This is a genomic window from Corynebacterium sp. H113 (assembly GCF_037572315.1).
Lineage (GTDB): Bacteria > Actinomycetota > Actinomycetes > Mycobacteriales > Mycobacteriaceae > Corynebacterium.
The window spans coordinates 230,686-288,356 of record NZ_JBBHKZ010000004.1 but is presented as its reverse complement, the minus strand read 5'-3'; the positions used below and the strand labels follow the sequence as shown (position 1 = coordinate 288,356).

Genomic DNA, 57,671 nt, shown 5'->3' with positions numbered 1-57,671 from the left:
AATCACAGCAATCAGAGAACTTTCACTCACCACCAGGAGTCGTACACCATGGCCGATAAGTACCAAGAACTCGTAACCGGCGGTCCCCTCACTGGCTTTGCCAAGGCTGCGGGATTGCCACAGCCACCGCTTCTTCGCCGTCACAAGGTTGGCGATCCCCTCCTCCGCAACGACATCGTGTTGGTCACGGGCGAGGGTGCGGATGCAGACGCCGTCGCAAAGCAACTTACCGATTGGGGTTTGCACGTTCGTCGTGGCTCCGCCGCCGATGACAAGATCGGCGCAGTTGTACTAGTGCTGACCGAGGCGCAGCGCCCCACCGATTTGCAAGAACCAGTGCTCGCTGCGGCAGGTCACCTACGCAAGCTGGATAAAGGTGGCAGGTTTATCACCTTGTCCCGAGCAAAGGGCTCCACTGATGACGTAGCTGTCGAGGCAGCGCGTGGTGGTGTCGAGGGGCTTGTCCGTTCGATGGGCCACGAAGTTCGGGGTGGCTCGACTGCGAACGGCATTCTGCTGGATGGCGATGTCAACGTGCTGGCACCATCTGTCATCGCGTCGCTGCGGTTCTTCCTGTCGGGCCGTTCAGCGTTCGTGGATGGCCAGTTCCTCCGCGTCTCTTCCGAGAATGGCACGCTGCCAGCCGATTGGGATCAGCCACTCGCAGGCAAGGTCGCCGCTGTGACCGGCGCTGCACGTGGCATTGGTGCGGCTATTGCGAAGCAACTTCACGACGACGGCGCGACCGTCATCGTCATCGATGTTCCTCAGGCCGGTGAAGCATTGTCGAAGGTTGCCAACGAGTTGGGTGGCCTCGCATTGCAGCTGGACATCACCTCCACTGATGCGGGAAATCAGATCGCCGATGCGGCGATGAAGCGCTATGGCGCGCTGGACATTGTGATTCACAATGCAGGTATTACCCGCGACAAGATGCTTGCAAATATGGATGAAGCAAAGTGGGCTTCGGTCATTGCTGTGAACATCGAGGCACAGCTGACCATGAACGAGCAGCTGCTGGCTCATGAGGCATTTCAGAAGTCGCCACGTATCGCGTCGATGGCGTCCACGTCCGGTATTGCGGGCAACCGTGGCCAAACGAACTATGCGGCGTCCAAGGCCGGAGTCATCGCGATGGTTGAGGCATCAGCTGCCGAGTTCGAGCGCCGTGGTGGAAACATCAACGCAGTCGCGCCGGGCTTCATCGAGACGGATATGACCGCTGCGATTCCATTCGTGAATCGTCAGGTCGCGCGTCGCGTGAATTCGTTGCAGCAGGGCGGGCAGCCTGGCGATGTTGCCCAGGCTATTTCCTTCCTCGTCTCCGATCAGGCTCTCGGTGTCAATGGCCATGTGCTTCGTGTGTGCGGCCAGAACATCGTGGGCGCTTAGCCGATGCTCTGTCGCGTATTGAACTTCCGAAAGGAGTTTCTCCATGGTTAAAACCTTGAAGGCCATTCCGTCGCTGGGCCCTCTCTATGCGAAGGCTGCTGCGGGCTCCGCAAAGAAGCGCCCTACGTCCACCGACGTAAAGGTGCCAATGCTCGCGGTGCATAACGTGGCAGTGTCGCGTTCTCGCGACGATAAGTTCCGCGATCTCGTCGGAGCTAGGACTGCAAGCGGTCTCGGCGTCGATGAGGCATTTTTCGGCCATGTCCATGCCCTGCTCATGCCAGTGCAAATGGAACTCATGGCTGCCGATGACTTCCCACTGCCCATGATGGGACTCATTCACACGTCGAACACCTACCGCCGTCTCGGTGCCGTAGAACTCGGCTCGACTGTCGACATCGAGGTCTCCATTCGGGAATTCCGCGCCCACCGCGCAGGAACCGAGGTAGTACTGGTTTCCACCGTCCGAGCTTCGCGTGACGACGACACCCACGAAGCAGCCACTCCAGAAAACACAGTGCTGCCGGAGATTCTCGTGGAAGAGGAATCCGTCTACCTGGCGAAGGGCGTGCGCTTGAAGGATGCCGCCGGGTTTGACGACGTCGAGAAGCAGCGCGCAGCTAGAGGGAACACTTGGCGTGAGTTGTTCGCTCCCCCGCTGCCAACTGCGCAATGGAAGCTAGCGAAGGATGTGGGGCGTCGCTGGGCTGCCGTATCCGGAGACTGGAACCCGATTCACATCAATGGTGTGGCAGCGCGGGCATTGGGTATGCCAGGAGTGATTGCGCATGGCATGTTTACGGCATCGAAGGCACTGGCTTCCTCTGATGTTCCTGCTGGTGAGCCATATGAGTTCGCCATTGACTTCGCGACCCCGGTCGTACTGCCAGCGTCAGTAATGCTGTCGATTACTCGTGCTGGTGAAGTTGCTGAGGGCACGGGAGCCGCAGGTGCTGGCGCTGCTGGTGCTGGCGTTGCTGATGCAGCGGATGCCCGCGGTGGCATGGACATTGTGGCATGGAATCGCAAGAAGAAGCGACCACACTTCACAGCGACCGTACGGGACATTTAGCGCACCTAATGCGTTGCGTGAACTTCGCGCAACGCCGGGATAGGGCCCACGCCAAAACGATCCACAACCATCCACAACCAGCCACCCGGCCAACCGACCCCCTGCCACCCCAGCTACGCCAGTCACCCCAGTCACATCGCCGCGACAACCAAAGCCGGCCGAAGCTGGGCCGAACGCTCCCAACTAGTCCAGCATCTCCATGACAAGATCGCGCACTTCCGGCACTTCGGTCACTCCATGCCCAAACAGGAAGTGCTTCGCGCCGGGCACCTCGACTGTTCGCACCGTCGTGTCCGTTCCCTCAACCGCCGCTTCCCAGCGCTTCGCCATCTCTTGGGAATTATGGATAGGCACCACGGGATCCTCGTCGGAGTGCACGATTGCAACATGACGAGTCCGACGCGCCACGCCGTCACTGTCAGCACCTTCACCGACGAAGCCATCGACCTCGGGAATTGCCTCAACCTTCTTGTCGAATGCCGTCACAAAAACAAGACCACGTGGCTTGTCTTCAGGGTGGTGCTCGATGTGGGAGATCGTCGCAACGCAACCAAGAGAATGCGCCACCACGATCGCATCATCCACAGAACCGACCTGTTCTTCGAGCGCCCGCTCCCACTCCGCGCGATCCGGATTCTTCGGCGACGGCAACGCAACCCGAGTCACCGGCAGACCAGCAGCGACCAGTTCATTTGCTAGCCACGGGTACCAGTGTTTCTCGGGATAACCACCGAAACCGTGCACGATTACGACACGACGCAAGCCAGCCAAGTCACGGCCATTCGGCGCGCGACCACCTAGTGTTTCTTCCAGTTCAGGGTGCGCTGCGAGGTATCCCTCTGGGACATCAGTGATTTCCGGATTCGTCATAGTGCAAACATATGTCGCAGATCACAGTTCCGTGGTGAAAACAAACGGATTTGAGTTGAATCAGGCGGATCCTCACCACGTCGCGGTGTCAGGATTGACACCATGCGCCCGCGCATCCGCCTCGATAGCTGCGACCAGCCACTCGACTGCACCTGGCACGCCTCCCTTGTCTTCGGATTCATATGCCTCGCGGAACCGCGAATCCGCGAGATACATCCTGGCCAAGCACATTTGCCGAGCATGTCCACACTCATAGTGTTTTTCAATCCCCGCTCGGTGCTTCGCCGAAATCTCACGCCCCTGCTCCGAGTCCGGGTTCGTGCCCGCGCGGACGGCTTCCGCAAGTGCTGCGACCAGCGCGTCCTGGTCTGCGTACATCTGCGCCCATTCGTCTTTCGTACGGTTCGCGTTGCGACGAGCGGACTCCGCGAATTCATCCGAGTCACCCCAGCGCTGCTCCGCTTCGTCAGCCCAGTCTTGTCGCCAGCCTCCGCCAAACTTTTCGGCTGCATCGCGGGCAGTCATCTTCTTATCCATGTCAATTGCCTCCAGAAGATTGTCGACTACGTCGATCATTCGGTGCAGATGCGAGGCACGTTCTTTCAGCAGGTGTCGCTGCCGAATGAGATGGTCTCGAGGATTAGTGGCACCGTCGACAAGTGTTTTGACTTCGTCGAGCGGAACACCGATTTCCCGATACACCAAGATCTGTTGGGCACGCTCGATATCAGCATCGAGGTAGAGACGATGGCCTGCTGCCGTGCGCCAGCTGGGCACGAGCAGTCCGATGGAATCCCAATGACGCAATGTTCGTGCTGTCACGCCAAGAACATCTGCGGCTTCACCTACCGTGAGCTCAGAGCCATCTGTGTAATCAATCTCTGTGTCTCGCATGAGACCAGTTCACTCCTTGACGCAGCGTTAAGTGCAAGTGGTTGACGGCCACAGCGCAGGCAAAGTAAACAAAGGGGCAGCCAGCAACAGCTGACTGCCCCTTTCGCTCTACCCCAGGCTTTCTACACCGCCAGGTATCGCAACTACAGAATCTCGCCTGGCTTGTATGCCGCAGCCTCTGGGTGCTTCTCAACCAGGGCGTTGACGCGTGCGCATACACGGTCAACCTGGGACTCTGCTGCACCGATGAATGCGTGACGGTCAGCCAATGCCTCAGTCAGGCCTGCTTCGTCCAAAGGAATGCGGGAATCTGCAGCCAGACGCTGCACCAAGTTCTGCTCCGCGCCCTTCTCACGCATATCCAATGCGGTTGCTACGGCGTGCTCCTTGATGACCTCGTGAGCCTCCTCACGGCCAACACCAGCACGCACACATGCCATCAGAACCTTGGTCGACGCCAGGAATGGCAGGTAGCGCTCCAGCTCACGGTCAATCATTGCTGGGAATGCACCGAACTCGTCCAACACAGTCAAGAATGTTTCGAACATGCCGTCCATAGCGAAGAACGCATCTGGCAGCGCCACACGACGAACAACAGAGCACGATACGTCGCCTTCGTTCCACTGGTTACCTGCGAGCTCCGACAGCATCATCATGTAACCGCGCAAAATGACCTGGAAACCAGTCACACGCTCACAGGAACGAGCGTTCATCTTGTGAGGCATTGCGGACGAACCGACCTGGCCTTCCTTGAAACCCTCGGTCACAATTTCGTTGCCTGCCATCAGGCGGATTGTGGTGGCCAGCGAGGATGGGCCAGCGCCCAGCTCGACCAGCGCAGACAGCGCATCGAAGTCCAGGGTGCGTGGGTAGACCTGACCGACCGAATCAAAGACACGGGTAAAGCCAAGACCTTCAGCGATTTCAGCTTCAAGTGACGCCAGTGCGGCTTCATCGCCATCAAGGAGATCCAGCATGTCCTGAGCGGTACCCATTGGGCCCTTGATGCCACGGAGCGGGTAGCGGTCGATCAATTCATTGACGCGCTCGATGCCCAGCAGCATCTCGTCTGCAGCAGATGCGAAACGCTTACCCAAAGTGGTTGCCTGAGCTGCCACGTTGTGGGAACGACCAGCCATGACCAACGACTGGTACATAGCGGCCTTTTCCGCGGTGCGCGCAACTACAGCCACTGCCTTGTCGCGAACAGCCTGCAAAGACTGCAGCATCTGCAGCTGCTCAACGTTCTCGGTCAAGTCACGCGAGGTCATGCCTTTGTGGATGTGCTCCGTACCCGCAAGGTCACAGAACTCCTCGATGCGGGCCTTGACATCGTGGCGCGTGATGCGCTCACGATTCGCAATCGACTCCAAATCAACCTGGTCCACCACGGCCTCGTACGCCTCGATGGTGCCCCCCGGAACCTCGATGCCACGAGCCTGCTGAGCCTTCAGCACGGCGATCCAGAGCTGACGCTCCAGAACGATCTTGTGCTCTGGGCTCCACAGCTGCGCCAGCGAAGCGGAAGCGTATCGGTTTGCGAGGACGTTTGCGATCTTCTTTTTCTCAGCCACGCTTCTAGTATTCCATGACAGCTGGATTACCTGGTCGACGGATTGGTGGAACACTGGAAACCATGAGTGAACGCGACGAACAGACAGCTCCCACCCCACCCACAACGCAGACCCCAGCCACGGCAGCCAACCTGCTCGTCGTGTCTGATTTTGACGGCACTCTCGCTGGTTACTCGACCCAGATTTATGACGTTCCTGTCCATCCGGACGCAATCAGCGCTCTGAACCGCCTCGCCACCATGCCACACACCAACGTAGCGGTGTTGTCTGGACGCGAGCTCGCGACTCTATCGACGCTTTGCCCCACTAGCGAAAAGGTCATGCTCGTCGGCTCTCACGGCGCTGAATCATCCACGCAGGCGGTGTCTCTCACGCCCGAGCAGCAGCAAATCTATGCGGAATTGCGAGACGATTTGGAGACGGTCGTCGCAAAGCATGAGGGTGCTTTTGTGGAGAAGAAGCCGGTGAATTTGGTGACACATGTGCTTGGCACACAGCAGCGTGATCCTGCAGAAGCTGAGGACATCATGGAGCGATCGCGTGCGCTGTGGGCGAGGAAGTACGCGGACCGTGAAGTGACGATGACAAATGGCAAGGGCATCGTCGAGTTCTCGATCCTGGACATCACAAAGGGAACGTGGATTGAGCGGGCAAAGGCCGACTTCGGGGCTTCCTGCGTCGTATTTCTTGGCGACGACGTCACCGATGAAAACGGATTCCGAGTGCTGGGCGACGGCGACTTCGGCATCAAGGTCGGAGACGGCGAAACCCTCGCACGCCACCGCGTTGCGGATATCGACGCTGTCGCCGACTATCTCACCGCGCTGGCTAATGCGAGGGCTACGTTCTTGTCTGAATGACGTCGTGTCTGCTTGATGTCACATCTGACCGACGCTCGCGACTACTTGAACACGTCCAGCTTGCCGAACTTCTCAGCCAGCAAGTAGTAGACAGCCAAGCGCCCGTTGACGGTACCGTCCTTCATCTTTTCGCCAACTTCAGCGATCGCGGCATCTAGCGTTGCGTCATCGTCGGTAAGGCCGAGCTTCTTCTTCAAGAAATTCTCACGCACAGTTGCCAGCTCAGCTGGATCGCTGAATGATACAAGCGATGAGTCACGCTTGCTCAGCACCAAACGGTACGTGGTGAGCATCTTCTCCAGCACCGCGTCATCTGCGTCGGGTGCGTACTTCTTGACATCGGCAATCCAGTCGGCCATTGTGTCCTCCTAGGTAGTGCTGGGCAACGCCAACCGACAACCAAACACAACTCTGTCGCTGCGACACCCATGTGGTTTTGAAAGCTATCGAAAAGCTTCATCTACCAGCATAGGTGCATTTGCTTTACGACGCTCCTGGCCCCGTCAACCACGCAAGAATTCCGCCATTGAGATTGTGCAGCCGGATTCCCCGTGGCGTTGTTGGATCCATCATGAAAATGTCAATGGCGTGTTGGGACCGCTGACCGGATCGGCAATTGACGATGACATCGGTGGCAGTAGCTACCGAATCGTCAAGCACAGACCGTGCGACCGCTGCCCATCCCTGCTGGCGAATTCGCCCCAGAGGAATATGAATGGTGCCATCAATTGCAGCTTGAGTCAGTTCTGGCGCTTCGCGTACATCGACAAGAATCGCTTGCACGTCGCTGCTCGACAACATGTCGGCTGCTTCATACGCCGAGATTCCATCCCTGATAGGCGCATCGGCAGTTTGCTGCTGCTCCTTCCGCTCCTGCTCAGATTCCTCTGCCCAGTACGCGGAGTCACCACATACGTCCTCGATATCCGACAAATCTGTGACCGGTTCCCTATCGGGATCGGCCGTGAATTGTAGAGTGCGAACTTCTGGCACGAGGACGTCGATAAGCAAAAGGCGCCCGATCGCTGGCTCGCCAACACCCGTCAATACTTTGATGGCTTCGATTGCCAACATGGAGCCGATTTGGCCAACCATCGCACCAAGCACCCCACCGGCTGCGCACGAAGGGACGGAGTCGGGGTCGGGAATGTCCGGGTACAAATCGCGGAGCATTGGCCCACGCCCGGGCCAGAACACCGACACTTGCCCTTGGAATTGCGAGATCGTTCCCCATACCAGGGGTGTCTTGGTGATTTCGGCGGCGTCGTTGGATAGGTACCGCGTCGCAAAGTTGTCGGCTCCATCGAGCACAATGTCGTGGTTCTCGAACAGTTCACACGCATTGTCCGGGTCGATCTTGCCGACGATCGCCTCAACCGACATTTCCGAGTCCAGTCGTAACACTGCGTCGCGCGCAGACTCGGCCTTCGGTCGGCCAATATCGCTTTCACGGTGGAGAACCTGCCGTTGCAGGTTGGATTCATCGACAGTGTCGTCGTCAATGATTGTGAGATGTCCGACCCCAGACGCAGCCAGATACAGCAAAACCGGCGACCCGAGACCGCCTGCACCGATGACAAGTACTCGAGAATTTCGCAGTCGACGCTGCGCGTCTCCGCCGAAGCCCGGCAAGGTCAAGTGTCGCGCGTATCTGCGCAGATCGCGCTCGGACAAACGCGGAAGTGGTACCGCGGTCGCTGGCTGCCTTGCCACTACAACGACTCTTCCTCGCGGGAGGTACCCACGCGTTCGGTGATGATGCCATCGAACGACGAGCTTGCCTGTGCCAAACGCCGTCGTGGGATGCGCCCTGCATTGCGAGCTGTGTAACCTGCCTCGACTCCGAACTTCATGGCGCGCGCCATGGCCACGGGGTCTTGTGCGCGAGTGACAGCAGATGCGAGAAGAACCGCGTCGCAACCGAGCTCCATGGCCAGCGCAGCTTCGGAGGCGGTGCCAATGCCAGCGTCCAAGATGATTGGTACCTGAGAGCGTTCCACGATGAGTTCAATATTGTGTGGGTTCAAAATACCCAGGCCAGTACCGATAGGCGAACCGGCCGGCATCACCGCAGCACAGCCCACATCTTCAAGTCGCTTAGCCAACGCCGGGTCGTCGTTGGTGTACGCAAACACAACGAAATTATCATTGACCAGTTCCTCTGCCGCAGCGACGAGTTCCACTGGATCTGGCAGCAGCGTGTCTTCGTCGGCAATGACTTCGAGCTTCAGCAGATTTGTCTCCAGCGCTTCCCTCGCCAGCTGTGCTGTCAACACTGCATCACGCGCGGTGTAGCAGCCAGCAGTATTTGGCAGCGCGGCAATGTTGTTGCGCTCGAGCATTGCAAAAATTGATTGCTGCGACCCAGCTGCGAAACGACGCATCGCGACCGTCGTCAGCTCCGTGCCCGATTCAATAAGCGCACGTTCCAGCGTATCCATCGACGTCGCGCCACCCGTGCCCATGATGAGGCGCGAATTCAGCCTCAACCCGCCAATGTTCAAGGTGCCTGCAGTGTTGTCAGTCATGATCAGAAGTCTCCTCTAGCTCTCGCTCTTAGCCGCCCTGCACTGCCGTCACAATGTCGATCTGCCCAGCTACCGGTGTTTGCGCCCACTGGGTTCGCCTGACGACGACCCCATCCACAGCAACCGCGATTCCCAAACGTGAACCATCTGCCGGCGTTCCATCGTTAGATAGCTCGCGACCAGAATGAGCAGTGACGAGGTCAAGAATCGTTTCGTTGTCGCGTGGCTCATATGCCTCGCCATTAACAGTGGTGGTCATGGTGGTGGCCTTTCGTGTCACGTCTAGTGGGGTGTCTTTTGGTCTAGTCACGATTGCGCATTACAAGGTTGCGCATTCACGGCCGGGCATCGCTAAAGCGCCACGGATCAACGGCAGTAGCAATGTCTTGATCAACGTCGTTGTCACACACAACGTCAGCGCCAATTAGGGAACCGACAGCAGCGAGCAAGATTCCATGTCGAAAGTATCCGGTGGACACCGTCAAGTGTGGGGCAACTCGACCGATCATTGGAACGTCGTCTGGAGAACCTGGGCGAGCGCGTGTCGTCAGTTCAGTAATTTCGCAATCGAGAATGCCCGGTACGAGCCGGTAGGCATCACGAAGAAGTTGGTGGACGCCCTCGGCAGACACACCCGACATGGAGTCTTCGCGGGAGGTCGCACCCAGAACAATTGAGCCATCTGCCCGAGGCACGATATACACCGGTCGGCCTTGCACAATGCCCCTAATTGTGCGAGTGACCAGTGGCTGCAGCCGCTGTGGCACGTTCATACGGATCACATCGCCATACACAGGGCGAAGTGGTAGCTCCAAGGTGTCTGGCAAACCGGCAATATCGCCAGTATTCAGCCCTGCTGCCAACAGGACTTCATCTGCCAGGTAGTCGCTGCCTTCGGTATCGCGTAGCCCAATGGCGCGATCGCCGTCGTAAAGAACTTCGGATACCTGAGCGCGAACGACCTGCTGCCGCAGAATCTTCAGCAGAGCAGTGGTAAACAAGCGGGGATCGATTTGATGGTCGCCGGGAATTTCGACGGCCCCGACACAACCTGGGCCAAGAGCAGGCTCAGCCCGGCGCGCAGCAGACGCAGTGATCCGACGTACTTCCATACCCATCTGGTGTTGCAACGACATCAGGTCGGTCAGCGTCTGTCGATCAGCTGCGTCACCAGCACACACAAACGTTTCGCTGTCGAGATAGCCGACATTCTCGCCGGATTCTTTGGCCACTGCCTGCGCAAATTCCGCGTACATCTCGCCAGAGGTAATCATCAACGGATACAGCGTCGGCTGATCCCACACCACTTCGCTGACGGGTGCAAGCATGCCAGCTGCGGCATAGGATGCGCCAGAAACCGGTTCGGCATCAAGCACAGTGACCTGCCAGCCACGGCGCAGCAACCGCCATGCAGTAGCCAGCCCAATAATGCCTGCACCAGCAACAACAACGGACTTCTGGTCTGACTGTTGCTCAGGCTTTGAGGCAGTGTCCACTGCCTTCCTCCCTCCGGCGGCATGACCCGCATCAGGTGTAGCGGTCGGCATTGCGCCCTCTCAGCCCCTCGGTCGAGGCTCCCGCGGAATTGTTACCCCTATCATAGGCCTATGGCTTCCGAACCTTTGTTACAGCCCATCACCGGCAACAGTGCGGTATCGCCTGCGCGTGAGCGTCGTCAAGCGAAGCTCCGCGAAGCCCGCCTCTACGTCTGCACTGACGCGCGTGCCGATCGCGGTGATCTACGCGAATTCCTGCACGCGGCATACGAAGGTGGCGTGGACATCATTCAGCTGCGAGATAAGAAGATCGATGCACGCAGCGAAATCGACGCCGTCGAAGTACTTGCCGACGTCGCCTCCGAGCATGATCGCCTCTTTGCAGTCAACGACCGCGCGGATGTAGCGGCCCTCGTCGATGCGGATATTCTCCATGTCGGCCAAGAGGATCTCACTACTGCGCAAGTGCGTCGTTTGCTTGGCGACGACATGCTCGTCGGGCGTTCCAACCGCAATGCGGACATGTTCGCCGAGTCTCTCGCAGACCCTGGTATCGACTACGCAGTGATCGGACCAGTATGGGCTACTCCAACGAAGCCGAATCGTGCAGCAGTTGGCCTCGACACTGTGCGAGCAGCAGCTGCAGCAGTCGCGCAATTACGTGCTGCCAGCTCAGCCGAAGCCGGCCAACGCAGCGTTGCTGACGTCACCGATCCGCGCCGGGCGGTCACTGTCGATCCTGTAAAGCCATGGTGGGCTATCGGTGGCATTGATCAGGAGCGGGTCGGCGAGGTCATCGACGCGGGTGCAGAACGCATCGTTGTGGTTCGTGCGATTACCGATGCTGCCAATCCGGAGGAAGCGGCGCGGATGCTGAAGGAAGCAATCACCCAGCGCTAAATGCCCGCTACTCCCCTAGTCACTAGCGAAGTCCTCCAGCTTTTCGACGGGCCCCGACACAATCAGCAGATCGCCAGCGTTGACGATATCGTCATCAAGTGCTGGCCGAAATCGTTCACACCGTGGACGCAGCGCGAGCACCGTAACGGGCGCAATCGCATTGATCTCGCTCACGTTCTTGCCCTGCACAGCAACGGGTGGCACGATCTTGGCGATTGCGAAATCACGGTCGAACTCCAGATAGTCCTGTACCTTGCCACCGATTAGGTGCGCGACGCGACGTCCGGTGTCTGCCTCCGGGCGAATCACGTGATGGACTCCGATTTGTCCAAGGATCTTCGCATGAGCTTGATTATCGGCCTTTGCCCAAATCAGGGGTACTCCCATATCGACGACCGCGGATGCGGTCAGCAGCGATGCTTCGATGTCGCTGCCGATGGCAATGACAACTCGCTCGGCTTCATGCACACCGAGCTGTCGCAGAACTTCCGGCTGCGTCGTGTCGGCGGTGACAACATGGTCGAAGGTAGCGGACAATTCTTGGACTACACGCTCGCGAAAGTCAACGCAGAGAACTTCGATACCGTTAGCACGAAGCTCTTCGCCAAGGGCCTGGCCGAAGCGGCCCATACCCAGAATGACCACGGGTGAGGTGTCAGCTCGACGTGAAAACATGAGGATCTCTCCTGATTAAAAGTGCGGGTAAGTCGCGGATGGGTAATTGCAGTGACGAGCTAACCGATAAACGGTCGTTCTTCCGGGAATTCGTAAAGCCGATTCTTCGTGCGTGCAGCCAACGCCGTCGCCAGCACGATGGGACCAACGCGACCAGCAAACATGAGCATGATCAACACACCTTGGGCGCCGGCGGGAAGCATTGGGGTGATGCCCGTTGACAAGCCAACGGTTGCAAACGCACTCACCACATCAAACGCAATCTGATCAGTGGTGAACTGAGGTGCCATGAACATGATGGCCACCAAACTGCCGATCGAGAGCACACCACCGAACGCAAAAACCGCCAACGATTGACGAACGATACGAGGGCTAATTTGTCGCTGCTGAATCGACACCGTTTTCTCACCGCGAATTTCCGCGAGCACCGCAGCGACGATGACGGCGACCGTCGTGATCTTCACACCACCCGCAGTACCACCGGAACCGCCGCCGATGAACATCAAAATATCCGTGCCGAGCAGTGTTGACGGATGGAAATCCAAATAATCCAACGCATTAAATCCCGCAGTACGAGGGCTCACGCCTGCGAAAAACGCGTTCAGCACCTTGGCCGGCCCGCTGAGTCCTTTCAACGCGCCGTTCCATTCCGCTGCAGCCACCAACACGAAGCCAGCGAGCACCAACATGGCGGTACCGATCCACGTGAACCGTGCTGTCAGACTCCAGCGGTGTGCTGGTTGTCCTTGTGCTTTACGACGGAATCGTCGAAAAGTTTCAAGTAAGACAGGGAAACCGATACCGCCGACCATGAGTCCGAATGCGAGTGGCAGGATCACCAGGGCATCGGTGTTGAAGCCGATGACATTGTCCGTGTACAGCGCAAAGCCAGCGTTGTTGAATGCGGAAATCGCGTGGAAAATGCCTTCCCAGATCGCACGCGGTAACGGATAGTCATAGGCGTAGTAGAAGCGGAAAGAGAGGAGGACAGCCAAGCACAGCTCGATTATCACGGTGAAAATGATGGTTGCGCGAACAACCCACGAAACTTCACCCAGATCGACACCGCGTCCCTCCACACGAGCGCCAGCGCGTCGGTTGATGCCGAGACGGCCGGCAACCATGAGACCAAAGATGGAGGCGATAGTCATGAAGCCTAGGCCGCCCAGTTGGATTAGGGTGATAATGACAAATTCACCGAATCCAGACCAATGAGTACCCGTATCAACGGTGATGAGACCGGTGAGACACGATGCCGAGGTAGCTGTAAAGAGGGCATCAAGGAAACTGGTTCGATCGCCCACTGTGCCACTACCACTGGTAATGGCATGTTCGGAGGTAGAAATCGGCAACATCAGCACGGCGGTGCCGATAGCAATAAGCATCGCGTAACAAACAACAACGAGCGTGGTTGGTTTCAACCGTGGTGGGAAGGTAACCGCGCGGAGATCGGAGTTGTCGTTTCGATGCTGACGAAACGTTTTCACGAATGGAGAGAGTAGACCTCTCTAGGGCTGCACACCAGCTTTTGTCGGATATGTCTCAGCGGGCAACAGAAGAAAGTATGAAGGTTGTCACTTTGATCTGCTGGCAGCGCTCTTTTTAGGCCTCTCTACTCGGCAATGCCCGCGACGACACGCGCCCCCATCAGCGCTTCGGATTCATCATCCGAGTAACCGAGTTCTTTCAAGATACTCGCACTATCAGCACCCTTTCTCCGTGGACCGAATTTGACTCTGCCCGGGTTTTCAGTGAGCTTGATTGGGATTCCTACGCCCGTATATCCCTCGATGTTCACCACCATTTGACGATGCAGTACTTGTGGATCCTGGAGTGCTTCACTGATCTGATTAACTGGACCTCCAGGTACACCGACCTCCGTCAGTTCGAGCGCAAGATCATCTCGGTACCAAGCTTGGACAAGCACGCTGATGCGCTCACGTAGTCGATCCCGGTTTTCCACCCTGGCTGGATTTGTTGCAAAGTCCGGGTCATCAGCCAAATCATTTGCACCGAGCACTTGCATTGCCGACTTGAACTGTCGATCGTTCCCTACACCTAAGAAGAAAGGACCATCCGCAGCCTGAAAAGTTTCATAAGGAGAAATCGTTGGATGGCAAACCCCTGTACGCTTTGGGTTTTCTCCTGAGGCGAGGTAAGTATAAGCGTGCGGATGCAAGATAGACATGGCATTGTCCAGGAGAGCCATATCGATCAATTGCCCTTTTCCACTGCGCTCACGAATATGAAGTGCCATAAGAATTCCAGATAATGCATTTTGACTAGTCACAATATCGACTAGTGGAATGCCAATCCTCATTTCTGGCCCATCGGGATCACCATTTATACTCATCAGCCCTGAACATGCCTGGATTACAGCATCATATCCTGGTGCTCCTCCAATCGGCCCGTCCGTTCCGTACCCTGTGATCCGACAATGTACTAAACGCGGAAAATCAGCTCGAATCACGTCATCAGTCAAGCCCCACTTTGCCAAAGTCCCAGCTTTGAAGTTCTCGATAAGAACATCGGCTCCTGAGAGAAGTCGCCGTAGGAGTTGCTGTCCATCTCCGGTACTGAGATCGGCCGATATGTTTCTTTTGTTGCGATTCAATCCTGTGAAGTATGCGCTTTGTTCTTCTCTAAAGAACGGGGGGCCCCAAAAACGAGTCTCGTCCCCACCGGGCGGTTCCACTTTTATGACATCCGCACCATGATCTGCAAGCATTTGAGCACACAACGGGCCTGCCAGCACACGCGAAATATCAATAACTCTTAGTCCATCTAGAGCGGAATTCATACTCACACCATCGCCGCCGGAATCTCAACTTCAACGCCTTCGACAATGTTTCCCCATACATCGTCGACGGCCCCGGTGTTCATTGCTTCACCCAACTTCTGCTCCCACGAATGTGGCGAGCCGAACTCGCCACGCCAGGTTAACGCCGCATTAGTGAACTTGTGGAGCGAATGTTCTTCCGTAGTACCCATCGCTCCCATCGCCTGGTGAGTATTCCTCACCACTATCGAAGTCGCTCGACCGACTACTGATTTTGCTACTGCTACATAAAAGGCACTATCAGTGCTGTCAAGATCAGTTTCGACCGCCTTCTTCAGAGCTACTTCTACTGCTGATCGAGCAAGCGTTGCCTCCGCAACTGCGTCTACAATCAAATTCTGAACTGATTGAAATCGAGCAACAGGTCGTCCGAACTGGTGGCGCGTAACAACGTGTTCCCTTGCCAGCACAGTTGCGGTTTCTAACGCAGCAACTACTTGAACGCTCCTAGCAAGAGCACCTCGAAGATAGAGCAAGTGAAACTTGGAATTCGAGAGCTCATGCCACTCAATTCCTGCTTCATTTGGCAGACTGATCTTCGAACGCGGCTCCTTCCCATAATGAGGAATGTCCTCAATCGATACCTTTCCCCTTTCGATATCTGCTACTTGCCACGAGGAATATCCGTCCGTATCCGTCTCCCCAAACGGGCGAACTACCACGATCCTATCCGCTTCTCTAACCCATGGTGCGCGATTACTGTGGCCTTGCCGGTTAAGGAACGCTACTGTTCGGATCGCATCGTCAACGGGAAGTCCCAACTGCTCCAACAACCATCCAGCTAACAGATCGGACTCCACATACGGAATAGGCAATCCCTGAGATGCAGCCGCTCGCGCCACGCAGGCAGCCTCACTCCAACTAGCTCCGGATCCACCAAGTTCTTCACTTCCTGTCAATCGAGCAAGACCCAGCTCAGACAACGTGTTCCACGTTTCTCGAAGAGTTTGCTCATCCAATGTGGCATTAGCGAACACGTCGTTTGCGAGATCTTCTAGCTCGCTGTCAATTTCGACAGACGAAACAACGCTGGCTGTTTTTTCCAAAAACTTCATTATCGCAGCTCCAATCCACGAGCGATTACTGTACGAAGGATCTCATTAGTTCCACCACGCAGAGTGAAACCAGGACGCTGAACTACTCCTGCGCGAAGTAGCTGAAGCAGTTGTGGCGAAACAGGGGAATCAGCATCAACACGTCGGTCGATGTCCTCAACGATGTCTCCCTCTGTGGCAGTACCCAGCAGTTTGACGAGCACTGCGGGCAAATCAGCTTGTCCTCCAGCTTGGAGTGTTTCAGCAACTTTGCTGGACATCCCATGGAGCCCGGCAAGTCGAGCCGCGTATTGTCCGATCGAATCGGTGCCTAAGATCTCGTGCTTTCTTTCCGAGCTCTCCGCTCTCCCCGATGAAGCCTCGGCAAACAGCCGGAAGGAAGACAAGAACCTTTCGGGTCCAGATCGCTCGAAAGCCAGTTCTGAATTGACTTGCTTCCAGCCTTTGCCCAGCTCGCCAAATACCATGTCATCGGGAACGAATACGTTGTCCATGATGACTTCACTAAAGTGTCGACTACCCGAAATTGATTCGATCGGCCGTATCGTTACGCCTTCACTCCTCAAATCCAAAAGAAACTGGGAGAGTCCAGCATGCCGATCAGATACGTCGAGGGGGGCAGTGCGAGCCAAGCAAAAGAACGCTTCCGAGTGTTGCGCTCCCGATGTCCAGACTTTGGTGCCTGTGATGTTCCAACCTCCGGCGGTTTTCACCGCCTTGGTCCGGACTGAAGCCAAATCCGAACCCGAATCTGGCTCACTCATCCCAATTGCGAAACATACTTCTCCTTCCGCAATCCGTGGTAAGTACTTCTTCTTCTGATCTTCGGAGCCGTGTGCCAACAAGGACGGTGCAATTTGCCGGTCCGCTACCCACTGCGCAGCTACAGGAGCGCCAACAGCGAGCAACTCTTCGGTTACGACAAACCGCTCCAAGAACGTCCGCCCATGGCCGCCATATTCCCGTGGGATCGTCATTCCCACCCAGCCTTGTTCAGCCAGCGACTTCGTAAAATCTTCGTCCCATTTTGTGAGCCACGTATCGATGCTCGGTTCAAATCGACCGATATCAATTTGCTCTCGCAAAAAGGAACGAACTTGTTGTCGAAGTTCCTTCAATTCTGTATTCGAAACCATCTTGACCTCCCGAAAATCATCACACGCTCTCAGCCAAAAGCTTGACACTTTCACACAGGCTGTTCTTCATATTATCGTAACCCTCTACGATATTTACCTACCTCTGTAAAGCTACCTCACTTTTGAAGATGAAAAGACTAGTTCACAAAAATTGTTAAGATTCGTTCATGTCTGAATCTCAACGACCTCGGCCACGCCACCGAACGGTCGACCGCATCGCGACAATCCTGGAGCTCGTAGCTCGATCTAGCGATGGGCTTTCGTTAACGGACATAGCCCATAAAGCGGAAATACCTCTATCAACAGCCCAGGGTCTTGTGAATGGACTGACCGCTACGGGATTCCTAGATGAAAATGAAAAGATATTCTCCCTGGGTATCGCACCTTATTGGCTCAATACCATGGCCAACCGACAAGCAATCGAAGGAATAACTCAGGGCACAATCGACAGCATTTTCGCGGAAACTGGCATGACCACAGTGCTATCGATCGCGGTAGACAACCGTGTCTTCTATTTGCACTCTGCTGCTGAAGGTCTAGCGCAGCAGTACTTGACACAAGATTTTCTCCCTCGGTCATTACTCCGAACCTCAGGAGGCTGGATCCTCCTTAGCGGATACTCTCGTGGAGATTTATGGGCCTTCTTACGCTCTCGCCCGGAAGAAGAACAACAATACGTCAACGCTTTTCTCACAGAACTCGAGCGAATTGCTGAAACTGGGGTGTGCGCTGCCCCAGGCGTCGCACCACGTAATGTCGATGGTGTCTCTGTAGCCGTGAAACACAAAAATCGTGTTGTTGCAGCACTCGGTATCATTGGAGAGCACGACGAGATCGATAGCCGTAAAGCTGAACTCGTCGAGATCCTCAACCGCTATTTGCCTAGGTAGCGCCCAGGTCGCTTCTCCACAAAGGCTTCGAGAGCTTCCTTATGGTCGAGCGTGTGATGAGACAACGCCTGCATCGCAGCTGACAACTCAAGAATGCTAGACAGACCCTGTTGTTGAGATTCGCGAAGTAGTTTCTTAGCCATCCTCACTGAATGAGGTGGATTTTTAGCGACTCTTTCTGCAAGCTCAATTGCAGCACTCAGGAGATCTTCTGGCTCAACTACGGCGTTCACGAGGCCCCATTCAAGCGCTTTTGCAGCCGTAACTCGATCACCTATTAGAGCCATTTCCGCAGCACGAGCCGGAGATAGAGACTTGGTTAGCAACCATGCCCCACCGTCTCCAGGAATAATGCCCAAGCTGACAAAACTTTCAGCGAACCACGCTCTGCTCGATGCAATTCGCATATCACACATCAACGAAAGGTCTGTGCCCGCACCCACAGCTGGCCCATTGACCGCCGCGATCACTGGGATTTCACAATCGTACAAAGCCAAAGGAATTCTCTGAATTCCATTCCGATATCCGTCTCGCAGCTCGTATGGCGATCCGCCGAACATTCCCTGACGGTTCTGCATGTCCTTGATGTTTCCACCAGCGGAAAAGGCAGGTCCTGCACCAGTCAGTACAACTGCACGCACCGCAGAATCGGCATTTACACGCTGGACGTTGTCGACAATGGCAGAGATTATTTCGGGTGATGAAATCGGGTTTCGCTCGTTCTCACGATTAAGCGTCCAAATTTCGACATGGTTACGTGTTTCGACTAGCACAGCAGGTTTGTTCTTCTGATCCATTCTTTTCTCCAATCAGAGCTAGATGTCATTGCTACTTCGTGTGCTTTTGAATTATCGACTGAAACAAACAGAAACGGCTCCGTTACATGAGCGCTGGCACCCACAGGACAAGATCAGGCCAGAAGAGGAAGATCGAAGCCATTGCTAGCATCGCTACGACGTAGGGGAACGCTCCTCGGAACACAGTCATCGGCGCGATATTTGCAGACTTTGACACAACGAAAACATTGATTCCCATCGGTGGCGTCACCATTCCGACTTCTGCCAGTAGCACCATGAAAATTCCGAACCAAATTGGGTCGTATCCAAGCTGCTCCACAACCGGCAAGATGATTGGCACAGTCAAGGCAATGATCGCAATCTGATCCATAAAGAATCCAAGAATCACATAGAAGACTGCGATCAGGCCCATAACAACGAGAGCTGGTAGCGCTGACTCTTCAATTGCATTGACGAGCGTCGGAGCAGCCCGCGTTTCCGTTAGGAAATGGCCGAGAACATGGGCGGACATAATGATTGCCAAAATCATTGCCGTAGACTTAACAGTTTCGACAATCGCCTTAGCGAAAGAGTTCCAAGTGAACTTCCCTCGGATAACCACTAACACCAGAGCTGTTAGGGCACCAAGTGCAGCAGATTCTGTAGGGGTGGCAACTCCGAGAAAGATGGTTCCGACTACTGCGACGAATACAACAAGCAATGGCGACGACTTCCACAGGTATGCCAACTTCTCGGAGTACTTCGAACGCTCGCCCGATGGCACTGATCCTTTATCCAGAAGCATGCCAACATACATCGTGAGAATCATCGCAAGTGCAATCAAGATTCCGGGGAAGAACCCCGCTATCAAAACATCGCCTACCGGCGCTTCAGCTGTAATTGCATAAAAGACCAAAATGATTGACGGCGGGATCATTGCAGCCAATGTCCCTACGGAAGCCACAAGTCCACTAGCTACTGTCGGACGATATCCCTCATTTATCATGCGGGTCGTCGACGTTTGTGCCAGCGTCGCCGCAGCAGCAGTCGAGGATCCAGACACCGCTGCAAATGCGGTTCCTGCCCCGACGGAAGCGACAGCCGTACCACCTGGCACGCGTCCAACCATGCTTCTAGCAGCATCAAACAGCGAGTCCAACAGTCCCGACATCAGCATGAATTGTGCCATAAGCATAAATAGTGGAATTGCGGTGAGAGCAGTACTCCTGACCGCGGTTACCGGAGCAGTGGCCATTACAGGCAGCAGCACATCAAAGCTTCCAAGTAGTAGCGTTCCCACCGCACCTGCAAAGAAGATCGAGAACGATACCGGAACGCGCAACATGATCAGAATGATCAACAGCGCGATGATCGATGCAAGCAACATGCTAGACCCCCTCCCCTGGCTCATAGTCAGTTGCGGGCACAGACCAACTGGTTGTTAGCTCTCGAAAGATGTCAATCATCGTCACAACGAGACCAAAGAAGGACCCCAATGGAACCATCGCTTTCCAAGTCCAGCTGGGCCACGGAAGCTCGGCCATTCCAGGAGGAATTTGTTCGTTAATCGAGATTGAAAAGGCCGTCGTCTGCCAGCCACTAATAAAAAGGGTAAGGAAGATCGCCGCAACGATTGTTTGAGCGACAAGCATCAGAACCTTCTGCATTCTCTTGGGAAATTTTCCAAAGAGTGACGCAACTGCAATATGCGCCCCAGATCGATAAGCCGTCACTAAGCCAAAGAATGCGATCGCCACCATCAAATATCGCTCTGAAAAGCCAATATTCCAACCTAAGGGTTTACTCAGGACGGATCGCATGAAAACTTCAAGGATTGTCAGCGCCCCACTCAGGACGATTGCAAGTCCTGCAAACAGAGCACATATGGCAGAAATGGCGTTCTGCACTTTATGGAGCATCGGGTAATCATCAGTAACGAATCCGAACATTGTTCGTTTCGCAGTGCCGCGATGTCCTGGGTGAACAATTACTGTGGTCACTTTGATTCCTTTTGAGATCGATGCTCATTGCGAGCTAATGCTGCTTCGTACTCTTTCAACACCTTGCCTGCTGGCTTACCAACGGATTCCAGGTCCTGTACCCACTTATTTCGGGTGGGTTCGAGTAGGGCCTCCCATTTATCAGCATCTTTCGATACATCAATGAGCTTCACATCTGCCTTACGCATTTCCTCTAGAGACCTGTCGACCGATTCATTAAGCTCAGCGCAAAGGTTCTCTTGACTTGCCGCGGATAGCTCGTTGATGAGGTCCTGTTGGTCTGCGCTCAGACTTCGCCACGTATCCTCATTCATCACATAGACTGAGGTAAAAGAGCCCAAGTTGGCTCCTGTTGTCGAGTATCCGATCACTTCTTCAAGCCCATACGGCGTGATAGATGTGGGAGAGGCTACTGTCCCCTCTACAGTTCCACGGGTCATTGCTTCGTAGAGGTCACCAATCGGCATTCCAACACCAGCTGCGCCCACAGCGTCAACAATGCGATCCTGGGCACCACCAGTTGATCTCTGCACTGTCCCTGCCAAATCAGCAGGAACATTGATCTCTCGATCTGCAGTCATCGCCTCATATCGTGGAATCACCCCAATCCACAATGGGTGAAGATTAAGTGGCTTGAATTCCTCTTCATAGAGGATTCCACCCTCAGTTATAAGGTCTTGCAGTGCATAGGCAGAGACGCACGCGTCATCTGACAGCCCCGCCAGATCTCCGACACTCGACAGTGGCATCTGGGAAGCGACATACGACGGTGAAATCACAGAAATATCTGCGACACCCCGACGCACGATTGTGGGCATATCCCATTGTTTTCCCAACTGCCCACTTGAGTAGTAATCAACGGCAAGCCCCACCTCCTCACCGTTTGCCTTGATTCCTTCGACAAATTGTTCGGTACCTCCGACCCCCATTGGATGAGTCAGGGAGAAACTATCTCCCATAACCAGAGTGAAAACTCCATCTTCAGCTTCATTGTCTGCTTCAGAAACACATGCCGAGGTAAAGGCAGTTACTGAAATGGCGAAAGCTGCAATCACCGTTCTCGCTTTTCGGCGTACGAGGTTCGACTCTGCTACACAGCCGATATCTGACTGAATTCTTCTCACACCTGCAACTCCTCACTAGCGATAAATCAGGAATGCCAGGAAGTGTCCAAAGTGCAAGCCTTCCCGGATTACGGTATTTCGTAGCCTAAGCCAACATAACGTAATGTGACATACCTTACATTCCCGGAGGGAGTAGTCAAGCGCTTTCTTTTGAATTAGAACACTTAGTATTGAGCACCCCTGCCACATGCAGATGGTCGTAGTATTCCCCGCCTAGCTCACCCGATTTCTCGATCGTGATTAAAACTCAAATCCTCCACCTGGCCAGCGCATTCATACAGTGCATACAGGCCACCGAATACGCCTGCAAAAAGGTTGATGAGCAGGCCTATCACCATAATTCCGCTTCCCCACGTAGCAACCTCGCCTACCTGAAACGAGCCCACCGGACCCGCCAGCACACCCGCAATGGCGATCACCATGCCCCACGCGGTGATCTGCCAGAGACCGCGAATTCGTTTGTCGGCAGTTGCTAACAGTGCTGGGCACAGTTCGACGCCGTGGCTGGAGGCGATCGTCACAAGCTGCGAAGTGATGCGAAAAGCCGACACTGCAAGGAAGGGCAACACCGCCCAACCCAGCATTGCCATTTCAGCCACATACCGATCCTCACTGAAGCTGAAGACTACCGACGCTGACGCGGCGACCACTAGCAACAGTCCTAGCAAGAAAGAAAGCAATGCGATTCCTTCAGTGCCTGACGACGAAGATTCTGCCTCGGCAGTAAAGGTTCGGTCAGCGAAAAGGGCCGACACAGGTTGCGCTGCAATTGAGGATGTTGGCTTGCTAGTTGGCTTTGGGGAACTGACAATCTCTGCGAGCATGGCGGCTTTCACTCATCCGTTCATCTACGGTTCTTTTCTTTACGTAGATGGGATGCAGCGAACACCCAGCAAAGTTCCCTCATTTTCGAGGATTCCAGGTTTTGGGCAGCTTTGGAACACTATTGTTTCCGCAACCGCGCAGGTCAGCTAGCCGGCATTGTCAGCATTGTAAGACTTGCCGGTGAACTGCCCGATCCGGCGCACAGCTTCACGCATATCGTCCGTGGAACCGGCAAAGCACAACCGCACCCAGTTCTTTCCGCCTACGGTGTCGAAGTCGATGCCCGGCGCGACTGCCACACCTGTCGCATCGAGCAGGTCACGTGCCCAGGTCAGCGAATCTGCGTCAGCGGGATCGTCGTAAAGTTCGGAAATATCGGTGTAGATATAAAAACCGCCGTCGGGAGGTGCGATGTTGCCAAGGCCAACTTTCGGCAGGCATTCCAACAGAACTTCGCGGTTTGCTGCGTAACGCTGGACGTGCGAATCGAGTTCCGCGATGGACTCCGGCGAGAAGGCCTCAATCGCGGCGACCTGCGACACAGCAGGGGGGCAGACACTGAGGTTTGCGCTCAGTCGATCCAGCGGGGCACGCAACCACTCGGGAATGATGAGCCAGCCGACGCGCCAACCGGTCATCGAGAAGTACTTGGAGACGCTGCCCACGACTACTGCTGACTCGCTGAACTGCCGAGCAGATGCACACTCTCGGCCGAAAGAAATGCCGTGGTAAATCTCGTCGCTGATCAACAAACACGCATGATCATCGCACCACTTCGCAATCGCTTCCAGCTCAGCCGCATCGATAATCGTGCCCGTTGGATTGTCCGGGCTAGTCACAATCACAGCCTTTGGCACGCGAGGCAGCGCATCCAGCTTGTCGACGCTCAGCTGAAAGCGAGACTCCGGACCACAGTCAATCTCGACGACATTCGCTCCCAGCGCCTCCAGCGAATTGCGGTACGCAGGATAGCCGGGACGGGCAAGAACGATGTCATCGCCAGCGTCGAGGGCTGCCAGGAACAATGACACGAAACCACCCGAGGATCCGGTGGTGATGATCACATCATTGACAGAAACTGGACGCGCCGAAGCGCCAAGCTGATCAGCTTCCCCATATCGCTGATTCCAGTTGTCGGCAATAGCCTGCTTCAATGCAGGAATGCCGGTGGCCTCGGTGTACCCCAGGATTTCTCGGTCAATGGAATCACGCGCAGCTGCCAACACTGACTTTGGCGCCGGTGTTGATGGTTGGCCAGCACACAAGTAGACGACATCACCCTTTTCCCTATTGCGTGCATGCGCTGCTGCCAGCACATCCATCACGTAGAAGGGAGCGACTTCAGATCGCTGTGATGCGCGTGAACTACCCGATTCCATGACGAGATTTTCCTATTCCGGAATTGAAATGCGACCCTCAACAGCTGGCAGGGCGATATCGCCACGGAAGTGCGAACCTTCGAGCTCTACTGTCTTCAAAGTTGCATATGCCTGCTCGCGAGCTGCTTCCAAAGTGTCACCGACACCCACGAAGTTCAGCACTCGACCACCAGCAGAGACCACACGGCCGCCGTCGTCAAGAGCGGTACCAGCGTGCAAAATGCCATCGTCTTCGCGACCTGGCTCCGCACCCTCGATCACATCACCGGTGCGAGATGTCACTGGGTATCCTTCGGAGGCCAGCACGACCGTCAGGGCGTAGCCTTCGCGCCACTTCAGCTCCGGGAAGTCTGCAAGAGTACCCGTCGCAGCAGCGTGCAGCGCCTGAGCCAATGGAGATTCCAAAAGTGCCAACACTGCCTGCGTCTCCGGGTCGCCGAAACGGCAGTTGAATTCGACAACAGCAATGCCGTCCTTGCCCCACGCCAGACCTGCGTACAGGAGACCCTGGAATGGGCAACCGCGCTTGACCATTTCCAAAGCGACTGGCTGGCACACTTCGTCCACAATCTTCTGCACGGCGTCTTCTGGCAACCACGGCAGTGGCGCATAAGCACCCATGCCACCAGTGTTTGGACCAGTGTCACCTTCGCCAACCCGCTTGTGGTCCTGCGCCGGAATCAATGGCACCACAGTCTCGCCATCAACCAGGCAGAAAAGCGAGACTTCTGGACCATCCAAAAACGATTCCAGCAGCACCGGGTTACCACCCTCGAGCACGGCCTTGGCATGCTCGATGGCCTCCGTACGCTCTGGCGTGACGACGACGCCCTTACCTGCAGCCAAACCGTCATCCTTGACCACCCACGTTGGTCCGAAACGATCGATAGCAGCTTCGATTTCTTCCGTTGCGGCACCAGGCTGGATAGCTTCTGCGTGTGCGGTCTTCACACCTGCTGCAGCCATCACATCCTTGGCGAATGCCTTGGAGCCTTCGATACGAGCTGCGTCTGCATTTGGCCCGAAGACAGGGAAACTCGCAGCACGCAGCGCGTCGGCTACACCTGCGACGAGAGGAACTTCTGGACCAACGATGACAAGATCCGCCTGGACCTCCTGGGCCAGTGCAGTTGCTGCTGCAGGATCATCGACCTTCAGAGAATGCATCGTTGCAAGCTTGGACATGCCGGCATTACCGGGAGCGACATGCAGCTCGGTGACCTGTGGGTCTTTACTCATTGCGTAGAGGAGGGCGTGCTCGCGAGCACCGTTGCCAATAACCAGGATGCGCATGCAGTCCATCATATCGGCAGAGCTGGATTACCTGACCATTCCCCCATTTCGCACGCCACCGATCCGCAGTTCGGGATACGCTGGGCGACATGAGCACCGTGTTTACAAAGATCATTAATGGAGAACTACCGGGCCGCTTTATCTACCGCGATGAGCAGGTAGTTGCCTTCCTTACCATCGAGCCTATTTCCTCGGGCCACACGTTGATCATTCCAGTCGAAGAAATCGACCGCTGGACTGACATTCCACCAAAGCTGCTAGCTCATATGAACGAGGTTGCACAGATGGTGGGCCGAGCAGTAATCGAAGCATTTGACGCGCCTCGCGCTGGTTACCTCATCGCTGGCTTCGAAGTGCCACACGCGCACATTCATGTTTTCCCGGCGTGGGATATGCATGGGTATAACTTGGAAACGGTCGACCGTAATCCAGATCCAGCTGCTCTGGACGAGGCCGCCAACAAGCTCCGTGAGATTCTGGGTACTCAGGAGCTCGGTTAGCAAGAATCAGCATTCGGGAGCCATCGCGTATGAGCGACGATTCAACGACTGACGCCACTGACACGAATGACCCCACTGAACAGCCAAGCACGGATGACGCAACGGATAAGTTGACTGCGTCGCATCCTCGCTTAGATTCTGTGCGTGCACAGCTGCACCAGCTTTTGGGCTCGCAAATGCCCACGTTGTTCCCTGAAGGCGCTGCCCGTTATCGTCAGAGTCTTGCAGATTCAGCGGACAGTCTCACTCACGCTGATCTTCCAAAGGCCGGCGTGGAGCCTGCCCCAGAAGAAGGAAGCGCAGACGGTGTGGGAGAGTCGTCGTCGAAAACTCCGTACGCTGCGTTTCGCCCGCTGCGTGGTGTTTTCGAGGATGACTGGCGCGCAAAAGTCACCCCGGACCGCCCGTGGCCGGTCATTCTGATCCACGGTACTGGCAACTCCAAAAGCGTTTGGCAAGATCTCGGTACTGAACTGCGCAGCGACGGTTGGGCAGTCTTCGCTCCAGATTATGGCTTCCGTGCGTCCGGACCACTATCTCAGTCGCTTGACCAGTTGCTGGCTTACATTCACGCTGTCATGCATGCCACCGGCGGTCACAGTGTGATTCTTGTTGGCCATTCGCAAGGTGGTTTGCTGTCAACTCTCCTTTCCTTGCGTATTCCTTCCAAAACCAAGCATGTGGTGTGTTTGGCTGCTCCGAATCACGGGACGTCGTTAGGCGGAGTGGTGTCGGGTCTTATCCGTATCCCGTGGACCCGCAACTTGATGAGCTCATTCGTACAGAACTACTGGGGCATCTCCGGGCTGGAGCAGCTGACAGGATCGAAGATGGTGTTCGATTCGACGATGAGTCGTGATATCACTGCACCCGGCGTGACATACACATGCATTGCGTCCAAAACAGACCAACTGATTTACCCACCAACCTCATGCTTCCTTGATGATGGCGATACCGGTGCCATCGAGAACATCTTCGTGCAAGAACGTTTTCCACAGTCCGTGGTACTCCACGAGCACATGGTGTCTGATGTTCGGGTGCGCTCGCTCGTCCGTGAAGCCCTCTTCAAGCTGGTAAACGTTCCGTTCAGCGCCACCACGTTCATGCTTGACGACGAAGTGCCAGACATCGACACCCTCAATAAGCAGCAGTTTGAGAGCTAGACATGTTGTTTCCCCGTGTTTTTACGTCGGCACTTGCAGCACGCAAGCGGGGTGAACCATTCATCTTGTTGGTTCCTCCCAGAGGCAGTGTCGCTGCCGGCACTATTCTTGACGAGAATTGGCAACCACCAGAGACACAGACTGGTACGTCGGAAGTACCTGTCGTGATGTTGCATGGAACTATCGCCAATGGTGGATGTTGGGAGCAGTTGGCAGAGAGACTGATGGCCGAGGGGCGACAAGTAGCTGTGCCAACATTTGGCGCACGAGGCACGAGTAGAATTTCTCAGTCCTACGGTGAAGTGACGGACGTTGTCCATGAGGTATTGCGAAAGACAGGTGCGAAGCGGGTAGACCTCGTCGGGCATTCCCAAGGGGGCATGCTTATCGGATGGATGGTCGCTGCAATGTATGGCAACGGCCCAGATAGCATGGTCGAAGCTTTGCCCCGAGGGTCAATTCGCACAGCCATCGCTATTTCCGGTACTCACCGTGGAGTGCCCCGTCCCCGTAAAGCCTTACGCGGGTTCTTTTCGCAAGCGATTATTGGGGAGTCGCTGGGTGAGATCATGTTGATGGGCGACAACACCATGTGGGATTCACCGGAAACGTGGCAGTACGCAATCGATGTCGATGCCGATTCTTCATTCCCACACTGGTACGACATTGTTTCCTATGAAGACGGCATTGTTCCAGCGACGTCTGCCCTGCGCGCGCACTCTCCGATTGAGATGCCCGGTGCCACCACACTCGTTCTTGAAAAAGAACTCGGTCATGGTGTCAGGCATCCCCTACAGCCGAGCCACCCAGAGATCATTGATCTAGTCGCCCGCATTCTGCATTCGAACTACTAGTGAGCGCGACCGATCGGCGCTAGTACTTATCCAAGGATTCGCGCGCTTCCGCAACCTGCGCGATCAACTGCCGAGCTGCCCGCGATGGAGCCTCGGAGGTCAAAGCTTCCAAAACTACCGGCGGCAATCCAGCTGCCTGATAGTCCTCGAATGTCACGTGCCCTAAAGCCAGCACTCCCTGCAACCACGCGACGGCGCGCGCTTCAGGAGCGATACAGCGACGGGCAACACGTTCGTGTTCGACCAAGCGCTGACGGTGTTCGTCGTCACGCATACCAAGACGCGCAAGTGTTCGGGCAGCGGCAATGAGGTTCTCGCCGGACACTTGCTCAAGCTGCGCAGGATTTGCGGGTGGCTTGGTCTTGCTGCGACGACGAACGTACAGATCCTGTTGACCGATCCCAACAACGCCACCGTCTTTGTCACGAACCACCGAGGTGTAATCGATGACGGTAGAATACCCGCCCTCAGTTTCGCGGTGAATACGCTCTACCAACTCATCTGTGATTTCTACTTCCAAATACGCGCCACGAGCGCCAGGGCGAATGTATTCGAAAGAGCCAGTACGCGTCCAGGCTTCCCAATCCCGGAGACCAAGCCTAAACATCACGAGTGCGCCGAAGAGCACATCAGTCATGGCATAGAGTGAGCCACCAAACGCAGCGCCATGAATATTGGCGTTGAGCCTATTAAGGCGCAACTCCAATCGGCCATACGACCAATCGTCTGCCACATCTGTGACCGTAATGCCCGACGCAGCGAGAGGTGGCCAAATATTCAAGAACCTCTTGAAGCCCTCGGGAGTTGCAAAAGTATCTTCAAACTTCCGAGTGAGTTGCTTCTTCAGCGATTCTGAATTCATACTTAGCAACTCTAGGCTTTGCGTCACTTTCCGTCGAACGTGCAACACTCCATAGCAGCCATTTTTCCAAAGATTCTCTGTGTCGCCACATAATGCCTAGGACAGCGACTTTTCAAGACGACGGATTTTGCCCAGCAAATCATCACGAAGGATTCGGTAACGCTGGATACCATCGATGCCGTTGTCTTTCGGATCTTCGTACTCCCAGCGGATAACCTCCACCTCAGGCGGCACGAACTCAGAAACATCAATGTCGCCCAGCACTACGACCAAATCGGCCTTGTCCGCAAGTGACGGCGTGAGCTGTGACGGGTCCCCATCGCACCGCGCGCCAACTTCGGAAAGCGCCATACGCGCATCTTCGTCGATGCCACGGTCATCGTCATCCACATCGATACCAGCCGACATAGCGTGAATGTGCGGAGCATTATGACGAACAAGCCCCTCCGCAATGCGTGACAAACCCATGTTGCTTCCGCTGACAAAAAGAACTTCGGTCATGGTCACATGATAGGCGCAATTGACCCACGTGGCAGAGGTTTACACAGTTTCCCTGCCTGGTCAGCCGCGCCTCGTCAGAGTCAGTGCGTAGTTGACTACGAGTTGGCCTCTAGTTAGCACCCTCGTGAGCGACCGACCAGATTGTGACTAGCGGACCTTCTGAGGTCTCGCACCGCAGCGTTGCTTCGCCAGCAGGCTTACACTCGGCTGGGCCGCCAGCATCAAAGCGGTGATCCCGGGCTAAAATTCCCTCATGACCTGGCGCATTAGCCATATCACTAGCCAGCAGAGCGCCCATCACACGATAGGCAGTCGAGCACAGTTTCGCTGCATCTCGCTGCGTGTCCCCTTCTGGCGCTCCTGGCGATGCAGTCACACCAACGTGACTAATCCCTGCACCATTACCAGTTGCGCAAACAAGAACGCGCTCTCCCGCAACATCAGCAAAATCACCCTGCAAGACCATTGGCGACTGAGGAGAACCGTCGTTAGGTTGCGGCTCAGCAGGAGCTGACGGCGACGGACGTACTGGGACCGGACGGGATGGAGTAGGTGCCTTGATGTCCTTGCTTGCAAAGAAGTTCGGGAACAGCGCATGGAAAAGCGCGAAGTTGAAATTCAGGGAATCCAGGGAACCCAACCCGAGCGACGTTGGAGCTGTAGCCGACGACGAAGCAGGCGCATCCGCGGGTGCAGGTTCTGCTACGGCCACACCGGCGGTGGCCCCTGAAAAGGTCAAGCATGCGGTAGCAGCGACGGCTGCGACCACTGGGCGGGAAACCTTGCGAGCGAAAAACACGATACTGCTCCTCTCAATAGCCGTATCAACACCGCCAAATGTACCTAAAAATGGACAGATTGTGAACTACTGTTACGGAAGTTACCAAAGTTACAGATGTTGTCCAGTGGGCCTTAATTCAGCAGTGCGCCTCTCACCAGGGCGAATACCGCCCGCAATGCAAGGCACAGCCTTCCCCACAGAAAAGAAAACCAGGCCGGGAAACTTCCCTGACCTGGTTATATGGAGCCGGAAATGGGACTCGAACCCACAACCTACCGCTTACAAGGCGGTTGCGCTACCAATTGCGCCATTCCGGCATCCAGCGACACAACAGCGCCCTGTACGAGGAGTCAACCGGGTACGAGGGCACGACAAGTTATCGCTAACCGGGGATGATACATAACTGAATCGCAAAGACTAAAATCTGCCGAGCGCTTGACGACGCTCCGTCGTAAAGCCACTTCCCTTGTCCCTCACGTTTACCCATACTGAACAGCACGTATAGAAGATTTGCCACAAAGGTATAGAGTCGCATCAGAGTGTGCACGAATACCGTCGGGAAGTACGGTTGAAAGACCAAGGTGGACGATATTTATGGCAACCATTGAGCCAGGCGCGGAAACATCCGCAAGCACGGATGACGACGGAACCACCCCTTCCTTCGCAGTACGCGTCCGTAGTAGTTGGTCGCAGATGTGGTCAGGCACCCGATCGACCGTTGACCTCGTTCACTCCACCCAAACGCCACTTCCGCTAGCGCCGATCGATTACACCGATCCCGACCAGGTGACGGCTGTATTGGACTTGGCAGCCCGCATCGGTGGCCTCCTCCTCGCGTGTGGCTCCCCGAATAACGACACGGTTCTTCAGATCAAGGCTGTTACTGCTGCATATGGCCTGACCCGAGTGCAGGTCGACATCACGTTGACCTCGGTGACGGTGTACCACCTCATTGGTGCGCGCCGTACCCCGATTACGGCAATGCGGGTGGTTGATACCCCGGTGCCCAATTTCGAGCGACTACGCCAGACTGACCGTCTCATGCGCCAGATCCGCGGCGGTCAGATTTCTCTGGAAGATGCGACGGTTCGTGCCGAAGAAATTGAAGACGCACCCTCGCTCTACCGGCTGCGCATTATTTATCTGGGTTGGGCCCTGCTCGCCGCGTCGGTCTCACTGCTACTTGGAGCATCGTTGGGCGTTGCGACGATCGCCGCTTTCGTCACACTCGCCATTGTCGTTGTCATCGGCGAGCTGAGCGCCCGTGGCCTGCCTATGTTCTTCCAAAATGCGGCGGGCGGTTTCATTGCAACGATCTCCGCGACCTCTCTTTATGCCATCCAGGGAACTCTGGGATTTGAGGTGCAGCCGGGCCGAATTATTGCCTCGGGCATCATTGTGATGCTTGCCGGCCTCACGCTGGTTCAGTCACTCCAGGATGGAATGACGGGGGCTCCAGTCACCGGGTCAGCACGGTTCTTCGACACGATGTTGTTAACCGGCGGCATCATCGCTGGTATTGCGCTGGGATTGGAATTGTCGGCTTATCTCGGCATCTCTCTTCCAGCTTTCCAAGCAGCCCCTGACCCCACGTTCACCGAATCAACGGTCCGCGTCTTCGCCGGCACTGCCGCCAGCCTTGGGTTCGCTGTGGCATCCAATGCGGGACCGAAGGCATTATCCGCCTCCGGCATCACTGCGTTACTTGGCTCGCTGGTCTACTACCTCGTCCTGCTCCCCGCCGGCTTCCATCCTGCTTCCGCCGCTGGTGTAGCAGCAACCCTGGTTGGCCTCGCGGGTGGTTTGCTTGCCCGCCGTTCGTCCATTCCGCCATTGATCACCGCAATCGCAGGCATCACCCCGTTCTTACCTGGCATGTCCATTTACCGTGGTCTACACGCTTTGCTTCACGACGAGCCGCTGATGGGTTTTGCCTCCCTAGCCTCCGCACTCGGCATCGCTACGGCACTGGCTGCTGGCGTTGTATTGGGCGAATGGATTGCTCGCCAGCTTCGTCGCCCACGCGCACTGACCCGCGATGGTGAGTTGAAGCGCCCGAAGTGGAATCGAGGTAAAAGGGTCCGAGGTGCCGTCGTAAAGCCAAAGAGGCGCCCACTGCGTAGCGCACCGTTCCGATTCAAGGGCGGAGCGAAGGAAGCGACAGATAGGTAACGGCCTTACACTGGTACACTGAAGTTTCTGCATGGGCACTCGACCACGCCGGCCGGTCGCTTGCCCGCTCCTGCGCGCGACGGAGATTTTGACATTTCGTGGTTATGCGCGCACTTTTCGCCGTTGAGGCCGCCACACAGGAGGATTCGTGCCACCTAAGGTCACTGACACTCGTTCTGCCCAGAATGAAGCCCTACACAAAGTGGAGGAAAAGACTGCAGCGGGGGCTCGACGGATCGTAGCTACGTTCTCGGATGACTTTCACGATTGCGTCACTTTGATGTGCATGCTTGGTGTTGAGCCGGAGGGCCTGAGCTACAAGAAGGTACATGACGAGTACCTGAAGGAAAACGCTCCAAAGACTACGAAGCGCACTCGTAAGTCCACCAAGAAGACGGCCAAGAAGGCCACGAAGAAGACCGCTAAGAAGACAGCGAAAAAGGCCACCAAAAAGGCTGCAAAGAAGACGGCCAAGAAGGCCTAATACATGCGACTGCTGCGCCGTTCCACGAGATTTTCCGTCGCATCAGTGTGTCTCGGTGTCGCGACTATTCTCAGCGTTGCCGGATGCAGCGCGCAGGGCGAGGCACAGTTCGTTGGCCGGGAAATTCAGGTGACGCATGTCTACGATGACCCGGCACTGCCCACCGCTGCGCCGGAAAATGCTATCCCTCCGATGATCACCTTCGGCGGACGCACGTACACGGTCACCAGCCAGTGTGGCACTGCCACTGGTGAGGTGGACTGGCGTGGCGAGGCGGCGGTCGTCGACAAGCCGGAACCGCAGCTGCAGCGTAAGTGTTCTCCTGCGATGCAAACATTCGTAGACCGCTTGTTTACCCAGCTCGATGGTGAATACACCTTCGATGCGAATGATAATTCTGTGCGCTTCGCCCGCGTGGAAAAGCCGACTGCCGGCGAAGCACCAGCCGGCTGGGCGGGGCTGCTACGCACGGACTAGTACCGGCCGGTTTTAAGTACCACAGCGCACTAGACAGTGATTCAGCTATACAGAAGGACGCTGGCGCCACTTCTGCTCGTTCGGTGCATCCGCACCTGCAGCCACTACCCTCGCGTACGAACCGCGGTGGTAAATGAGTGGCTTCGCAGCGTCACGACGACCAATAGTCTTCAACGCTCCCACCACAATGAAATGGTCACCGGCTTCGTGCACGGTATCGAGCGTGCAATCGAACCACACTGCACAATCATCCAAAACTGGGTTACCCAGATCCGTCATTGCCCAGGTTCCGTGTTCGAACTTATTGGGGCTGCGACGGCCAAACGCTGTCGACAGCCCTTGTTGATCTTCTGTCAATACGCTGACAGAAAAACGCCCCGTCGCTTTGATCCGTGGCCATGACTGCGATGACTTCATCACAGTAAACAGCACCAATGGCGGTTCCAAGCTAAGCGACGAGAACGACTGGCAGGCAAAACCGACAGGCTCGCCATCATGGGTTGCGACAATGGTTACTCCGGTGGCGAACTCGCTCAGTGCCCGGCGAATAGCCAGTTCATCGAAATCAGACGTTGGCTGCAAGGCGCCATCAGAGTTGCTCATATGCGGAACTTTACCTGCCTTCACTTTTGTTCGACCGTCAGAGTGAACCTTCCGGAAGTTTACCTATCGACTTCTCTTCGCGGCTGTCCTACTGAGTCGCTGCCTGTGCCGTTAGCCCTGCAGCTGTCCCATCGTCTCAGTCTCACGGGGCGCGGCCGTCGTCTTGCCAGGAATAAACTCCGTTGGCAGGATCCGTCGAATGGCCGGTGTAGTTCCGTTTCCATCGTCGTCGGAGTTCACCAACATGCGACCAACCTCGCGGCCTTTGTCCTTGTTTGGCTGCGAAACCGTCGTTACACCCAGCACCCGTGCGAGCTGAATACCGTCAAAGCCCGTAACCGAGAGGTCCTCGGGGATCCGAATTCCCTCTTCCCGGCAGTAATTCATCACACCCAAGGCCTGCGTATCTGTCGTACACACCACTGCGGTGAGATCTGGATGAGCTTCCAACAATTCTCGTGCCGCATCCATGTTGTTTTCGCGATTATTAAGATGGCGCTCGATAATCGGGACTTCTGCAAACTCGATGCCTGCCTCTGCCAGCGCATCCAGAGCACCTTCTACACGGAATTTCTGCACGTGGTGATGCGCATTGTCCAAACGCTCGCGCTCTACCGGACCGTCGTTACGCACCCGGGATAGACGAACCGAAAGAATACCGATCTTCCTATGCCCAAGCTCCAGCAGGTGCCGGACGGCTGGTTTGATTGCCTCGCGATCGTCGATTCCCACAAACGGCAATTCCTCGACGTTCGTCGGCTGATCGCAAATCACCGTGGGCAGCTCGCGTTCCATCACGGACTTCAAGAATGGATCATTCTCAGCCACTGAATACACCACGAACTTATCGACGAGCGCGCGCCGGATCATGTTCAGCGCCCGCACGTCGCTTTCACCGCCGGTAGAGGCTGCGGGGATAACCACCATAGACTCGCCGCGTTCACCGAGCGCTTCGGACAATCCAGCCAAGAAATCAGTCGATGCAGGGTCTTCGAATGCGAAGGACAGCTGCTCTGTGAACAGCACACCCATCGCGCCGACTTTGCGGGTTCGCAGTGACCGCGCCATCGGATCTGGGCCTGGGTAACCGAGCTTGTCCGCAGTAGCCATAATTCGCTCCCGCAGCTCGTCCGACAACTGGTCAGGTCGGTTATAAGCATTAGAGACAGAGGTACGCGAAATACCCAATTCTGCTGCGATCGAGGCCAGGGTGCCCCGGCGTCGCTTCTTCTTGGGAATACCAGCGGAAGCTTCATTACTCACGTGGTTTAACTTACCGTCACTTGTCGAAACCGGCAGTGGATGAAAACCTGTGCTTCACAACGCTCTCCCAGCCGGGGCTGTCCAAGATCACTCGCCCACAGATTGAAAATCGTTTTCAAAAGGGTTTAGGATGCTGATATGACAAACGCTTTCTCCTCGCGCCTGCGTACCACGTTCTACGCAGTCGCTACCACAACTGGCTTAGTTTTTTCTGCCACCGCATGCTCTTCGGACAATCAGGCGACAGAAAGCGATGACAGTCAGGATTCCATCAAGATTGTCACCTCCACTAACGTGTGGACTGACATTGCTAAAGAGGTCGTCGGCGACGCAAAAGACATCGAGGTCACTCCGATCATCGCATCGAACGATATTGACCCGCATTCTTACCAGCCAACTGCCGCAGATATGGCCACGGTCGAAAAGGCAGACATTCTTGTTGCTGGTGGTGGGCATTACGACGCGTGGCTAACGTCCGCAGCGTCCGATCAGGGTGAGCAAGTCATTATCTCCGCGCTTGCCCCTGTCGCTGAACACGACGCTGATCATGACGCCGAACACAACCACGAAGCAGAAACAGGTCATGAAGGCCATGACCACGAGAACGAAGTCAACGAGCACATTTGGTACTCGACCACCGCTGTGAAAAATGTCGCTGAGCAATTGGCGAAAGAGCTGAACCTGTCAGACGATGCCGTCGTCAAGAAGATGGACGACATTGAAAGGCGCAAGGATAAGCTCCCCGCTGCCAAGACTGCTCAAGTTCATCCATTGGCTGATGACATCATCAGCGATACCAAGATCCACGACCTCACCCCGAAGGGCTACCGAGCCTCAACGCTGAACGAGTCCGAGCCGAGTGCAGCTGATGTCAACGAGATGCTTAAACTGATTGAATCTGGCGACTTGGACTTCCTCATCGACGCACCTCAGACTCACGATCAGGTCAGCGAGCGAATTCTGGAGGCAGCAAAAGCAAAGGGAATACGTATTGTGAATGTGTACGAATCCCCAGCGCAGGGCCAGAGCTACTTCGATCTTTACGACGCGACTCTTGACGAATTGGAGCAAAAGTAACTTGCCAGTTCTCTCTTTCACTGGAGCTGCAGTGTCACCACTGTGGTCCAACCTCAACCTCACGGTTGAACCTGGCGAATTTATCGCCGTCCTCGGCCCCAATGGTGTCGGTAAATCCACCCTGTTAAACGTTGCTCTTGGGCAGCGGAAACTCACTGCTGGTTCCGTTTCAGTGCAAGGGAAAATTGGTTATATCCCACAACAGCACATGTTTGACCCGGACTTGCCTATGCGCGTCCGTGATCTCGTCGAGCTTGCCGCGTCCAGGGCGTTGGGTCGTCGTAAAGTCTCGGAGGAAGTAACCGAGGCACTCCGCACGGTTGGAGCGACGGGCATCGCGACGCAGCGGGTAGGCACGTTGTCCGGCGGTCAACAGCAGCTGGTTCGTCAGGCTCAGGCGCTAGTGTCCAATCCCGCGATTTTGCTGTGCGACGAGCCTCTCCTCAGCCTCGACCCCGCCGCGCAGAAAACGGCGGTTCAGCTTCTCGACGATCGACGTCGCCAGCACGACACCGCTGTCGTCTTTGTGACTCACGGGATCAACCCGATTCTGGAGTACTGCGACCGAGTTTTGTACATCACTCCACACGGCCATCGTGTTGGCCCAGTTGCGGACATCATGACATCAGAAACACTGTCTGACCTCTACCGCACGGATATCACCGTTGCGGAACTTAACGGAAAACTGGTGGTGGCATAGATGCTCCCCGATCTCGCAACGTGGTTTACTGACACCCAAGATCTCATCTCTGTCAGCTTTGTTCAGACCGCAATCATCGCAGCAGCACTGCTGGGTTTAGTATCGGGCGTAATTACGCCATTGGTAGTGATGCGCCGGATGAGCTTCACCGTTCACGGCACGAGCGAACTGGCGCTCATGGGTGCGTCAGCAGCTTTGCTGACAGGCTTTTCGGTCGGAGGCGGTGCGGTCGTTGGGTCCGTGCTCGCGGCGGTTGTGCTGGCGATCCTTGGCATGCGTGGCGGACAGGATGCCATTGTTGGTGTCGTGCTGAGTTTCGGCATGGGCCTATCCGTGCTGTTTATCCACCTGTATCCCGGTCGCTCGAACACCGCATTTTCGCTGCTGACCGGCCAGATCGTCGGCATCACCGACAACTCGTTATATCTCCTTGCCGCTATCACGGTGGTTGTCATTGCCGCCGTCGCATACTTGTGGAAGCCCTTGTTGTACGCCTCTGCCGACCCTGTCATGGCCGCAGCCTCTGGTATCAACATTCGGGCGATGGCGATTCTCTTTGCGGTGCTGACCGGCTTGGTAGCGTCGCAAGGCGTTCAGATCGTGGGCGCTTTGCTGATCATTTCTTTGGTCATCACGCCTGGAGCTGCAGCTGCACACGTCACGGCATCGCCGAGGATGGCAGTTGTGCTGTCGATCATCTTCGCAGAGGTCGCTGCAGTCGGGGGCGTAATTCTGTCCCTGGCACCCGGTCTACCAGTTAGCGTTTTCGTGACGACGCTGTCGTTCATCATCTACCTCGTCTGCCGGGTGATTGGTTGGCAGCGATCCAAGAAGGCATCGAAGGACCTCGTGAATGCCCAGCGTTGGGAAACTACGTGCCCCACCTGTGGCGAGGCATAGACTTTACCTGGAAAATGACAAAATCCGCGATCTTCTTTTGGGGATGATCGCGGATTTTCTTGTTCTTACTTCTGCTTACTTCGTGCTAGCTTTCTTTACTCGACGCTGCCGAGCGAATTCATTGAGCGTCACACCTGCAGCCACCGATGCGTTGAGGGATTCAACCCACGAGGCCATCGGAATCGACATGATGGTGTCGCACGTTTCACGGACGAGACGGGACAACCCCTTGCCCTCAGAGCCGACAACGACAACCGTCGGGGTCGTGCCGTCGTAAGTATCCAGCGTATGGTCACCGCCGGCATCTAGACCAACAACTTGGTATCCCGCCTTCTGGAATTGCTTCAGCGCACGCACCATATTTGTTGCCCGAGCAACTGGCAGACGAGCTGCAGTACCTGCCGAGGTACGCCACGCCACACCTGTCACCGCCGCAGAACGACGAGCCGGGATAACCACACCGTGCCCACCGAAAGCCGCAGCCGAACGAATCACAGCACCGAGGTTGCGCGGATCAGTGATGTTGTCGAGGCAAACAATCAACCCAGCTTCACCGGTGGCCTTGACCGAATCAATAAGGTCTTCAACTTCCTGGTACTTGTACGGAGGAATCTGCAAACCAATACCCTGATGCAGGGAGTTGCCGGTCATACGGTCGAGCTCATGGCGCGCTACTTCCTGGATAGGAATGCCACGCGAATTGGCGATGCGAACGGCTTCCTGCAAGCGGTCGTCGTTATCCGTGCCCAACGCCACGACCAGCATCGCAGCCGGAACCTTTGCATGCAGGCACTCAACAACTGGATTACGACCTACAACGAGCTCCGTGCCATCAGAATCCTTCTGATGACGCCCCTGAGCGCGTCGACGCTGCTCTTGCGCACGCTTATGAGCTGCGTGATACACACGATCTTCAGCCTTTGGAGTTGGCCCCTTGCCACGCAACCCGCGCTTGTGGCCACCTGTGCCCTTTGATGCAGGCTTCTTCGATGTCTTGCGGACACCACCTTGCCTACGTGAATTACCTGGCATTAGCTCAATTCCTTCGAAGTCGATTCGCTCAACATGGTGTGTTCAGAAAACTCGTGTTTCAGCTCATGTAAAAGACTGTAGAAACACTACTCGGACAACGACCAGGAAGCTCCATCTGAGGTATCCGTGACAGTAACCCCGGCTTCTTTCAGACGATCACGCACGGCATCGGCAACTGCCCAGTTCTTTTCTGCACGTGCATTCTTGCGTTCTTCCAGCTGATGATCAACCAGCACGCCCAAGGCATGCATAGCCTTGTCATCGCTGCTACCAGCGCTTACCCACTTCTCCGAGAGCGGATCGACGCCCAACGCCGAAGTCATGGCCCGAACTGATTCCGCCACAGTGCGCAGTTTTTCAACGTCGCCGTCGGCAAGTGCTTGGTTACCTTCGCGCACAGCATTGTGAATCTCGGCCAACGCTCGAGGTACAGCCAGGTCCTCGTTCATTGCAGCCTCAAATGCCCGAGTCCAAGAACCGATGGCAATGTCACCGTTTGCGGACAGCTTTTCCTGAGTCCGGTGCAAGAAAGACTCGATTCGGCGATAACCTGCTGCGGCCTCCTGCAGTGCCTCTTCGGAGTACTCAAGGACAGAACGGTAGTGAGCGCTTCCCAGGTAGTAGCGAAGCTCAACTGGACGTACCAGCGTCAAGATATGTGGCACCGACAGAACATTGCCCAACGACTTCGACATCTTTTCACCAGCCATGGTTACCCAGTGGTTGTGCATCCAGTAGCGAGCGAAGCCGTCACCGGCTGCATGTGACTGAGCAATCTCGTTTTCGTGATGCGGGAACTGCAAATCCAGACCACCGCAGTGAATATCGAATTCTGAGCCCAAGTAATACGTCGCCATTGCAGAGCATTCGAGGTGCCAGCCTGGACGGCCATCACCCCACGGGGTAGGCCACGATGGTTCACCTGGCTTCGCAGCCTTCCACAACGCGAAATCATGTGGACCGCGCTTGCCTGGAGAATCCGGCTCGCCTTGCTCCATCTCTTCGATTCGGTTGCCAGACAACGAACCGTAGTCGCTGCCTTCCGCTGCATCCCATGCAGCAACGTCGAAGTACACCGAACCGTCAACGTCGTAAGCAAAACCGTTATCCATCAGCCGCTGCATGTACTGCACCATTTGGGTGACATGACCAGTTGCGCGCGGCTCAACGCTTGGTGGCAATACACCAAGTTGATCGTAAGCCCAGGTGAATTCACGTTCGTAAGTGGAAACCCATTCCCACCAGGGGCGACCGTGTTCCGCAGCTTTAGTCAAGATTTTGTCGTCGATGTCCGTGACATTGCGAACGAACGCCACGTCGAGACCACTGGCGATAAGCCAGCGACGCAAAATATCGAACGCCACACCGGAACGCACGTGGCCGATATGTGGCTGCGCCTGTGGCGTAGCTCCACACAGATAAATCGACGCATGACCTGGTCGAATTGGCACGAAATCGTGCAGTGTGCGGGTGGCGGTATCGAAAATCTTGAAAGTCACGTCTTTGAGTCTAGCTGGAGCAAGACGTGTGTAAGACGTACCCGTAGGTAACGGGCACGCCTTTTAAGAGAGGGCTACTCTTCGTCCAGGTCAACGAGCTCGGGTGCCGCAGGCTTCTTTTCCTCTTCCATCGACTCATCTGCAACCGACTTGTGTCGCTCAATGGTTGCTTCGATGCGGGAGAAGAGCTCTTCCGTCTTCGCGTCATCTACGCCATCTGCAAGCGCCAGTTCGCCGACAAGCACCTGGCGAGCCTTGCTCAACATACGCTTCTCGCCAGCGGAGAGACCGCGATCCTGATCACGACGCCACAAGTCGCGGACTACCTCAGCAACCTTATTAATGTCGCCAGAGCCGAGGCGCTCCTGGTTTGCCTTGTAACGACGCGACCAGTTGCCAGCTTCTTCAACGTCGGTTTCACGCAGGACTGAGAACACCTTCAACAGGCCTTCTTCGCCAACGACATCGCGAACACCAACGAGCTCAGCATTTTTAGCTGGCACCTTAATGTTGAGGTCACTCTGCAGAATCTGAAGATCCAGATACTGAACAACCTCTCCGTTTAGCTCGCGTTCGAAAATTCCCTCAATTTTCGCAGCGCCATGATGTGGGTAAACAACGGTGTCGCCGACCTTGAAATCCATGTAGTGAACACGCCCCTTTCAACGGCCTTCCACCCTATCATGTCCCCCCACACGAATGACGGTAGTATGAGAGCATCCTATGAAGAGGCTAAGCTAGTCCTTCAGCAGCATTCCCCAATCCTCAAGATGATGGAGGAAACGTAGTTATGACCCCCAAGTCGGTTCTTCGCCGCGGTGCCCTGGTAACCGTTGCCACCGCTTCTGCAGTCGCCCTCACAGCTTGTGGCGCGGGCCAGATTTCCCAGACCGCTAACCAGGTTGCAGCAGTCGATGGTGCTCAGAATCCTCAGGAATCCAACCCAGGTGGCGTTGCTATTCGCGATGCTCACATCCTGGTTAATCCTGAAGATGGCAAGGCAGCCCTGAAGTTCTCTGCTATCAACCAGGAGCGCGCAAACGACGCGACCTACACCTTGAAGAAGGTGGAAATTGATGGCATCGGCGAAGCTAACCTGACGAAGGATGGCGAGTCGGAAACGTACAAGAAGCTCGCTAAGGGCGACAAGGAAATCCCACGTAACTGCTCCCTTATTGCAGATTCGCAGGACTCCATCAAGATGATGTCCGAGGGCGTCGAGAAGAACGCTGCTTGTGTCGTCTACATGTCTAACGACCTGGACGCTGAAAAGCTCGTGAACGACACCATGAGCGCTTCGGGCGAGAACCGCAACGTTACCTTCACTTTCGACGGCCCTAAGGGCGAAGAGAAGATTGAGTTGTTCGTTACCGTTTCTGCTGAGATCGCTGAAGCTGGTCAGATGGACCGCAACGACGACGGCATGACTAAGAACGAAAAGAAGGACGCTAAGAAGGACGACAAGGCTGGCGAAGAGAAGGATGCTGCTGCATCCGAGTCTGAGTCTGCTGCTCCTGAAGCAGAGGCAACCCCTCAGTAGTTATAGGCCCCACGGCCTTATGCAGCTGACGTGATGCAACCAGCAGCAATCGATCGACTGGGAAACAGTTGACCGGTTGCTGCTTCTTCATTTCTTAGGAGTACCTAGTGGCGAAGGACACCGTCTTCCAATGCTCCGCCTGTAGCTGGCAAGTATCGAAATGGGTGGGACAGTGCCCATCGTGCAAAGAATGGGGCACGCTGGAAGAAGTCCCAGTTCTGCCACATATGAAGGCTGCGTCTGCGACGAGTAAGTCCGGGAAACGCAGTACCTCAGCAGTCAGTGTCGCAGGAAATGTACTCAGATCCTCCGCTCAGGGCTTGGTAGCAAGCCACGCAGCCCAACCCATCACGGGCATTAGCGCAACCGCCTCACAGGCGATTCGCACGGGGATCAGCGAGCTTGATCGAGTGCTTGGCACAGGAATCGTGCCTGGATCTGTTGTTCTGCTTGCCGGCGAACCCGGTGTCGGCAAATCCACTCTCCTACTTGAAGTCGCGTACCGGTGCGCCACCTCAGATTTGGGCCCGACGCTGTACGTCACTGGCGAAGAATCAGTCGGGCAGGTTCGCCTGCGCGCCGAACGAACGGGTGCGCTCAGCGACAAGCTGCTGCTCGCTGCAGAAACCGATATAGGTGCAATTATCTCGCAAACCTTGACAACCAGACCGGGGCTGCTCGTCGTCGACTCTGTCCAAACTATGCAAGCAGCCGATATCGAGGGCACTCGTGGCGGTGTCGCTCAAGCGCGTGCTGTCACGGCTGCGCTGACCTCGCTGGCAAAAGAGACAGGAACGGCAGTATTCCTCGTTGGCCACGTCACTAAAGACGGCAACGTCGCGGGCCCACGCACGATGGAACACCTCGTCGACGTCGTCTTGAACTTCGAAGGTGACCGTCATTCTGGGCTACGTTTCCTCCGCGGCCTGAAGAATCGCTTCGGTACCACAGACGAAGTGGGCTGTTTTGAGCAAACGTCAGAAGGCATCCGTGAAGTGACCGACCCTTCTGGCTTGTTCCTACACCATCGCACGCCTGCGCCGGGTACCGCCATCACCGTGGCCATGGACGGGCGCCGTCCGCTGCTCGCCGAAGTGCAAGGCCTCGTGGTCGATTCTGAAGCACACAATCCGCGTCGTAATGTATCGGGACTTGATGTGCGTCGCGTACCTATGATCGCAGCAGTGTTGACGGAACACGGGCGTTTGAAGTCACTGCCAAAGAAGGAGCTGTACGTCAGTACCGTCGGTGGCATGTCTCTGCAGGAGCCTTCGGCAGACTTGGCGGTGGCGCTGGCGGTGGCGTCGTCGACAAGCAAGAGGACTGTGCGCGACAAAATGGTGGTGCTGGGCGAGCTCGGCCTGGCCGGCGAACTGCGACGCGTCCCCGATATGGAGCGCCGATTGCGCGAGGCTCAGCGCATGGGCTTCCGCAGCGCATTGGTGCCGAAAGGCTCGACGGGCCCGGCCGGTATGAAGTTGTTGGAGGCGAGGCACATCGGTGAAGCGCTGCAACTGGGGTTGACAATGGACGACTAAACGGACGACATCGACCATTCTTTACGACGCCTTACGACGCTTTACGACGAACCCAGGAATCACCATGACTTCGATTAACCAAGATCTACTGAAAGAGCTCGCCCCGGGCACCCCGATTCGCGATGGCCTGGAACGCATCAAACGTGGCCGGACGGGCGCTCTTATTGTGCTGGGTTTCGACGACACTGTGGCGCGACTTTGCGACGGTGGCTTCGAGTTGGATGTCGCGTTCTCACCCACTCGGTTGCGCGAGCTGTGCAAAATGGACGGTGCCGTCGTGCTGTCGTGTGGCCCCACTGGGCCACGGATTAAGCGCGCGAATGTGCAGCTGGTTCCCGATCCATCACTTCCGACGGATGAGTCTGGAACGCGACATCGGTCCGCCGAGCGCACGTCCTTGCAGACGGGGCTGCCTGTGATCGCAGTGTCTCAGTCAATGAACATGATTACGGTCTACGCCGATGGTGACCGCCACATGCTGAAGGACTCCTCTGAGATTCTGGCTCGCGCGAACCAGGGACTCGCGGTGTTGGAACGGTATAGTGCACGCCTCGATTTCGAGGAGGAAAGTCTCTATCAAGCGGAGGTGGCCGGCTTCGCGACGGCAGCTGAAGTCATCGAGGTCATTCGCCTCACTGAGCTTTTACGACGATCCTCCGCGGCAATTCACCGTGATGTCGTGGCACTGGGCTCCGACGGCCATCAGCTCGATGTTCAGCTCCGTGAGCTCATGGCAGACAGCAAGGTTCAGGAATTGCTGCTCGATGATTACCTCGTGTGCGAATCCGGTATCCCCAACCAGGTGGATATTGACACAGCCCAGCAAAACCTAGCAGCTCTCCCCCAGACAGATTTGGCCACTATTGCCCGTGTCGCGCACATTTTGGGTTTCCCTGCTGATCAGGATTCACTCGCCGAACGGGTTGCGCCACGCGGGTACCGTGCCTTGTCCCGCATCCCCCGGATGCAGCGTGCGTTGATGACCAAGATCGTCGAAAAGTACGTGACGCTACCTGCGCTGTTGGACGCGACAGTTGATGATATTGCGGCCATTCAAGGAGTAGGCCCCCTCTGGGCACGTCACGTGCGGAGGGGGCTGGACCGAAATAACGTTGGCTAATTGCTAACCGAGGTTGAAAGTGTACGGATCGGAGTTTCGGTCCCCGAGGAGTCCGTACACAATGTAGTTTCCTGCACCGACTTGCTGGCGATCGGCTTCCGAGCACTTGCCTGGAGCTGAGGAAAGTCGCGACCACTTCACGTTAAACGTGGCCTTTTCACCGGCCTTGATGGTCTCTTCCCCTGCGCCTTCAGAGTCGTGGCAATCCAGATCCGACCAGACGCGCTTGTAGTCAGCCAGGTCAAAGACTTCAAAGCGTAACGTGGACTCGTCCAGGTTGACCTTGCAGTCCGCCTTCGTTGGGTTTTCCAACGTCAGCGAGAACTCGGGCTTGTCTTCCGCACCGTAATTTGGGCTGTCGCCCTTCACAGTCAGAACGAGATCCGCAGCTTCACAGGAGTCTTTCGCTTCCGGCTCTTTGCTAGTCGACGGATACGGCTCCGAAGGCTTCTCTTCCTCTGGCTTGGAGGTTACTTCCGAGCCATCTTCCCGGGAGACTGTGACCTTTTCGCTGGCAGCGACGTTTTCCGGCTTCTCTTCAGCACCAGATCCACCTGTTATGGCTTTCACTACCCACGCGATGAGCAGCAAGAGGACAACGAGGATTACTACCGCAGCGACTCGGCGACGCCGGTAGATTTCTGGAGGCAACGGAGCAGTCATGCTCTTAGGTTAGCGGGTCAGCAGAGACACCCTTGGTCACGACAGTCTCGGCGCGTCCATCCGACAAACGGTAACGCATTCCGACGACACCGACGCGGCCATCTTCGAGGCGTGCCTGGATTTCCGGCGAACGATCGACAATATGCTCGACGATCTCAGCGACGTGCTGGCGTTCGTAGTCCTCAGGGGACTCGAAGCCACTCTTGCGAGCGCACAGCAACGAAGGCGTGACCTTTTCAATCAGCACTCGCTGGAAACCGCTTGGCATATCCCCACCATTAAGTGCGCTGGTTGCAGCCTTAACTGCACCACACGATTCATGGCCGAGGACGCACACCAATGAAACGCCCAAACCATCGACGGCAAACTCCAGCGAAGCCAGCACTGATAGGTCGGTGATCTGACCAGCAGTGCGGATAACAAAAACGTCGCCAAGTCCCTGGTCAAAGATAATCTCAACCGGAACGCGCGAATCCGAGCACGCCAACACGACGATCGCTGGATTCTGTCCCTGGGTCAGCTTTTCGCGATGGGCAACGTCTTGATTAGGGTGTGCAGAGTTACCTTCCATGAAACGGCGATTGCCTTCAAGGAACTGCTTCCAAACATTTTCAGGAGTACGTGGCATGTGTTCTATTGTGCTCCCTTACCCCCATAGAGAGGAAACCCGTGCTACCCCATCTGTGCCACTGGTATCGGCAAAACATGCGCGAGTTGCCGTGGCGGACACCGGAAACAACACCGTGGGGAGTGCTCGTCAGTGAGGTGATGAGCCAACAAACGCCCGTCTCTCGCGTCGCCCCATCATGGGTTGCATGGATGGAAAAATGGCCAACACCCGCAGATTTGGCAGCTGCTACTAAAGACGAGGTGCTCCGCATGTGGGGCAAGCTTGGTTACCCACGCCGTGCACTTCGGCTCCATGAATGCGCCACTGCCATAGTCGAGCGTCATAACGGGCAGGTTCCCCGAAGTATTGATGATTTGCTCGCACTTCCGGGGGTAGGCGACTACACGGCCCGGGCAGTCGCTGCATTCGCGTTCGGAATGCGCACCCCGGTGGTCGATATCAACGTCCGTCGGGTGCTCCGTCGATACGTTCAGGGCACCTTTCTGCCCGGAACTCACAAGCGCGCCGATCTCGATGCCGTAGAGAAATTGCTTGACGACGACCCCGCCTCCGCAGCAGAGACATCTGTGGCATTGATGGAGTTAGGAGCGCTCGTCTGCAAGACGACACCGCTGTGCGAGCAGTGCCCATTGGTTGCCGACTGCGCATGGGTTCTAGCCGGAAAGCCCGAACCGGCCGCACATGAGATCGCCGCAGCCAAGCGTCGAGTGCAGAAATTTGAAGGGACGGACCGCCAAGTACGTGGAAAACTGCTGGATGTCCTGCGCGCTGCCGAATCACCAGTAGAACAATCCATACTCGACGCTGTATGGCCCGATGCTGCGCAGCGTTCACGCGCCCTGTTTTCACTGCTTGACGACGGTCTCGCCGAGCAAAACGATCAAGGACTCTTTCAACTCCCCACATAGGAATAGCAACTGCCCGCATACACTGGGCTTATGGACCCTTTCGGCACTTCATCGTCCCCCCGAGGACTACTCAGATCCTCAGTGGCTGGTGTGTGCATCGCTGTTCTCACAGCGACCGGAGTGACGTCCTGCACTGACAATTCCGATCCGACTGGGGCGTCTGCACCATCCGTACCCAGCGTTGATGCCACTCCCGGCCACATCATTACCAACACGACCTTCGACGCTGTGGCACCTGCGGAGGCACGCCGAGTGGTATTCCGCTCCACTTCAGCTACTGGTGGTCCGGCGACGGTGTCAGGGACTTTGTTGTCGACGGACACCCAATGGGCGGGGCCAGGTCCGAGACCTTTGGCCGTCGTCACGCCCGGCACTTTAGGAATGGCAGATCGTTGCGCAAGCTCGATTGCGCTGCGTTTCAAGGCCATGCCCACCCCTCCGTCGCAGGAGTTACTGCAGTTGGGGTGGGATGTCATGATCGTCGATTACGAAGGCTTGGGCACTCCCGGTACGCATCCGTATATGAACCGGCTATCCGCAGGGCATTCAACGCTGGATGCAGCTCGCGCTGCGCTGACGCTGCGTGACGGCAAGGACGTCCGGGACGACGAAGAGCCTGATGCCAAGGTTCCCATGGCTATCCTTGGCTATTCTCAGGGCGGAGGGGCAGCTGCCGCTGCTGCAGAATTAGCTGCCACGTATGCGCCTGAATTAGACATCAAGGCTGTCTACGCAGGTGCCGTACCAGCGGATCTGGCCGCCACAGCACAGCACATCCCGTCATCGACGTTGGCAGGAGCGGTCGGGTACTCCATTGCGGGACTCGAAGCGACCTATCCCGAGTTGAGTCCCGCTTTTGACCGCATTTTGTCTGCGGAGGGACGTGCCTTTGTGGACTCGTCGACAAGCGATTGTGTGTCTGAGACGGTCAACAAATGGGCGAATGATGACACGCGATCGTTCACCCGTGACGGCAGGCCACTGGGGATGCATTTGGCTGACTCCACCATTGCGGATCGGGTCAGGCAACAACAGCTCGGTGGAGTGGCACCTACAATGCCGGTTTTTGTTACTCACAATGAGCATGACGACATCGTGCCTGTCCAGCCCGCTCGAGACATGGTGCAACGCTGGACGGACGCCGGCGCTGATGTGACCTACTCCGAAATCAGTGAAGACTTCGGAGAGGGATCCCACGGCCTGGCGTTCGTCAAAACAAGAGACGAAGCTTTCGCGTGGTTGCTACAGAAAATGGATTACTAGCAGGCTTTTACTTCTTCCAACGACCGCGGAAGGTCAAACCCTTACCTAGTCGAACGGTGTAGCCACCACGGGAATTAAGGGTCACTGGCCCAATCCGCTTCGAACCCGAGACACCCGAACCCGAGTAGTTCAACCAGGTGTCCTTATCGATGTTCTGCTTCTTGCGGAAGATAATTCCCATGGCGAGCTCCGTCTGCTTTCTCGACTAATTACCGACTAGTTGTCGGTTGATTCATCCGAAGATTCAGCGGCCTTGGTCGTCGCATCTTCAGCTGCACTCACGATATCAGCTGCATCTGCGCTGATGGTGCCGTCAGCAGAACCAAGTCCGCTCAGCTCGTCTACTTCTTCAGCGACTGCGCCATCAGCTGGCGTGGTCTTGAACACGAACGTTGCCTTATCGATGTCCTTCGACTCACCATCCCAGCCGTCAACATCGATGGAGACAGTCTCACCCAGTCCGACCTCGCCGTATAGAATCTTCTCCGACAACTGGTCTTCGATCTCGCGCTGAATGGTACGACGTAATGGGCGGGCACCCAGCACTGGATCGAAGCCACGCTTCGCGAGCAAATTCTTTGCCTTCTCCGTGACATTCATGGTGATGCGCTTTTCCTTGAGCTGCTCAGAAACGCGAGCCAGCATCAGGTCAACCATCTGAACAATCTCATCCTGGGTCAGCTGCTTAAACACGACGATTTCGTCGATACGGTTCAAGAACTCTGGTCGGAAGTGCTTCTTCAGCTCGTCGTTGACCTTGTCCTTCATGCGGTTGTACTGGCCCTCTTCGTCGGTCTCGCCGACGCCACTGAAGCCCATACCAACGGCCTTGGAAATATCTTGCGTTCCCAAGTTAGAAGTGAAGATCAGGACAGTGTTCTTGAAGTCCACAACACGTCCCTGGGAGTCGGTCAAACGACCATCCTCCAGAACCTGGAGCAAGGTGTTGTAAATCTCCTTGTGTGCCTTCTCGATCTCGTCGAAAAGAACCACAGAGAAAGGCTTACGACGAACCTTCTCGGTCAGCTGGCCGCCTTCTTCGTAGCCGACGTATCCCGGAGGTGCACCGAAGAGACGCGATGCTGTGAATCGGTCGTGGAATTCACCCATGTCAATCTGGATGAGTGCGTCTTCCTCACCGAAGAGGAACTCCGCAAGAGCCTTCGACAGCTCGGTCTTACCGACACCAGAAGGACCAGCGAAGATGAACGAACCGGATGGACGCTTTGGATCCTTCAGACCCGCACGCGTACGGCGGATAGCACGAGACACTGCCTCGACAGCTTCGTTCTGGCCGATGATGCGCTTGTGTAGGTTTTCCTCCATGCGCAGCAGGCGGTCGGACTCTTCCTCGGTCAGCTTGAATACTGGAATGCCGGTCCAGTTAGCCAGCACCTCTGCGATCTGCTCTTCGCCAACTTCAGCGATGGAGTCAGATTCGCCGGCACGCCACTTCTTCTCACGCTCACGGCGCTCTTCGCCCAGCTTGCGCTCGGTGTCACGCAGGCCCGCAGCCTTTTCGAAGTCCTGCGCATCGATTGCGGCTTCCTTCTCGCGACGCACGTCAGCGATCTTGCCGTCAATTTCCTGCAGCTCTGGCGGCGCAGTCATGCGCTTGATGCGCATGCGGGCACCGGCTTCGTCGATAAGGTCTACAGCCTTATCTGGCAAGAAGCGGTCGTTGATGTAGCGATCTGACAGCGTCGCTGCCGCAACAAGCGCCTGGTCAGTAATAGAAATGCGGTGATGCTGCTCGTACTTGTCGCGCAGGCCACGAAGAATCTCGACAGTCAGGTCGACGGATGGCTCTGGCACATTGACTGGCTGGAAACGACGCTCCAGGGCAGCGTCCTTCTCGATGTGCTTGCGGTACTCGTCAAGAGTGGTCGCACCGATGGTCTGAAGCTCTCCACGAGCCAGCTTTGGCTTGAGGATAGATGCTGCGTCGATTGCGCCTTCTGCCGCGCCTGCGCCTACGAGCGTGTGAATCTCATCGATGAACAAAATGATGTCACCGCGCTGGTTAATTTCCTTGAGGACCTTCTTCAGGCGCTCTTCGAAGTCACCACGGTAACGAGAACCTGCGACCAATGAGCCGAGGTCCAAGGAGTAAAGCTGCTTATCCTTCAGGATCTCTGGCACACGGTTATTAACAATGTCGAGGGCAAGACCCTCTACGACTGCGGTCTTACCGACACCAGGCTCACCAATAAGGACTGGGTTGTTCTTCGTGCGACGGGAGAGCACCTGCATGATGCGCTCGATTTCCTTCTCACGACCAACAACCGGGTCAAGCTTGCCCTCACGGGCAGCGACAGTCAGGTTACGACCGAACTGGTCCAACACCAACGAACCGGACTGGTGATTGCCGTCCTGAACGCGAGCACCAGACGTCGCACCAACCGGACGCTGCTCTGCCGACGAATCGGACTCATCGCCCTGGAAACCACTAAGAAGCTGAATAACTTGCTGACGAACTCGTGGCAAATCAGCACCAAGCTTCACCAGTACCTGAGCTGCGACACCCTCGCCCTCACGAATAAGACCCAGCAAGATGTGCTCGGTACCGATGTACTTGTGGCCCAGCTGCAATGCTTCACGCAGCGAGTATTCAAGAACCTTCTTGGCACGGGGAGTAAAAGGAATATGGCCACTTGGTGGCTGCGCGCCACGGCCAATAATGTCAACGACTTCGCTACGAACAGCCTCAAGCGAAATGCCCATTGACTCGAGCGCCTTCGCTGCGACACCGTCGCCCTCGCTAATCAGGCCGAGCAGAATGTGCTCCGTACCGATGTAGTTGTGGTTAAGTTCGCGTGCCTCGTCCTGCGCCAGGACGACGACGCGACGCGCACGGTCGGTAAACCTCTCGAACATTTTTCTCCTCGTACTTACGTGTCGTGCTTAATTGCCGTCTAATTATCGATATTCCGATGCTTCCATTCAGCTTAACGACGACACGTCAATCTGTAGTCCTCAATACCGTACGCCAGTAGCGAACAGCCCGGCCTGTCATACGAAAAGGCCTGTTGGAAGGGAAGCACCCCAATTGTTGGGCCACAGTCTTACACATCGCAGGCTTTAGGTAATAATAATGCTGAGATTGAGCAGTTTCCTGCCTCTTCATCACATTTTCGACGCACCTACTAGGTAAGCGCACCACCTCGAAAGCGAGTCGCTTAATGTCTAACAACGGCAATCCGTCTACCAATCCTTGGGAAGACCCGGGCTTCGTAGGCAACGACTCGGCAGCTAGCAACCAAGCGTGGGGAAATGTACCCAATGCGGATTCACCAGGCTACCAATCTCCAGTCAACAATGGAGCAAATTCCCGCTGGGGCACCTCTGGCAGCACTCAAGCACAGAATGCTGTTCCGCCACAGCATTCTGCAGCAGGCATCACCTTTGGCGATCCAACGGCACCTGCTTCTCCGACAGTATCTGACTCCCCTACTTCTCCTTCAACCTCCGCGAATGCGCAGTACCCACCGAATAACTACGGTGCTCCGATGCCACCTTCCGAAGAGCCGGAGAAGAAGGGCAACGGTCTGACATACGCACTTGTCGGTTCGTCGGTGCTGCTGCTCGGCGCAATCGGCGCTGTTGGTTACCTACTAATCGGCGGAAATGACCAGCCGGATAGCGCTTCGGGCATGCCCGATCCAGTCATCGCTGCACATAACACGACGAGCGCTGCACCATCTCCTCATGCGGGGGAGGCAGAGTCGTCGACAAGTGCGGAAACCGAGGCTTCAGCACAGACGAAGACTGTCACCACCACGGCGACGACCGATGCTGATGATGTTCGTTATGCAGATCTTCCATCCGGCGCCGATAACCAGGGCTGGGTTGGCACGTATGCACGCTGTGAGGCAGAGGAAAAGCTAGTCACACTTGTTGGCACAAAGGACGGTGTTTCCGCAGTGTGTGAGACCTCAGATGGCGGCTACTACTACGTCAGCGACTACAACCTTGGGGCTGATGTCTACGAGGTCGCGAGCTACAACCGAAACATGATCGACGTGCAGAATTTCGGTGAAGACGTTGGAGACGGTGACGGAATCGTGCACGAGTGGCATTACTATTTGTCGCCATCTTCACTTCGTATCACCAAGGATGGTGCCCACTTCCACTCATTCGCAGTGACGAAGTGGTGGCAGTACTAATCCGCCCATTAGGCGAGATCAACGGGATAATTGCGCCGAAAAGCCAACTCATAACCCTGGCATTCCACATTAAATAAACCTTTTTTACCAGAACTAAACACACGTGACCCAGATCACAGATATGGTGTCCGTTAAAGCGATCCCGTTCGACCGAGGACTGACACCGTGACCGATTCAACGCCACACAGCCCACAGCCATCGACTAGCTCTGGGAAACTCTTGCCACGTTTCCTTCACCGCACTCGCACGACATCGCGAGCCACGACAGATCTCATCCGTGGCCTCGCTCCAGTAACGCAAGCTGGAGTGCTAGGCAGCATGAGCCCGGCAGCAGCAGGCAAGGCCGCGCAGTCGATCTTCAAATGGGACTTCTTGCCCGCAGGACTGCTCGGCATCGCAGCCAGCCGCGACCCACACCACACTGCGATCATCGACGATGGCGGCTCCGTAACCTACGAAGACCTACACAACAATTCCACCGCACTTGCCCGCGCACTTCGTCACGGCGATATCAAGCAGCGCGACCGAATCGGCGTACTGTCACGCAATCACCGTGGATTCATCATGGCGCTATGTGCACACGGTCGTCTTGGTACTGACCTCGTCCTGTTGAACACCGGCGCATCGGCACAGCAGACGCTTGCAGTCATTCGGGAGCAGAAAATCGACTTCCTCTTCATCGACGAAGAGTTCACGCATATGCTCCCCGACGACTTCGACGACTGCCCCGTCGCCGTCAGCTGGCTGGAAGACTACGAAGATACCTCCTGTGTTCGCGAGGGGTGGACCTCGATGCGCGAAATGCTGCGCACTGCTCCGCCTGAAAACTGGCCGGGCGCGGACCTCCCGCAACGACCACGACGTGGCCGAGTCATCATTTTGACTTCGGGCACAACGGGCACACCGAAGGGAGCGAAACGTCCCGAACCACGTTCCTGGATGCCGGCTTCGTCAATCATGAGTCGCATTCCGCTGCGCCAACGTCGCCCCGCGTACCTGGCAGCACCTTTGTTCCATACCTGGGGTTTCGCAACTGCTCAGCTGTGCTTGGCGCTTCGTTCCACGATGATTATGCGGCGCCACTTCGACCCCGTCGATAGCCTCCGCATTATTGATGCACACAATCCGCACACGATCTTCCTCGTACCAACGATGCTGCAGCGGATGCTCGAAGTCATGCCGGACTCTTACGACAACACCACCTCATCACTGCAGGTCCTCGCTTCATGCGGATCAGCCATTCCTGAGGCCGTCGTAAAGAAGTCCCTCGATCGCTTCGGTCCCGTCCTCTACAACCAGTACGGTTCCACCGAGGTCAGTTGGGCGACCATCGCAACTCCCGATGAGCTCCACGACAACCCAACCACCGCAGGTCGCGCACCACTTGGCACCCGGGTCAAGATCTTTGACGACGACGGCAACGAATTGCCAGACGGCGAAACGGGGCGCATTTTCGTCGGTAACAACATGTTGTACGAGGGATACACCCGCCCCGGTGCAGACCGCGAGATTATTGACGGCATGGTCTGTACAGGAGACTTGGGCCATCTGGACGACGGCCTGTTGTACATCTCCGGACGCGAAGACGACATGATCGTCTCTGGTGGAGAGAATGTCTTCCCTCGAGAGACCGAAGATGCACTGTCCAGTCTCGAAGGCATCCGGGAATGCACAGTCGCAGGTGTCCCTGACGAGAAGTTCGGTCAGGCTCTGGTGGCGTGGGTCGTCAGGGAAGACTCGCCAGAAGGTGCAGCGCTAACGCATGAGACCCTGCGCAACCACGTCAAGTCGCAGCTCACGCGCTTCGCGGTACCACGCGAAACCATCTTTATTGATGAGCTTCCGCGCAACGCTGTAGGAAAGGTAGTCCCACGACTTCTTCCGAAGCCGTGGGAGAAGGACAACTAACGTAGGCCGCTGAGATCCGACTGAACGATGTAGTTTCGGTCGGACGCACGGCCCAACATCAGCTCAGGTTCAAAGCCCAACATTGACCAGCGAGTACGAGTAGACCAGGTCAGGGACTGCTCAGTACGAGTGCGGTGGTAGGTGACCTGATACCCATCGGTGTGCACACGAACCTGCGTGTAACCGCCCGGGTAACCAAGCGCCGCGCCACGTTCGCAGTAGTCAACCGTGCCGACATCAGCCTTACCACGACGACTGCGGTGCGTGTGACCAGCAAACATTGCCTTCACGCCCGATGCCTTCGACAGCGTCGCCTGCAGCTGCTGAGACTGTGCGCGAGGCAACATAAATGCTTCGCCACCCAAGTGCGAACGCATCGCGTCATAGGTCACCGGATGGTGACCGAAAAGCAGAGTTGGCCGATCAGGATCGTCGAAAAGTTCCGTACGAACAGCATCCATCTGATCCGGCGAAATATAACCGCCACCAATGCCGAAGGTTGCAGTGTCCAAGCCCATCAGTCGGAGTTCACCGATCTGCGTGGACCAATGCTGCTGAGTAGGCGTGAAATGCTCGCTGAAGTAGTCCGGCACCTCAACCTTGCCGCTGCGAATGGCACGACCAATGCTGCCGTTTGTATGCGGGGTGCCTGGCAAGTGGTTGTCATGGTTGCCGCGCGTGACAAACCAATTCTTGTCCTGCTCGCCGAACGTGTTCATGATTCGCTTGAACTCGTCGTACTCTTCGGGCTCATTGTGATCCGTGCAGTCGCCATTGACGACGACCGTGTCAATGCCGTCCGCCTTCACAGTGCGGAGCAGACCTTCCAGCTGCATGGCAGCGAATGGATCCTCGTCTGGTCCGGAGGTTAGCCCGACACCTTCAATACGAATGCCATCGTGATACGGCTTGCCGATGTGCGTGTCATTAGTGACCGCAATGGTGCCGACATACGCGCCTTCAAGAGCTGGCAGCGTAGTAAACGTGCCCGTCATTTCGGGTGCGGTCCGAGTCTTGGTCACAGCAAGCGACGGCACTGCACGCACCCCATCCGACCAGCATTCAAACCGGTAGGTACGTCCTGGTTCTAGCCCATTAATGGTGACGTGGTGGTAACCGGAATCCGACACCCTGTCATGCATAACATGCATTTCATAGCTATCGACGGGGCCGATCTTGACCAGCTCGCCAGCTGGAACCGTTGGCTTTGCGAAGCCATACGGAGTGGACACACCAGGTGCGTAGGTTGCCCAAGTAAAAGTCACCGAGGTTGAGGTAATCGTTGCCACTTCAAGGTCAGTGGCTCGAACAACCATGCCTTCAACATCGCTTGGGGTAAGCCCAAATGATGACGTAAACCGGACAATTCCGTTCGCACCTGTTGTCTTTGCCAAGTTAATAGAACCGGCAGCCAGCGTTGCAACAGAGAGGTAGGCGCGACGGGAAATGCTCATGGACTGGGAGAGTAATCGCTACACATGGCCAATGGCTGAAAAAATCCTTAACGATTTGGCAACGACATCAAAATATCCCGCTAATTCCCGTCGCTTATCTCTCTGACCTTGGGTTTCGCAGTGAAGTGTCTATTCACACACAGTTAACCCCAAGTAGGCTACTTGAGTTCCTTAGAGCTCAGGCCGAGGGTACGGCGCGCCACCACGAGCTGCTGGATCTGCTGCGTTCCCTCGAAAATGTCGAGGATCTTTGAGTCACGAGCCCACTTTTCGATCAGGTTTCGCTCGGAGTAACCGTAAGTACCGGCAAGCTCTACAGCCCGAAGAGTGACTTCAGTACCCATTCGACCTGCTTTTGCTTTAGCAGCAGATGCTTCCAAGGTGTTCGGCTGCTTGTTGTCAGCCATCCAGGCTGCACGCAGCGCGAGCAAGTACGCGGCCTCCCAATCAGATTCCAGCTTGATGTACTCGGCTGCGGCTGCTGACTGTGACATGGCAGGGCGGTCGTAATCGATGTCAACGCCGGCTTCTTCAAGAATGCGGCGGAGTTCTTCGAGAGCAGCACGAGCACAACCAATTGCCATTCCGGCGACCAATGGACGGGTGTTGTCAAAGGTTGCCATCGCGCCTGCGAAGGACTTCTTCACGTCAATTTCTGGCGAGCCCAGAAGATTTTCCTTAGGCACTCGGACATTGTCCAACCGCAGCACTGCGGTATCGGATGAACGAATACCAAGCTTCTCTTCCAGTCGTTCAACAGTAAAGCCAGGGGTTCCCTTCTTAACCAGGAACGACTTAATTGCCGCGCGCCCCTTACTCTTGTCCAGCGTTGCCCAGACCACCACGGAGTCCGCGCGCTCACCCGAAGTAACGAAGATCTTTTCGCCATTGATGACGTACTCGTCACCATCCAGCTTCGCCGTTGTTGATACAGCCGAGGAATCTGAACCAAACGACGGCTCGGTAATGGCCATCGCAGCCCACGTTTTACCGAAAGCCTCCAACTGTTCGTCAGTTGCAACGGCAGCAAGAGCGGAGTTTCCAAGTCCCTGGAACGGCAGTGACAACGTCAAGCCGACATCGCCCCAGCAGATCTCGATGACGTTTAGCAACGAGGCCATGTTGCCACCGTTCTTCACGCCTTCGCTCTTTTTCTTCTTTTTGTCATCTCCACGGCCACCAGAAGCGCCCGAGAATGAACGCCCACCATCAGCCATGCCGTCCATCATGGACACTAAAGTGTCGAGTTCACGTGGGTACTCATGCTCCGCAAGGTCGTACTTGCGGGAGATCGGTCGGAAAATTTCTCGGGCCGCCTGATGCGATTGGTTCGCGCCCGCCTTTAAAAACTTCGGCAATTCGAGGTTAATCATTGTTCATGCTCTTCTCGTTGTAGAAGCGTGTTGCGGTTTACAGGACGACGACGCCCTCAGCGACGCCAATTGCCCGGAGATCTCGGTACCAACGCTCGACAGGGTGCTCTTTCACGAATCCATGCCCGCCCAGCAGCTGCACTCCATCAGAGCCGATCTTCATGCCCTTTTCGGCTGCGTAATTCTTGGCAAGGCCAGCTTCGCGAGCGAAGTTGCGTCCCTGGTCTGCACGGGACACACCACGAAGCAGAATCATGCGCAGACCATCGAGTTCAATCTTGATGTCGGCGACCATGAATGCCACTGCCTGACGGTGCGAAATTGGTTCACCGAATGCTTCTCGTTCATTCACGTAAGGAACGACGTAGTCAAGCACTGCCTGAGCGGTACCGGCAGCAAGAGCTGCCCACCCCAATCGGGATCGACGAACGACATCGCAGTACTCAAGCTCAAGCTGGTGAGTCGCCATATTTGGCCCACCGACGATGTTGTCCACTGGAACGTGAACATCCTTCAAAACGATACGACCCATAGCTGCGCCACGAAGACCCATGGACGGGTCGGCTTCGATGTGCAAGCCTTCAGTGTCAGACTCCACGATGACCAAAGCTGGCTTGCCATCAAGCGCTACGCCAATGATGAATAGCTCGGCAGCACCTGC

56 protein-coding genes, 1 tRNA gene, 1 pseudogene and 1 riboswitch (1 of these 59 running past the window's edge) are annotated in these 57,671 nt (G+C 56.0%); of the genes and pseudogenes, 22 read left to right on the top strand and 36 right to left on the bottom strand.

What is annotated here, in order from left to right:
* The first annotated feature begins 48 nt into the window (after positions 1-48).
* Entirely contained in the window at positions 49-1,392 is a 1,344-nt protein-coding gene (locus tag WG938_RS09620) for a 3-oxoacyl-ACP reductase (RefSeq protein ID WP_339979981.1), read from the top strand.
* A gap of 43 nt (positions 1,393-1,435) precedes the next feature.
* Positions 1,436-2,464, top strand: coding sequence for a MaoC/PaaZ C-terminal domain-containing protein (locus WG938_RS09615; protein ID WP_339979979.1), 1,029 nt, complete (start codon positions 1,436-1,438; stop codon positions 2,462-2,464).
* Positions 2,465-2,647: 183 nt separating this feature from the next.
* Here WG938_RS09615 and WG938_RS09610 read toward each other — a convergent pair whose 3' ends face one another.
* The 3 genes from WG938_RS09610 to purB all read right to left on the bottom strand — a co-directional run bounded on the left by WG938_RS09610 (position 2,648) and on the right by purB (position 5,802).
* Positions 2,648-3,334, bottom strand: coding sequence for an RBBP9/YdeN family alpha/beta hydrolase (locus tag WG938_RS09610; RefSeq protein ID WP_339979978.1), 687 nt, complete (start codon positions 3,332-3,334; stop codon positions 2,648-2,650).
* A gap of 72 nt (positions 3,335-3,406) precedes the next feature.
* Positions 3,407-4,228, bottom strand: a complete 822-nt coding sequence (locus WG938_RS09605; protein WP_339979977.1) for a MerR family transcriptional regulator — start codon at positions 4,226-4,228, stop codon at positions 3,407-3,409.
* Positions 4,229-4,371: 143 nt separating this feature from the next.
* On the bottom strand, positions 4,372-5,802 hold the full coding sequence (gene purB / locus WG938_RS09600; RefSeq protein WP_339979976.1) for an adenylosuccinate lyase: 1,431 nt from the start codon (positions 5,800-5,802) through the stop codon (positions 4,372-4,374).
* 62 nt (positions 5,803-5,864) lie between these two features.
* Here purB and otsB point away from each other — a divergent pair, with 62 nt between their 5' ends.
* Positions 5,865-6,662 (top strand): trehalose-phosphatase, encoded by a 798-nt coding sequence (otsB, locus tag WG938_RS09595; protein ID WP_339979975.1) that lies wholly within the window; start codon positions 5,865-5,867, stop codon positions 6,660-6,662.
* A gap of 41 nt (positions 6,663-6,703) precedes the next feature.
* Here otsB and WG938_RS09590 read toward each other — a convergent pair whose 3' ends face one another.
* The 5 genes from WG938_RS09590 to thiO form a co-directional block, all read right to left on the bottom strand.
* Entirely contained in the window at positions 6,704-7,021 is a 318-nt protein-coding gene (locus WG938_RS09590; protein ID WP_339979974.1) for a DUF2853 family protein, read from the bottom strand.
* A gap of 124 nt (positions 7,022-7,145) precedes the next feature.
* Positions 7,146-8,375 (bottom strand): molybdopterin-synthase adenylyltransferase MoeB, encoded by a 1,230-nt coding sequence (gene moeB, locus WG938_RS09585; RefSeq protein WP_339979973.1) that lies wholly within the window; start codon positions 8,373-8,375, stop codon positions 7,146-7,148.
* A complete protein-coding gene (locus tag WG938_RS09580) occupies positions 8,375-9,190 on the bottom strand; it encodes a thiazole synthase (protein WP_339979971.1) in 816 nt (271 codons plus the stop codon). The genes moeB and WG938_RS09580 overlap by 1 nt, the downstream gene beginning before the upstream one ends.
* Positions 9,191-9,218: 28 nt before the next feature.
* Positions 9,219-9,449 carry a sulfur carrier protein ThiS gene (thiS, locus tag WG938_RS09575; RefSeq protein ID WP_339979969.1) on the bottom strand — a complete coding sequence of 77 codons (231 nt, stop codon included), beginning with the start codon at positions 9,447-9,449 and terminating at the stop codon, positions 9,219-9,221.
* Between the two features lie 76 nt (positions 9,450-9,525).
* On the bottom strand, positions 9,526-10,686 hold the full coding sequence (gene thiO / locus WG938_RS09570; RefSeq protein ID WP_339979967.1) for a glycine oxidase ThiO: 1,161 nt from the start codon (positions 10,684-10,686) through the stop codon (positions 9,526-9,528).
* A riboswitch (TPP riboswitch) is annotated at positions 10,678-10,781 on the bottom strand. Its footprint overlaps the gene before it by 9 nt.
* 16 nt (positions 10,782-10,797) lie before the next feature.
* Between thiO and WG938_RS09565 the strand changes: the two genes are divergently transcribed.
* Positions 10,798-11,586 (top strand): thiamine phosphate synthase, encoded by a 789-nt coding sequence (locus tag WG938_RS09565; protein WP_339979966.1) that lies wholly within the window; start codon positions 10,798-10,800, stop codon positions 11,584-11,586.
* 15 nt (positions 11,587-11,601) lie between these two features.
* Here the strand turns inward: WG938_RS09565 and WG938_RS09560 are convergent, their stop codons facing one another.
* The 5 genes from WG938_RS09560 to WG938_RS09540 form a co-directional block, all read right to left on the bottom strand.
* Complete coding sequence (locus tag WG938_RS09560; protein WP_339979965.1) at positions 11,602-12,261, bottom strand: potassium channel family protein; 660 nt, start codon at positions 12,259-12,261, stop codon at positions 11,602-11,604.
* Positions 12,262-12,320: 59 nt separating this feature from the next.
* Complete coding sequence (locus WG938_RS09555) at positions 12,321-13,646, bottom strand: TrkH family potassium uptake protein (protein WP_339980052.1); 1,326 nt, start codon at positions 13,644-13,646, stop codon at positions 12,321-12,323.
* 227 nt (positions 13,647-13,873) lie between these two features.
* Positions 13,874-15,061, bottom strand: a complete 1,188-nt coding sequence (locus WG938_RS09550; RefSeq protein WP_339979964.1) for a CaiB/BaiF CoA transferase family protein — start codon at positions 15,059-15,061, stop codon at positions 13,874-13,876.
* A gap of 2 nt (positions 15,062-15,063) precedes the next feature.
* Complete coding sequence (locus tag WG938_RS09545) at positions 15,064-16,155, bottom strand: acyl-CoA dehydrogenase family protein (protein ID WP_339979963.1); 1,092 nt, start codon at positions 16,153-16,155, stop codon at positions 15,064-15,066.
* A complete protein-coding gene (locus tag WG938_RS09540; protein WP_339979962.1) occupies positions 16,155-17,291 on the bottom strand; it encodes an acyl-CoA dehydrogenase family protein in 1,137 nt (378 codons plus the stop codon). The genes WG938_RS09545 and WG938_RS09540 overlap by 1 nt, the downstream gene beginning before the upstream one ends.
* Before the next feature lie 167 nt (positions 17,292-17,458).
* Between WG938_RS09540 and WG938_RS09535 the strand changes: the two are divergent.
* Positions 17,459-17,632, top strand: a pseudogene (locus tag WG938_RS09535) (helix-turn-helix domain-containing protein); the annotation flags it as partial.
* 60 nt (positions 17,633-17,692) lie between these two features.
* A complete protein-coding gene (locus WG938_RS09530; protein WP_339980057.1) occupies positions 17,693-18,181 on the top strand; it encodes a hypothetical protein in 489 nt (162 codons plus the stop codon).
* Here WG938_RS09530 and WG938_RS09525 read toward each other — a convergent pair.
* From WG938_RS09525 to purD, 7 genes are all read right to left on the bottom strand, one after another.
* Complete coding sequence (locus tag WG938_RS09525; protein ID WP_339979960.1) at positions 18,166-18,978, bottom strand: crotonase/enoyl-CoA hydratase family protein; 813 nt, start codon at positions 18,976-18,978, stop codon at positions 18,166-18,168. The genes WG938_RS09530 and WG938_RS09525 overlap by 16 nt on opposite strands.
* 82 nt (positions 18,979-19,060) lie before the next feature.
* Positions 19,061-20,344, bottom strand: coding sequence for a TRAP transporter large permease (locus WG938_RS09520; protein ID WP_339979958.1), 1,284 nt, complete (start codon positions 20,342-20,344; stop codon positions 19,061-19,063).
* A 1-nt stretch (position 20,345) separates the two neighbouring features.
* Positions 20,346-20,957, bottom strand: coding sequence for a TRAP transporter small permease (locus WG938_RS09515; protein WP_339979957.1), 612 nt, complete (start codon positions 20,955-20,957; stop codon positions 20,346-20,348).
* On the bottom strand, positions 20,954-22,081 hold the full coding sequence (locus WG938_RS09510) for a TRAP transporter substrate-binding protein (protein WP_339979956.1): 1,128 nt from the start codon (positions 22,079-22,081) through the stop codon (positions 20,954-20,956). The genes WG938_RS09515 and WG938_RS09510 overlap by 4 nt, the downstream gene beginning before the upstream one ends.
* 218 nt (positions 22,082-22,299) lie before the next feature.
* A complete protein-coding gene (locus WG938_RS09505; RefSeq protein WP_339979955.1) occupies positions 22,300-22,905 on the bottom strand; it encodes a hypothetical protein in 606 nt (201 codons plus the stop codon).
* 147 nt (positions 22,906-23,052) lie between these two features.
* Complete coding sequence (locus WG938_RS09500; protein WP_339979954.1) at positions 23,053-24,285, bottom strand: aminotransferase class I/II-fold pyridoxal phosphate-dependent enzyme; 1,233 nt, start codon at positions 24,283-24,285, stop codon at positions 23,053-23,055.
* Between the two features lie 12 nt (positions 24,286-24,297).
* Positions 24,298-25,578, bottom strand: coding sequence for a phosphoribosylamine--glycine ligase (gene purD, locus WG938_RS09495; RefSeq protein WP_339979953.1), 1,281 nt, complete (start codon positions 25,576-25,578; stop codon positions 24,298-24,300).
* A gap of 89 nt (positions 25,579-25,667) precedes the next feature.
* Between purD and WG938_RS09490 the strand changes: the two genes are divergently transcribed.
* From WG938_RS09490 to WG938_RS09480, 3 genes are read left to right on the top strand one after another with little or no spacing between them, the layout of a single operon-like run.
* Entirely contained in the window at positions 25,668-26,078 is a 411-nt protein-coding gene (locus WG938_RS09490; RefSeq protein ID WP_339979952.1) for an HIT family protein, read from the top strand.
* A 29-nt stretch (positions 26,079-26,107) separates the two neighbouring features.
* Positions 26,108-27,241, top strand: coding sequence for an esterase/lipase family protein (locus WG938_RS09485; protein ID WP_339979951.1), 1,134 nt, complete (start codon positions 26,108-26,110; stop codon positions 27,239-27,241).
* Positions 27,242-27,243: 2 nt separating this feature from the next.
* Positions 27,244-28,095, top strand: a complete 852-nt coding sequence (locus WG938_RS09480) for an alpha/beta fold hydrolase (protein ID WP_339979950.1) — start codon at positions 27,244-27,246, stop codon at positions 28,093-28,095.
* Between the two features lie 19 nt (positions 28,096-28,114).
* Here WG938_RS09480 and WG938_RS09475 read toward each other — a convergent pair whose 3' ends face one another.
* The 4 genes from WG938_RS09475 to WG938_RS09460 all read right to left on the bottom strand — a co-directional run bounded on the left by WG938_RS09475 (position 28,115) and on the right by WG938_RS09460 (position 30,556).
* A complete protein-coding gene (locus WG938_RS09475) occupies positions 28,115-28,957 on the bottom strand; it encodes a PaaI family thioesterase (RefSeq protein ID WP_339979949.1) in 843 nt (280 codons plus the stop codon).
* A gap of 96 nt (positions 28,958-29,053) precedes the next feature.
* Positions 29,054-29,458, bottom strand: a complete 405-nt coding sequence (locus tag WG938_RS09470) for an arsenate reductase/protein-tyrosine-phosphatase family protein (RefSeq protein ID WP_339979948.1) — start codon at positions 29,456-29,458, stop codon at positions 29,054-29,056.
* A 109-nt stretch (positions 29,459-29,567) separates the two neighbouring features.
* Positions 29,568-30,257 carry a hypothetical protein gene (locus WG938_RS09465; RefSeq protein ID WP_339979947.1) on the bottom strand — a complete coding sequence of 230 codons (690 nt, stop codon included), beginning with the start codon at positions 30,255-30,257 and terminating at the stop codon, positions 29,568-29,570.
* A gap of 223 nt (positions 30,258-30,480) precedes the next feature.
* Positions 30,481-30,556: transfer RNA gene (locus WG938_RS09460), tRNA-Thr, on the bottom strand.
* A gap of 277 nt (positions 30,557-30,833) precedes the next feature.
* Between WG938_RS09460 and thrE the strand changes: the two genes are divergently transcribed.
* The 3 genes from thrE to WG938_RS09445 all read left to right on the top strand — a co-directional run bounded on the left by thrE (position 30,834) and on the right by WG938_RS09445 (position 33,372).
* A complete protein-coding gene (gene thrE / locus WG938_RS09455) occupies positions 30,834-32,411 on the top strand; it encodes a threonine/serine exporter ThrE (RefSeq protein WP_339979946.1) in 1,578 nt (525 codons plus the stop codon).
* A 148-nt stretch (positions 32,412-32,559) separates the two neighbouring features.
* Positions 32,560-32,895: a hypothetical protein gene (locus WG938_RS09450; RefSeq protein ID WP_339979945.1), complete on the top strand. Its 336-nt coding sequence runs from the start codon at positions 32,560-32,562 to the stop codon at positions 32,893-32,895.
* Positions 32,896-32,898: 3 nt separating this feature from the next.
* Positions 32,899-33,372 carry a hypothetical protein gene (locus WG938_RS09445; protein ID WP_339979944.1) on the top strand — a complete coding sequence of 158 codons (474 nt, stop codon included), beginning with the start codon at positions 32,899-32,901 and terminating at the stop codon, positions 33,370-33,372.
* A gap of 45 nt (positions 33,373-33,417) precedes the next feature.
* Here WG938_RS09445 and WG938_RS09440 read toward each other — a convergent pair whose 3' ends face one another.
* Both WG938_RS09440 and WG938_RS09435 read right to left on the bottom strand, forming a co-directional pair.
* Positions 33,418-33,975, bottom strand: a complete 558-nt coding sequence (locus tag WG938_RS09440) for a flavin reductase family protein (protein ID WP_339979942.1) — start codon at positions 33,973-33,975, stop codon at positions 33,418-33,420.
* Positions 33,976-34,086: 111 nt separating this feature from the next.
* A complete protein-coding gene (locus WG938_RS09435) occupies positions 34,087-35,238 on the bottom strand; it encodes a LacI family DNA-binding transcriptional regulator (protein WP_339979941.1) in 1,152 nt (383 codons plus the stop codon).
* A gap of 138 nt (positions 35,239-35,376) precedes the next feature.
* On the opposite strand from WG938_RS09435, the gene WG938_RS09430 reads away from it, so the two are divergent.
* Genes WG938_RS09430 through WG938_RS09420 form a run of 3 tightly spaced genes read left to right on the top strand, consistent with a single transcriptional unit; the run spans position 35,377 to position 37,915 of the window.
* Positions 35,377-36,315 carry a metal ABC transporter solute-binding protein, Zn/Mn family gene (locus WG938_RS09430; RefSeq protein ID WP_339979940.1) on the top strand — a complete coding sequence of 313 codons (939 nt, stop codon included), beginning with the start codon at positions 35,377-35,379 and terminating at the stop codon, positions 36,313-36,315.
* A 1-nt stretch (position 36,316) separates the two neighbouring features.
* Positions 36,317-37,015 (top strand): metal ABC transporter ATP-binding protein, encoded by a 699-nt coding sequence (locus WG938_RS09425; RefSeq protein WP_339979939.1) that lies wholly within the window; start codon positions 36,317-36,319, stop codon positions 37,013-37,015.
* Positions 37,016-37,915 carry a metal ABC transporter permease gene (locus WG938_RS09420; RefSeq protein WP_339979938.1) on the top strand — a complete coding sequence of 300 codons (900 nt, stop codon included), beginning with the start codon at positions 37,016-37,018 and terminating at the stop codon, positions 37,913-37,915. It begins immediately after the preceding gene.
* A gap of 75 nt (positions 37,916-37,990) precedes the next feature.
* Here WG938_RS09420 and rlmB read toward each other — a convergent pair whose 3' ends face one another.
* From rlmB to WG938_RS09405, 3 genes are all read right to left on the bottom strand, one after another.
* Positions 37,991-38,947 carry a 23S rRNA (guanosine(2251)-2'-O)-methyltransferase RlmB gene (rlmB, locus tag WG938_RS09415; protein WP_339979937.1) on the bottom strand — a complete coding sequence of 319 codons (957 nt, stop codon included), beginning with the start codon at positions 38,945-38,947 and terminating at the stop codon, positions 37,991-37,993.
* An 86-nt stretch (positions 38,948-39,033) separates the two neighbouring features.
* Complete coding sequence (gene cysS / locus WG938_RS09410) at positions 39,034-40,446, bottom strand: cysteine--tRNA ligase (RefSeq protein WP_339979936.1); 1,413 nt, start codon at positions 40,444-40,446, stop codon at positions 39,034-39,036.
* A gap of 74 nt (positions 40,447-40,520) precedes the next feature.
* Positions 40,521-41,090, bottom strand: a complete 570-nt coding sequence (locus WG938_RS09405; protein ID WP_339979934.1) for a CarD family transcriptional regulator — start codon at positions 41,088-41,090, stop codon at positions 40,521-40,523.
* 146 nt (positions 41,091-41,236) lie between these two features.
* Between WG938_RS09405 and WG938_RS09400 the strand changes: the two genes are divergently transcribed.
* The 3 genes from WG938_RS09400 to disA all read left to right on the top strand — a co-directional run bounded on the left by WG938_RS09400 (position 41,237) and on the right by disA (position 44,644).
* A complete protein-coding gene (locus tag WG938_RS09400) occupies positions 41,237-41,986 on the top strand; it encodes a hypothetical protein (RefSeq protein WP_339979931.1) in 750 nt (249 codons plus the stop codon).
* 107 nt (positions 41,987-42,093) lie between these two features.
* The gene (gene radA / locus WG938_RS09395) at positions 42,094-43,524 is read left to right on the top strand and encodes a DNA repair protein RadA (protein WP_339979930.1); all 1,431 of its coding nucleotides are present in this window, start codon (positions 42,094-42,096) and stop codon (positions 43,522-43,524) included.
* A gap of 64 nt (positions 43,525-43,588) precedes the next feature.
* Positions 43,589-44,644: a DNA integrity scanning diadenylate cyclase DisA gene (gene disA, locus WG938_RS09390; RefSeq protein ID WP_339979929.1), complete on the top strand. Its 1,056-nt coding sequence runs from the start codon at positions 43,589-43,591 to the stop codon at positions 44,642-44,644.
* Between the two features lie 3 nt (positions 44,645-44,647).
* Here the strand turns inward: disA and WG938_RS09385 are convergent, their stop codons facing one another.
* Entirely contained in the window at positions 44,648-45,307 is a 660-nt protein-coding gene (locus WG938_RS09385; protein WP_339979928.1) for a hypothetical protein, read from the bottom strand.
* A gap of 4 nt (positions 45,308-45,311) precedes the next feature.
* Entirely contained in the window at positions 45,312-45,935 is a 624-nt protein-coding gene (locus WG938_RS09380) for a carbonic anhydrase (protein ID WP_339979927.1), read from the bottom strand.
* A gap of 77 nt (positions 45,936-46,012) precedes the next feature.
* On the opposite strand from WG938_RS09380, the gene WG938_RS09375 reads away from it, so the two are divergent.
* On the top strand, positions 46,013-46,846 hold the full coding sequence (locus tag WG938_RS09375) for an A/G-specific adenine glycosylase (RefSeq protein ID WP_339979926.1): 834 nt from the start codon (positions 46,013-46,015) through the stop codon (positions 46,844-46,846).
* A 30-nt stretch (positions 46,847-46,876) separates the two neighbouring features.
* On the top strand, positions 46,877-48,109 hold the full coding sequence (locus tag WG938_RS09370; RefSeq protein ID WP_339979925.1) for a lipase family protein: 1,233 nt from the start codon (positions 46,877-46,879) through the stop codon (positions 48,107-48,109).
* Between the two features lie 7 nt (positions 48,110-48,116).
* Here the strand turns inward: WG938_RS09370 and WG938_RS09365 are convergent, their stop codons facing one another.
* Positions 48,117-48,290: a hypothetical protein gene (locus WG938_RS09365; RefSeq protein ID WP_339979924.1), complete on the bottom strand. Its 174-nt coding sequence runs from the start codon at positions 48,288-48,290 to the stop codon at positions 48,117-48,119.
* Positions 48,291-48,325: 35 nt separating this feature from the next.
* The gene (locus tag WG938_RS09360) at positions 48,326-50,986 is read right to left on the bottom strand and encodes an ATP-dependent Clp protease ATP-binding subunit (protein WP_339979923.1); all 2,661 of its coding nucleotides are present in this window, start codon (positions 50,984-50,986) and stop codon (positions 48,326-48,328) included.
* 305 nt (positions 50,987-51,291) lie between these two features.
* Here WG938_RS09360 and WG938_RS09355 point away from each other — a divergent pair, with 305 nt between their 5' ends.
* Positions 51,292-52,275 carry a hypothetical protein gene (locus WG938_RS09355; protein ID WP_339979922.1) on the top strand — a complete coding sequence of 328 codons (984 nt, stop codon included), beginning with the start codon at positions 51,292-51,294 and terminating at the stop codon, positions 52,273-52,275.
* A gap of 318 nt (positions 52,276-52,593) precedes the next feature.
* Positions 52,594-54,183, top strand: coding sequence for an AMP-binding protein (locus WG938_RS09350; protein ID WP_339980050.1), 1,590 nt, complete (start codon positions 52,594-52,596; stop codon positions 54,181-54,183).
* Here the strand turns inward: WG938_RS09350 and WG938_RS09345 are convergent.
* The 3 genes from WG938_RS09345 to WG938_RS09335 form a co-directional block, all read right to left on the bottom strand.
* On the bottom strand, positions 54,180-55,637 hold the full coding sequence (locus tag WG938_RS09345) for a metallophosphoesterase family protein (protein WP_339979921.1): 1,458 nt from the start codon (positions 55,635-55,637) through the stop codon (positions 54,180-54,182). The two genes, WG938_RS09350 and WG938_RS09345, sit on opposite strands and share 4 nt — an antisense overlap.
* A gap of 158 nt (positions 55,638-55,795) precedes the next feature.
* On the bottom strand, positions 55,796-57,010 hold the full coding sequence (locus WG938_RS09340; RefSeq protein ID WP_339979919.1) for an acyl-CoA dehydrogenase family protein: 1,215 nt from the start codon (positions 57,008-57,010) through the stop codon (positions 55,796-55,798).
* Positions 57,011-57,047: 37 nt separating this feature from the next.
* On the bottom strand, positions 57,048-57,671 hold the 3' portion of the coding sequence (locus WG938_RS09335) for an acyl-CoA dehydrogenase family protein (RefSeq protein WP_339979918.1). The gene runs 837 nt beyond the window's last position; only the last 624 of its 1,461 coding nucleotides appear in the window; its start codon lies beyond the right edge, outside the window; it ends in the stop codon at positions 57,048-57,050.

Bases quoted from the DNA above. Each gene is read 5' to 3' on its own strand.
- WG938_RS09620 (WP_339979981.1), top strand. From the start codon at position 49: ATGGCCGATAAGTACCAAGAACTCGTAACCGGCGGTCCCCTCACTGGC.
- WG938_RS09615 (WP_339979979.1), top strand. From the start codon at position 1,436: ATGGTTAAAACCTTGAAGGCCATTCCGTCGCTGGGCCCTCTCTATGCG.
- WG938_RS09610 (WP_339979978.1), bottom strand. From the start codon at position 3,334: ATGACGAATCCGGAAATCACTGATGTCCCAGAGGGATACCTCGCAGCG.
- WG938_RS09605 (WP_339979977.1), bottom strand. From the start codon at position 4,228: ATGCGAGACACAGAGATTGATTACACAGATGGCTCTGAGCTCACGGTA.
- otsB (WP_339979975.1), top strand. From the start codon at position 5,865: ATGAGTGAACGCGACGAACAGACAGCTCCCACCCCACCCACAACGCAG.
- WG938_RS09590 (WP_339979974.1), bottom strand. From the start codon at position 7,021: ATGGCCGACTGGATTGCCGATGTCAAGAAGTACGCACCCGACGCAGAT.
- WG938_RS09580 (WP_339979971.1), bottom strand. From the start codon at position 9,190: ATGACTGACAACACTGCAGGCACCTTGAACATTGGCGGGTTGAGGCTG.
- thiS (WP_339979969.1), bottom strand. From the start codon at position 9,449: ATGACCACCACTGTTAATGGCGAGGCATATGAGCCACGCGACAACGAA.
- WG938_RS09565 (WP_339979966.1), top strand. From the start codon at position 10,798: ATGGCTTCCGAACCTTTGTTACAGCCCATCACCGGCAACAGTGCGGTA.
- WG938_RS09560 (WP_339979965.1), bottom strand. From the start codon at position 12,261: ATGTTTTCACGTCGAGCTGACACCTCACCCGTGGTCATTCTGGGTATG.
- WG938_RS09555 (WP_339980052.1), bottom strand. From the start codon at position 13,646: ATGCTTATTGCTATCGGCACCGCCGTGCTGATGTTGCCGATTTCTACC.
- WG938_RS09550 (WP_339979964.1), bottom strand. From the start codon at position 15,061: ATGAATTCCGCTCTAGATGGACTAAGAGTTATTGATATTTCGCGTGTG.
- WG938_RS09545 (WP_339979963.1), bottom strand. From the start codon at position 16,155: ATGAAGTTTTTGGAAAAAACAGCCAGCGTTGTTTCGTCTGTCGAAATT.
- WG938_RS09540 (WP_339979962.1), bottom strand. From the start codon at position 17,291: ATGGTTTCGAATACAGAATTGAAGGAACTTCGACAACAAGTTCGTTCC.
- WG938_RS09530 (WP_339980057.1), top strand. From the start codon at position 17,693: ATGGCCAACCGACAAGCAATCGAAGGAATAACTCAGGGCACAATCGAC.
- WG938_RS09525 (WP_339979960.1), bottom strand. From the start codon at position 18,978: ATGGATCAGAAGAACAAACCTGCTGTGCTAGTCGAAACACGTAACCAT.
- WG938_RS09520 (WP_339979958.1), bottom strand. From the start codon at position 20,344: ATGTTGCTTGCATCGATCATCGCGCTGTTGATCATTCTGATCATGTTG.
- WG938_RS09505 (WP_339979955.1), bottom strand. From the start codon at position 22,905: ATGCTCGCAGAGATTGTCAGTTCCCCAAAGCCAACTAGCAAGCCAACA.
- WG938_RS09500 (WP_339979954.1), bottom strand. From the start codon at position 24,285: ATGGAATCGGGTAGTTCACGCGCATCACAGCGATCTGAAGTCGCTCCC.
- purD (WP_339979953.1), bottom strand. From the start codon at position 25,578: ATGCGCATCCTGGTTATTGGCAACGGTGCTCGCGAGCACGCCCTCCTC.
- WG938_RS09490 (WP_339979952.1), top strand. From the start codon at position 25,668: ATGAGCACCGTGTTTACAAAGATCATTAATGGAGAACTACCGGGCCGC.
- WG938_RS09485 (WP_339979951.1), top strand. From the start codon at position 26,108: ATGAGCGACGATTCAACGACTGACGCCACTGACACGAATGACCCCACT.
- WG938_RS09480 (WP_339979950.1), top strand. From the start codon at position 27,244: ATGTTGTTTCCCCGTGTTTTTACGTCGGCACTTGCAGCACGCAAGCGG.
- WG938_RS09475 (WP_339979949.1), bottom strand. From the start codon at position 28,957: ATGAATTCAGAATCGCTGAAGAAGCAACTCACTCGGAAGTTTGAAGAT.
- WG938_RS09470 (WP_339979948.1), bottom strand. From the start codon at position 29,458: ATGACCGAAGTTCTTTTTGTCAGCGGAAGCAACATGGGTTTGTCACGC.
- thrE (WP_339979946.1), top strand. From the start codon at position 30,834: ATGGCAACCATTGAGCCAGGCGCGGAAACATCCGCAAGCACGGATGAC.
- WG938_RS09445 (WP_339979944.1), top strand. From the start codon at position 32,899: ATGCGACTGCTGCGCCGTTCCACGAGATTTTCCGTCGCATCAGTGTGT.
- WG938_RS09440 (WP_339979942.1), bottom strand. From the start codon at position 33,975: ATGAGCAACTCTGATGGCGCCTTGCAGCCAACGTCTGATTTCGATGAA.
- WG938_RS09430 (WP_339979940.1), top strand. From the start codon at position 35,377: ATGACAAACGCTTTCTCCTCGCGCCTGCGTACCACGTTCTACGCAGTC.
- WG938_RS09420 (WP_339979938.1), top strand. From the start codon at position 37,016: ATGCTCCCCGATCTCGCAACGTGGTTTACTGACACCCAAGATCTCATC.
- rlmB (WP_339979937.1), bottom strand. From the start codon at position 38,947: ATGCCAGGTAATTCACGTAGGCAAGGTGGTGTCCGCAAGACATCGAAG.
- WG938_RS09405 (WP_339979934.1), bottom strand. From the start codon at position 41,090: ATGGATTTCAAGGTCGGCGACACCGTTGTTTACCCACATCATGGCGCT.
- WG938_RS09400 (WP_339979931.1), top strand. From the start codon at position 41,237: ATGACCCCCAAGTCGGTTCTTCGCCGCGGTGCCCTGGTAACCGTTGCC.
- disA (WP_339979929.1), top strand. From the start codon at position 43,589: ATGACTTCGATTAACCAAGATCTACTGAAAGAGCTCGCCCCGGGCACC.
- WG938_RS09385 (WP_339979928.1), bottom strand. From the start codon at position 45,307: ATGACTGCTCCGTTGCCTCCAGAAATCTACCGGCGTCGCCGAGTCGCT.
- WG938_RS09380 (WP_339979927.1), bottom strand. From the start codon at position 45,935: ATGCCACGTACTCCTGAAAATGTTTGGAAGCAGTTCCTTGAAGGCAAT.
- WG938_RS09375 (WP_339979926.1), top strand. From the start codon at position 46,013: ATGCGCGAGTTGCCGTGGCGGACACCGGAAACAACACCGTGGGGAGTG.
- WG938_RS09370 (WP_339979925.1), top strand. From the start codon at position 46,877: ATGGACCCTTTCGGCACTTCATCGTCCCCCCGAGGACTACTCAGATCC.
- WG938_RS09365 (WP_339979924.1), bottom strand. From the start codon at position 48,290: ATGGGAATTATCTTCCGCAAGAAGCAGAACATCGATAAGGACACCTGG.
- WG938_RS09360 (WP_339979923.1), bottom strand. From the start codon at position 50,986: ATGTTCGAGAGGTTTACCGACCGTGCGCGTCGCGTCGTCGTCCTGGCG.
- WG938_RS09355 (WP_339979922.1), top strand. From the start codon at position 51,292: ATGTCTAACAACGGCAATCCGTCTACCAATCCTTGGGAAGACCCGGGC.
- WG938_RS09350 (WP_339980050.1), top strand. From the start codon at position 52,594: ATGAGCCCGGCAGCAGCAGGCAAGGCCGCGCAGTCGATCTTCAAATGG.
- WG938_RS09345 (WP_339979921.1), bottom strand. From the start codon at position 55,637: ATGAGCATTTCCCGTCGCGCCTACCTCTCTGTTGCAACGCTGGCTGCC.
- WG938_RS09340 (WP_339979919.1), bottom strand. From the start codon at position 57,010: ATGATTAACCTCGAATTGCCGAAGTTTTTAAAGGCGGGCGCGAACCAA.